The 56,812-nt window shown below is 72.7% G+C and carries 57 protein-coding genes, 1 tRNA gene and 1 pseudogene (1 of these 59 cut by a window edge); 29 read left to right on the top strand and 30 right to left on the bottom strand.

What is annotated here, in order from left to right:
* A protein-coding gene (acs, locus tag HF519_RS03575) for an acetate--CoA ligase (RefSeq protein WP_169410167.1) crosses the window boundary here: on the bottom strand, positions 1–1,783 show its 5' portion. The gene continues 194 nt to the left of window position 1, outside the view; 1,783 of the gene's 1,977 nt are visible here — the first part of the coding sequence; its start codon is at positions 1,781–1,783; its stop codon lies off the left edge, out of view.
* Positions 1,784–1,954: 171 nt separating this feature from the next.
* Between acs and HF519_RS03570 the strand changes: the two genes are divergently transcribed.
* Positions 1,955–2,710 (top strand): oxidoreductase, encoded by a 756-nt coding sequence (locus HF519_RS03570; protein WP_169410166.1) that lies wholly within the window; start codon positions 1,955–1,957, stop codon positions 2,708–2,710.
* A gap of 470 nt (positions 2,711–3,180) precedes the next feature.
* Here the strand turns inward: HF519_RS03570 and HF519_RS03565 are convergent, their stop codons facing one another.
* Entirely contained in the window at positions 3,181–3,996 is an 816-nt protein-coding gene (locus tag HF519_RS03565; protein ID WP_169410165.1) for an HAD family hydrolase, read from the bottom strand.
* 478 nt (positions 3,997–4,474) lie between these two features.
* On the opposite strand from HF519_RS03565, the gene ssd reads away from it, so the two are divergent.
* The 7 genes and pseudogenes from ssd to HF519_RS32675 all read left to right on the top strand — a co-directional run.
* Positions 4,475–5,572: a septum site-determining protein Ssd gene (gene ssd / locus HF519_RS03560; RefSeq protein WP_281358401.1), complete on the top strand. Its 1,098-nt coding sequence runs from the start codon at positions 4,475–4,477 to the stop codon at positions 5,570–5,572.
* Positions 5,573–5,643: 71 nt separating this feature from the next.
* A complete protein-coding gene (locus tag HF519_RS03555; protein ID WP_169410200.1) occupies positions 5,644–6,795 on the top strand; it encodes a TadA family conjugal transfer-associated ATPase in 1,152 nt (383 codons plus the stop codon).
* On the top strand, positions 6,792–7,595 hold the full coding sequence (locus HF519_RS03550; protein ID WP_312859871.1) for a type II secretion system F family protein: 804 nt from the start codon (positions 6,792–6,794) through the stop codon (positions 7,593–7,595). The genes HF519_RS03555 and HF519_RS03550 overlap by 4 nt, the downstream gene beginning before the upstream one ends.
* Complete coding sequence (locus HF519_RS03545) at positions 7,592–8,338, top strand: type II secretion system F family protein (RefSeq protein ID WP_211169476.1); 747 nt, start codon at positions 7,592–7,594, stop codon at positions 8,336–8,338. The genes HF519_RS03550 and HF519_RS03545 overlap by 4 nt, the downstream gene beginning before the upstream one ends.
* 150 nt (positions 8,339–8,488) lie before the next feature.
* Entirely contained in the window at positions 8,489–8,653 is a 165-nt protein-coding gene (locus tag HF519_RS30910) for a DUF4244 domain-containing protein (protein WP_246242367.1), read from the top strand.
* Between the two features lie 26 nt (positions 8,654–8,679).
* Positions 8,680–9,003, top strand: a complete 324-nt coding sequence (locus HF519_RS03535; RefSeq protein WP_312859870.1) for a TadE family type IV pilus minor pilin — start codon at positions 8,680–8,682, stop codon at positions 9,001–9,003.
* Positions 9,000–9,338, top strand: a pseudogene (locus HF519_RS32675) (Rv3654c family TadE-like protein); the annotation flags it as partial. The gene HF519_RS03535 and the pseudogene HF519_RS32675, both read left to right, overlap by 4 nt.
* 570 nt (positions 9,339–9,908) lie before the next feature.
* Here the strand turns inward: HF519_RS32675 and HF519_RS03525 are convergent.
* Positions 9,909–12,227: a DEAD/DEAH box helicase gene (locus HF519_RS03525; protein ID WP_169410162.1), complete on the bottom strand. Its 2,319-nt coding sequence runs from the start codon at positions 12,225–12,227 to the stop codon at positions 9,909–9,911.
* Between the two features lie 801 nt (positions 12,228–13,028).
* Here HF519_RS03525 and HF519_RS03520 point away from each other — a divergent pair.
* From HF519_RS03520 to topA, 6 genes are all read left to right on the top strand, one after another.
* The gene (locus tag HF519_RS03520) at positions 13,029–15,344 is read left to right on the top strand and encodes a sodium-translocating pyrophosphatase (protein ID WP_169410161.1); all 2,316 of its coding nucleotides are present in this window, start codon (positions 13,029–13,031) and stop codon (positions 15,342–15,344) included.
* Between the two features lie 151 nt (positions 15,345–15,495).
* The gene (locus HF519_RS03515; RefSeq protein WP_169410160.1) at positions 15,496–16,035 is read left to right on the top strand and encodes a hypothetical protein; all 540 of its coding nucleotides are present in this window, start codon (positions 15,496–15,498) and stop codon (positions 16,033–16,035) included.
* 87 nt (positions 16,036–16,122) lie between these two features.
* Complete coding sequence (locus HF519_RS03510) at positions 16,123–16,668, top strand: hypothetical protein (protein WP_169410159.1); 546 nt, start codon at positions 16,123–16,125, stop codon at positions 16,666–16,668.
* A gap of 161 nt (positions 16,669–16,829) precedes the next feature.
* Positions 16,830–17,426 carry a hypothetical protein gene (locus HF519_RS03505; protein ID WP_169410158.1) on the top strand — a complete coding sequence of 199 codons (597 nt, stop codon included), beginning with the start codon at positions 16,830–16,832 and terminating at the stop codon, positions 17,424–17,426.
* A gap of 88 nt (positions 17,427–17,514) precedes the next feature.
* Entirely contained in the window at positions 17,515–18,132 is a 618-nt protein-coding gene (locus tag HF519_RS03500; RefSeq protein ID WP_169410157.1) for a hypothetical protein, read from the top strand.
* 348 nt (positions 18,133–18,480) lie between these two features.
* Positions 18,481–21,171 (top strand): type I DNA topoisomerase, encoded by a 2,691-nt coding sequence (topA, locus tag HF519_RS03495; protein WP_312859877.1) that lies wholly within the window; start codon positions 18,481–18,483, stop codon positions 21,169–21,171.
* Positions 21,172–21,249: 78 nt separating this feature from the next.
* Here topA and HF519_RS03490 read toward each other — a convergent pair whose 3' ends face one another.
* Positions 21,250–21,723, bottom strand: a complete 474-nt coding sequence (locus tag HF519_RS03490; protein WP_169410155.1) for a GatB/YqeY domain-containing protein — start codon at positions 21,721–21,723, stop codon at positions 21,250–21,252.
* Between the two features lie 45 nt (positions 21,724–21,768).
* Here HF519_RS03490 and HF519_RS03485 point away from each other — a divergent pair, with 45 nt between their 5' ends.
* From HF519_RS03485 to HF519_RS03475, 3 genes are all read left to right on the top strand, one after another.
* Positions 21,769–22,710, top strand: a complete 942-nt coding sequence (locus HF519_RS03485) for a metallophosphoesterase (protein WP_169410154.1) — start codon at positions 21,769–21,771, stop codon at positions 22,708–22,710.
* A 35-nt stretch (positions 22,711–22,745) separates the two neighbouring features.
* Positions 22,746–22,822, top strand: a tRNA-Pro gene (locus HF519_RS03480).
* A gap of 210 nt (positions 22,823–23,032) precedes the next feature.
* On the top strand, positions 23,033–23,455 hold the full coding sequence (locus HF519_RS03475; protein ID WP_169410153.1) for an ester cyclase: 423 nt from the start codon (positions 23,033–23,035) through the stop codon (positions 23,453–23,455).
* Positions 23,456–23,467: 12 nt separating this feature from the next.
* Here the strand turns inward: HF519_RS03475 and HF519_RS03470 are convergent, their stop codons facing one another.
* Both HF519_RS03470 and HF519_RS03465 read right to left on the bottom strand, forming a co-directional pair.
* The gene (locus tag HF519_RS03470; RefSeq protein WP_169410152.1) at positions 23,468–23,881 is read right to left on the bottom strand and encodes a hypothetical protein; all 414 of its coding nucleotides are present in this window, start codon (positions 23,879–23,881) and stop codon (positions 23,468–23,470) included.
* 118 nt (positions 23,882–23,999) lie between these two features.
* Complete coding sequence (locus HF519_RS03465; protein WP_169410151.1) at positions 24,000–24,314, bottom strand: hypothetical protein; 315 nt, start codon at positions 24,312–24,314, stop codon at positions 24,000–24,002.
* A gap of 502 nt (positions 24,315–24,816) precedes the next feature.
* Here HF519_RS03465 and HF519_RS03460 point away from each other — a divergent pair.
* Positions 24,817–25,260: a hypothetical protein gene (locus HF519_RS03460; protein WP_169410150.1), complete on the top strand. Its 444-nt coding sequence runs from the start codon at positions 24,817–24,819 to the stop codon at positions 25,258–25,260.
* 22 nt (positions 25,261–25,282) lie between these two features.
* Here the strand turns inward: HF519_RS03460 and HF519_RS32155 are convergent, their stop codons facing one another.
* Both HF519_RS32155 and HF519_RS03450 read right to left on the bottom strand, forming a co-directional pair.
* On the bottom strand, positions 25,283–25,501 hold the full coding sequence (locus tag HF519_RS32155; protein WP_281358400.1) for a hypothetical protein: 219 nt from the start codon (positions 25,499–25,501) through the stop codon (positions 25,283–25,285).
* 89 nt (positions 25,502–25,590) lie between these two features.
* Positions 25,591–26,763, bottom strand: coding sequence for an LLM class flavin-dependent oxidoreductase (locus HF519_RS03450; RefSeq protein WP_169410149.1), 1,173 nt, complete (start codon positions 26,761–26,763; stop codon positions 25,591–25,593).
* 195 nt (positions 26,764–26,958) lie between these two features.
* Between HF519_RS03450 and HF519_RS03445 the strand changes: the two genes are divergently transcribed.
* The gene (locus HF519_RS03445) at positions 26,959–27,537 is read left to right on the top strand and encodes a TetR/AcrR family transcriptional regulator (RefSeq protein ID WP_169410148.1); all 579 of its coding nucleotides are present in this window, start codon (positions 26,959–26,961) and stop codon (positions 27,535–27,537) included.
* A gap of 18 nt (positions 27,538–27,555) precedes the next feature.
* Here HF519_RS03445 and HF519_RS03440 read toward each other — a convergent pair whose 3' ends face one another.
* Both HF519_RS03440 and HF519_RS03435 read right to left on the bottom strand, forming a co-directional pair.
* Entirely contained in the window at positions 27,556–28,365 is an 810-nt protein-coding gene (locus tag HF519_RS03440; RefSeq protein ID WP_169410147.1) for an alpha/beta fold hydrolase, read from the bottom strand.
* Positions 28,366–28,405: 40 nt separating this feature from the next.
* On the bottom strand, positions 28,406–28,831 hold the full coding sequence (locus tag HF519_RS03435; protein ID WP_211169475.1) for a DUF1707 domain-containing protein: 426 nt from the start codon (positions 28,829–28,831) through the stop codon (positions 28,406–28,408).
* A 113-nt stretch (positions 28,832–28,944) separates the two neighbouring features.
* On the opposite strand from HF519_RS03435, the gene HF519_RS03430 reads away from it, so the two are divergent.
* On the top strand, positions 28,945–29,874 hold the full coding sequence (locus HF519_RS03430; RefSeq protein ID WP_169410145.1) for a cation diffusion facilitator family transporter: 930 nt from the start codon (positions 28,945–28,947) through the stop codon (positions 29,872–29,874).
* A gap of 4 nt (positions 29,875–29,878) precedes the next feature.
* Here HF519_RS03430 and HF519_RS03425 read toward each other — a convergent pair whose 3' ends face one another.
* From HF519_RS03425 to HF519_RS03410, 4 genes are all read right to left on the bottom strand, one after another.
* Positions 29,879–30,220: a YnfA family protein gene (locus HF519_RS03425; RefSeq protein WP_312859869.1), complete on the bottom strand. Its 342-nt coding sequence runs from the start codon at positions 30,218–30,220 to the stop codon at positions 29,879–29,881.
* Positions 30,221–30,225: 5 nt separating this feature from the next.
* The gene (locus HF519_RS03420) at positions 30,226–31,491 is read right to left on the bottom strand and encodes a hypothetical protein (RefSeq protein WP_211169474.1); all 1,266 of its coding nucleotides are present in this window, start codon (positions 31,489–31,491) and stop codon (positions 30,226–30,228) included.
* A 2-nt stretch (positions 31,492–31,493) separates the two neighbouring features.
* On the bottom strand, positions 31,494–32,396 hold the full coding sequence (locus HF519_RS03415; RefSeq protein WP_169410144.1) for a hypothetical protein: 903 nt from the start codon (positions 32,394–32,396) through the stop codon (positions 31,494–31,496).
* 98 nt (positions 32,397–32,494) lie between these two features.
* Positions 32,495–32,887 (bottom strand): cupredoxin domain-containing protein, encoded by a 393-nt coding sequence (locus HF519_RS03410; RefSeq protein ID WP_169410143.1) that lies wholly within the window; start codon positions 32,885–32,887, stop codon positions 32,495–32,497.
* Positions 32,888–33,110: 223 nt separating this feature from the next.
* On the opposite strand from HF519_RS03410, the gene HF519_RS03405 reads away from it, so the two are divergent.
* Positions 33,111–34,967 (top strand): S9 family peptidase, encoded by a 1,857-nt coding sequence (locus HF519_RS03405; protein WP_169410142.1) that lies wholly within the window; start codon positions 33,111–33,113, stop codon positions 34,965–34,967.
* Positions 34,968–35,017: 50 nt separating this feature from the next.
* Here the strand turns inward: HF519_RS03405 and HF519_RS03400 are convergent, their stop codons facing one another.
* Positions 35,018–35,440, bottom strand: coding sequence for an organic hydroperoxide resistance protein (locus HF519_RS03400; RefSeq protein WP_169410141.1), 423 nt, complete (start codon positions 35,438–35,440; stop codon positions 35,018–35,020).
* Between the two features lie 181 nt (positions 35,441–35,621).
* Between HF519_RS03400 and HF519_RS32670 the strand changes: the two genes are divergently transcribed.
* The gene (locus HF519_RS32670) at positions 35,622–36,662 is read left to right on the top strand and encodes a GNAT family N-acetyltransferase (protein WP_169410140.1); all 1,041 of its coding nucleotides are present in this window, start codon (positions 35,622–35,624) and stop codon (positions 36,660–36,662) included.
* 79 nt (positions 36,663–36,741) lie between these two features.
* Here the strand turns inward: HF519_RS32670 and arsC are convergent, their stop codons facing one another.
* Positions 36,742–37,104, bottom strand: a complete 363-nt coding sequence (gene arsC, locus HF519_RS03390; protein ID WP_169410139.1) for an arsenate reductase (glutaredoxin) — start codon at positions 37,102–37,104, stop codon at positions 36,742–36,744.
* A 23-nt stretch (positions 37,105–37,127) separates the two neighbouring features.
* Between arsC and HF519_RS03385 the strand changes: the two genes are divergently transcribed.
* Together HF519_RS03385 and HF519_RS03380 are read left to right on the top strand one after the other, a co-directional pair.
* On the top strand, positions 37,128–37,532 hold the full coding sequence (locus HF519_RS03385; protein WP_246242346.1) for a thiol-disulfide oxidoreductase DCC family protein: 405 nt from the start codon (positions 37,128–37,130) through the stop codon (positions 37,530–37,532).
* A 132-nt stretch (positions 37,533–37,664) separates the two neighbouring features.
* Positions 37,665–37,823: a hypothetical protein gene (locus tag HF519_RS03380; RefSeq protein ID WP_169410138.1), complete on the top strand. Its 159-nt coding sequence runs from the start codon at positions 37,665–37,667 to the stop codon at positions 37,821–37,823.
* A gap of 78 nt (positions 37,824–37,901) precedes the next feature.
* On the opposite strand, the gene HF519_RS03375 is transcribed toward HF519_RS03380, so the two are convergent.
* Positions 37,902–38,435 (bottom strand): beta-class carbonic anhydrase, encoded by a 534-nt coding sequence (locus HF519_RS03375; protein WP_169410137.1) that lies wholly within the window; start codon positions 38,433–38,435, stop codon positions 37,902–37,904.
* Between the two features lie 229 nt (positions 38,436–38,664).
* Here HF519_RS03375 and HF519_RS03370 point away from each other — a divergent pair, with 229 nt between their 5' ends.
* Positions 38,665–39,741, top strand: coding sequence for a hypothetical protein (locus tag HF519_RS03370; RefSeq protein ID WP_211169473.1), 1,077 nt, complete (start codon positions 38,665–38,667; stop codon positions 39,739–39,741).
* A gap of 140 nt (positions 39,742–39,881) precedes the next feature.
* Here the strand turns inward: HF519_RS03370 and HF519_RS03365 are convergent, their stop codons facing one another.
* Together HF519_RS03365 and HF519_RS03360 are read right to left on the bottom strand one after the other, a co-directional pair.
* Positions 39,882–40,970, bottom strand: coding sequence for an aspartate-semialdehyde dehydrogenase (locus HF519_RS03365; RefSeq protein WP_169410136.1), 1,089 nt, complete (start codon positions 40,968–40,970; stop codon positions 39,882–39,884).
* Positions 40,971–41,043: 73 nt separating this feature from the next.
* Positions 41,044–42,309 (bottom strand): aspartate kinase, encoded by a 1,266-nt coding sequence (locus HF519_RS03360; RefSeq protein WP_169410135.1) that lies wholly within the window; start codon positions 42,307–42,309, stop codon positions 41,044–41,046.
* Positions 42,310–42,517: 208 nt separating this feature from the next.
* On the opposite strand from HF519_RS03360, the gene HF519_RS03355 reads away from it, so the two are divergent.
* Positions 42,518–43,738 carry a hypothetical protein gene (locus HF519_RS03355; RefSeq protein ID WP_312859868.1) on the top strand — a complete coding sequence of 407 codons (1,221 nt, stop codon included), beginning with the start codon at positions 42,518–42,520 and terminating at the stop codon, positions 43,736–43,738.
* 196 nt (positions 43,739–43,934) lie between these two features.
* Here the strand turns inward: HF519_RS03355 and HF519_RS03350 are convergent, their stop codons facing one another.
* A complete protein-coding gene (locus HF519_RS03350; protein WP_169410134.1) occupies positions 43,935–44,237 on the bottom strand; it encodes a hypothetical protein in 303 nt (100 codons plus the stop codon).
* 299 nt (positions 44,238–44,536) lie between these two features.
* On the opposite strand from HF519_RS03350, the gene leuA reads away from it, so the two are divergent.
* Positions 44,537–46,333, top strand: coding sequence for a 2-isopropylmalate synthase (leuA, locus tag HF519_RS03345; protein ID WP_169410133.1), 1,797 nt, complete (start codon positions 44,537–44,539; stop codon positions 46,331–46,333).
* A 54-nt stretch (positions 46,334–46,387) separates the two neighbouring features.
* Here leuA and HF519_RS03340 read toward each other — a convergent pair whose 3' ends face one another.
* The gene (locus HF519_RS03340) at positions 46,388–47,020 is read right to left on the bottom strand and encodes a hypothetical protein (protein ID WP_169410132.1); all 633 of its coding nucleotides are present in this window, start codon (positions 47,018–47,020) and stop codon (positions 46,388–46,390) included.
* Between the two features lie 204 nt (positions 47,021–47,224).
* On the opposite strand from HF519_RS03340, the gene HF519_RS03335 reads away from it, so the two are divergent.
* Positions 47,225–47,839, top strand: coding sequence for a DedA family protein (locus tag HF519_RS03335; protein WP_169410131.1), 615 nt, complete (start codon positions 47,225–47,227; stop codon positions 47,837–47,839).
* On the opposite strand, the gene HF519_RS03330 is transcribed toward HF519_RS03335, so the two are convergent.
* From HF519_RS03330 to HF519_RS03300, 7 genes are all read right to left on the bottom strand, one after another.
* A complete protein-coding gene (locus HF519_RS03330; protein WP_169410130.1) occupies positions 47,817–48,929 on the bottom strand; it encodes an ABC transporter ATP-binding protein in 1,113 nt (370 codons plus the stop codon). The genes HF519_RS03335 and HF519_RS03330 overlap by 23 nt on opposite strands.
* Before the next feature lie 25 nt (positions 48,930–48,954).
* Positions 48,955–49,968 carry an ABC transporter ATP-binding protein gene (locus tag HF519_RS03325; protein WP_169410129.1) on the bottom strand — a complete coding sequence of 338 codons (1,014 nt, stop codon included), beginning with the start codon at positions 49,966–49,968 and terminating at the stop codon, positions 48,955–48,957.
* Positions 49,965–50,888: an ABC transporter permease gene (locus HF519_RS03320; RefSeq protein WP_169410128.1), complete on the bottom strand. Its 924-nt coding sequence runs from the start codon at positions 50,886–50,888 to the stop codon at positions 49,965–49,967. Before HF519_RS03320 ends, HF519_RS03325 begins: the two co-directional genes overlap by 4 nt.
* The gene (locus HF519_RS03315) at positions 50,885–51,889 is read right to left on the bottom strand and encodes an ABC transporter permease (RefSeq protein WP_169410127.1); all 1,005 of its coding nucleotides are present in this window, start codon (positions 51,887–51,889) and stop codon (positions 50,885–50,887) included. The genes HF519_RS03320 and HF519_RS03315 overlap by 4 nt, the downstream gene beginning before the upstream one ends.
* A 63-nt stretch (positions 51,890–51,952) precedes the next feature.
* Positions 51,953–53,620 carry an ABC transporter substrate-binding protein gene (locus HF519_RS03310; protein ID WP_169410126.1) on the bottom strand — a complete coding sequence of 556 codons (1,668 nt, stop codon included), beginning with the start codon at positions 53,618–53,620 and terminating at the stop codon, positions 51,953–51,955.
* Positions 53,621–53,818: 198 nt separating this feature from the next.
* Entirely contained in the window at positions 53,819–54,004 is a 186-nt protein-coding gene (locus HF519_RS03305; protein WP_169410125.1) for a DUF397 domain-containing protein, read from the bottom strand.
* Positions 54,001–54,897, bottom strand: a complete 897-nt coding sequence (locus tag HF519_RS03300) for a helix-turn-helix domain-containing protein (protein ID WP_169410124.1) — start codon at positions 54,895–54,897, stop codon at positions 54,001–54,003. The genes HF519_RS03305 and HF519_RS03300 overlap by 4 nt, the downstream gene beginning before the upstream one ends.
* A gap of 443 nt (positions 54,898–55,340) precedes the next feature.
* Between HF519_RS03300 and HF519_RS03295 the strand changes: the two genes are divergently transcribed.
* Positions 55,341–55,526 carry a hypothetical protein gene (locus HF519_RS03295; protein WP_169410123.1) on the top strand — a complete coding sequence of 62 codons (186 nt, stop codon included), beginning with the start codon at positions 55,341–55,343 and terminating at the stop codon, positions 55,524–55,526.
* Positions 55,527–55,580: 54 nt separating this feature from the next.
* Here HF519_RS03295 and recR read toward each other — a convergent pair whose 3' ends face one another.
* Both recR and HF519_RS03285 read right to left on the bottom strand, forming a co-directional pair.
* Positions 55,581–56,198, bottom strand: coding sequence for a recombination mediator RecR (gene recR / locus HF519_RS03290; RefSeq protein ID WP_169410122.1), 618 nt, complete (start codon positions 56,196–56,198; stop codon positions 55,581–55,583).
* 1 nt (position 56,199) lies between these two features.
* The gene (locus HF519_RS03285; RefSeq protein ID WP_211169480.1) at positions 56,200–56,550 is read right to left on the bottom strand and encodes a YbaB/EbfC family nucleoid-associated protein; all 351 of its coding nucleotides are present in this window, start codon (positions 56,548–56,550) and stop codon (positions 56,200–56,202) included.
* Between the last annotated feature and the right edge of the window lie 262 nt (positions 56,551–56,812).

Raw genomic sequence — 56,812 nt, 5'->3', positions numbered from 1 at the left:
TCTCCTTGGAGACGTGGTCGCGCAGCGCCTTGATCGCCTCCTCGCCCTTCGCCTCGTCCTCCGCCACCCCGCCGCGCAGGATGACGAACGCGACGATGCCCTGCCCGGTGGTCGGGTCGGAGGCGCCGACGACCGCCGCCTCGGCCACCGTCGGGTGGCTGACCAGCGCCGACTCGACCTCGGTGGTGGAGATCCGGTGCCCGGACACGTTCATGACGTCGTCGACCCGGCCGAGCAGCCACATAGCGCCGTCGTCGTCGTACTTGGCGCCGTCACCGGCGAAGTAGTAGCCCTGGTCGGCGAACCGCGACCAGTAGGTGTCCCGGTAGCGCTCCTCGTCACCCCAGATGCCCCGCAGCATCGCCGGCCACGGCTGGTCGAGCACCAGGTAGCCACCCTCGCCGTTCCCGACCGGGGTGCCGTTCTCGTCGACGACGGTCGCGGCGATCCCGGGCAGCGCCCGCATCGCCGACCCCGGCTTCGTGGCGCTCACACCGGGCAGGGGCGCGATCATGATCGCGCCGGTCTCGGTCTGCCACCAGGTGTCGACGATCGGACAGTTGTTGTGCCCGATGTTCTCCCGATACCACATCCAGGCCTCGGGATTGATCGGCTCGCCGACCGTGCCGAGGACCCGCAGCGAGGACAGGTCGTACTTCTCCGGGATGTCCTTGCCCCACTTCATGAACGTGCGGATCAGCGTGGGCGCCGTGTAGTAGATCGAGACGCCGTACTTCTGGATGATCTCCCAGTGCCGACCCTCGTGCGGGGTGTTCGGGGTGCCCTCGTACATCACCGAGGTGGCGCGGTTGGCCAGCGGCCCGTAGACGATGTAGCTGTGCCCGGTGACCCAGCCGATGTCGGCCGTGCACCAGTAGACGCTCTCGCCGGGCTTGTGGTCGAACACGGCGTTGTGCGTGTACGCGGTCTGGGTGAGGAAGCCGCCCGAGGTGTGCAGGATGCCCTTCGGCTTCCCCGTGGTGCCCGAGGTGTACAGGATGAACAGCGGGTTCTCCGAGTCGAACGCCTCGGGGGTGTGCTCCTCGGACTGCCTGTCGACCAGGTCGTGCCACCAGATGTCGCGGCCCTCGGTCCACGGCACGTCGGTCTCGGTCCGCTTGACCACCAGCACGTGCTCGATGGTCGGGGTGTCCTTGACCGCCTCGTCGGTGTTCTCCTTCATCGGCACCGGCTTTCCGCGCCGGTACTGGCCGTCCGAGGTGATCAGCACCTTGGCCTCGGCGTCCTCGATGCGGGCCTTCAGCGCTCCCGGCGAGAAGCCACCGAACACGACGCTGTGCAGGGCGCCGAGTCGGGCGCAGGCCAGCATCGAGAACACGGCCTCGGGGATCATCGGTAGCTGGATGGCCACCCGGTCCCCGGCCTGCACTCCCAGCTCCGCGAGCGCGTTGGCGGCCTTCGACACCTCGCGCTGCAGGTCGGCGTAGGTGATCGTGCGGGTGTCGCCGGGCTCGCCCTCCCAGTAGAACGCGACCTGCTCCCCGTGCCCGGCCTCGACGTGGCGGTCGACGCAGTTGTAGGCCACGTTGAGCTTGCCGCCGACGAACCACTTGGCGAACGGCGCGTCCCACTCCAGGACCTTGTCCCACTTCTGGGCCCAGCTCAGCCGGTCGGCCTGCTCCGCCCAGAACGCCTCCCGGTCGCCGTCCGCGCGGTCGTACCAGTCCTCGGTCGCGTTCGCCTGCGCCGCGAACTCCTCGCTGGGCGGAAAGCTGCGGCTCTCGGTGGACAGGTTGCTCAGTGTGGCTCCGGACTCGGCCATTTCCTCGTGCCCTCCTCGTCCCTGCGCAGTTCAGCCGGGCGGCTGCGACCGGCTCGCGCTATCGGCTCGACGGTAGTGCTCAGACATGCTCCGCGCACCGTCAGTACGGACAGTCGACTGTCGATCAGGCCAGGCCACGGCGGTTGCGACAGACAGTGACAGCATGGAGCCGTGCCCCCGTCTCGTGTCTCCGACCCGCTCGCTCCCCTTCTCGACCTGCCGGGCGTCGCGGACGCCGTCGCACGTGCCCGAGACGCCGTCGTCGCAGTGCACAACCACCCGGTCAACCGGCGCGGCTGGCCGGCCACCGCCGCCGAGGCGAGCCTGCGTGCCGCCCGGGCGTCCGCCGCGCTGGACGGTGCACCGCTGACCCCGAGCACCGAGGAACTCGTCACGGACCCGGTGCTGGCCGGGGCCGTGCGGGCCGCGGAGGAATCGAGCCGGTTGCTCGGCGTGTGGCGGGGGGCCCCGCTGCAGGCGTTGGCCCGGCTGCACATGGTCGCCGCCGCCGACCTGGTGCCCGGCGACCGGCACGGCACGGACCTCGGCCGCCCGCGCACCGACGAAGAGGTGTCCGCACGGTTGTCCCTGCTGGCCGATCTGGTCACCGGCGGGACGGCCGTCCCGGCCCCGGTGCTCGTCGCGGTCGTGCACGGGGAGCTGCTGACGCTGGCGCCCTTCGGCACTGCGAACGGCGTCGTGGCCCGGGCCGCCGCCCGACTGGCCGCGGTGGCGGCGGGCCTGGACCCGAAGGGGCTCGCCGTACCGGAGGTCGGGCACCTGCGTCGGGCGGACGAGTACCGCACGGCCGCGGCCGGGTTCGCGAGCGGAACGGCGGAGGGCGTCACGACATGGCTGCTGCACTGCTGTGCGCAGTGGGAGTCGGGGGCGCGCGAGGGTACGTCGATCGCGGAGTCGCGGTCCTGAGCACCGCCTCGCGGCGGGCTGCCTCCGAACGTGAGTCGGGCGGCGCCCCTTGTCCAGGGACGCCGCCCGTCTACGCGTGAACCTCCGGGATCCAGGCGTGCACTACGTGTCGTGCTCCGGCCTCGGCGTCTGGCGTCCCAGTACGCAGGCCCACGACGACATGCCTCCCGCGGCGTGCTGTGCGTGGAGTGCCCGGCGTTCGCGCACGGAGCCCGGATCGGGGGAGACGGGTACTTCTCTGTCGTACCGCCCCTGGCCGACCAGGAGTCCGTGACACCTTTGTAGTAGGTGACCCGGGCCACATCAAGAGGGTGCTCGGGGTGCACCGGTTCAGGCACTGAACGTAGCGATCAGTGTCCGACAGTCGACCCGAACGGGCGCTGTGCCGGCTGCGGCTGAATCGAGTAAAGAGGCCGCCGGCGCGCCGAGAATGCCAGCTCCCGGGCGTCCGGGCCCGAGCGGTGCGGCCGTCAGGAACGCCTCCGGCGCCGCCGCAGCCGGTGCCCGGCCAGACCCGCGCCGAGCAGCGCGACCGCTCCCAGTCCCGCGGCCACGGCAGCCGTGGCGGGCGGGGCCTGGAAGCGCGAGCGCAGGATCACCGGGTCGGCGAAGGTGAGGATCGGCCAGCCCCGGAGCTCGGCCTCACGACGCAGCGCCCGGTCCGGATTGACCGCCGTCGGATGTCCGACCACCTCCAGCAGCGGCAGGTCGGTGATCGAGTCGGAGTAGGCGCGGCAATCGGCCAGCCGGTAGCCACGCTGTTCGGCGATGTCGCGGGCCGCCGCCGCCTTGTACTCGCCGTAGCAGTAGTACTCGATCTCCCCGGTGTAGCGGCCGCTGCGGATACCCATCCGGGTGGCCAGGCAGCGGTCGGCACCGACCAGCGCCGCGATCGGCTCGACCACCTCCAGACCGGAGGCGGACAGCACGACGACCTCCTCACCGGCCGCCTGGTGCTCGGCGATCAGTTCGGTCGCCTCCGCGTAGACGAGCGGCTCGACGATCTCGTGCAGGGTCTCGGCCACGATCGCCCGCACCTGAGCGACCTCCCAGCCCGTGCACAGCGCCGTGATACGCCGGCGGAGCAGGTCCATCGTGTCGGCGTCCGCGCCGGCGAGCATCAACAGCAGCTGTGCGTACCCGCTGCGCAGAGCGGCCCGCCGGCTGATCAGTCCCTGCCGGCGGAAGGGTCGGCTGAAGGCGAGCGCACTGGACCCCGCGATGATCGTCTTGTCGAGGTCGAAGAAGGCCGCCGCGGTGGGCGGCTGCGCGGACGGACCGGACACGCAGCGGGAGCTTGCCAGATTCCCCGACGGGGATCCTGCACGCGGGTCCGCCGGAAGTGCGCTACCGCTGCGGGATCGGGCGAACGAACCAGTCGGCGCGTGCGGCAAGTGGGTCGCCGCAGGGGCGGGCGTTGGGGCCCGGTTCCGGCTACAGTTGAGTCAGCCCGGATGCGTCCGGGCATGGTTCAGCTCGACCCCCCGGGGCTGAACCGACGACGACCCCCGCCAATCCCCCCTGGCGGGGGTCGTCCAGTTCTGCGGGCCGCCCCGAACCTCCTCAGAGCCGCGATGGCCCCCGCCCAGCATGCCGGATCGCACCGACACCGAGCGGCCCCGCCGGCCCGGGCCACGCTGTTCATCCACATCGTGGTCCGGCCATCCACAGGTCCGTCGTCACTGTCCGGACCCCGGCCCGTCCGGTCGCACGCTGGTCCGGTGAGTCCGCACGAGGCGGATGGGCGAGCGAGAGGGCCGGAGGATGGACGAGCGGCGCGCACTGGTGATGGTCGAGGACCCGGACCTGTTGGACGCCCTGCTGCGGCTCGCGGCGGCGGCCGGGTGCGAGCTGCACCGGGCCCTGGACTCGGCCGACGCGCGCCGGCATTGGACGACCGCTCCCCTGGTGCTGCTCGACCCGCCGGCCGCCGAGCGCTGCGCACGCAGTCGGCTGCCCCGGCGCGATGCCGTCGTCGTCGCGGTGCGCGGGGAGCCGCCGCCCGCGGTGTGGGAGCGGGCGGTCGGGGTGGGCGCCGAGAACGTCGTGTCGCTGCCCGACGCCGAACCATGGTTGGTGGCCAGACTCGCCGAGGCCAACGAGGGCAGCCGGGGCAGCGGCGCGGTGCTGGCCGTCGTCGGTGGCCGGGGTGGAGCGGGCGCTTCCGTGCTGGCCACCGCCGTGGCGATCGCCGCCGTGCACGAGGGCGGCCGGGCGCTGCTGGTCGACTGCGACCCGCTCGGAGGTGGCCTCGATCTGGTGCTCGGGGCCGAGGACGTGCAGGGGTTGCGCTGGCCCGATCTCAGCGTGGCCGGCGGGCGGGTCCCGGCGACCGCGCTGCATGCGGCGCTCCCCGCGCCGGGCGTGGGGCAGCGGAGCGGCGGTGAGCTCGGCGTCCTGTCGTGTGACCGGTCCGAACGCGGCCCGTCACCGACGGCCGTCCAGGCCGTGATCGAGGCCGGGCGCCGGGCCGGCGAGACCGTCGTGTGCGACCTGCCCCGCTACCCCACCGACGCCGCTCTCGCGGCCCTCGACTCGGCCGACCTGTCGGTGCTGGTGGTCCCCGCCGACGTGCGGTCGTGCGCGGCGGCCGCCCGGGTCGCGGCCGTGCTGGCCGAACAACCGGGCCCCGTGCAGGTGGTCGTGCGCGGCCCGGCCCCCGGTGGGGTCGCGGCGGAGGACATCGCCCGGGCGCTGGGGCTACCGCTGCTGACCGGCATGCGTCCGGAGCCCGGGCTGGCCCGCGCCCTCGAACACGGCCGCCCCCCGGGCCGAGGGCGGGGCCCGCTGGCCGACGCCGCCCGGCTCGTCCTCGGCGAGCTCCGCGCCACTGTCGGCGACCGCGCCGGGGTGGCGTCGTGACCGAGCTTGCGAAGTCCCCGTTTCGGTACAGCTCCGGGCACGGCACCGAGGAGCGGCAGCGAGGACGCTCGGTGACAGCGCTGGTCGATCGGGTGCGTTCCCGGCTCGCCGAGTCCGGGGGTGAGCCGACTCCGGCGGCGGTCGCGGCCGCGGTCCGCGCCGAGGCCGGTGGGGTCGCCTCCGACCTCGACGTGCTGGCCGCCCTGCGCACGTTGCGCCAGGAGTTCGTCGGCGCCGGTCCGCTCGACGAGCTGCTACGCGATCCTCGCACCACCGACGTGCTGGTCAGCGGACCTGGCGCGGTGTGGGTCGATCGCGGAGCCGGGCTCGTGCCGGCCGATGTCCGCTTCCCGGACGAGGCCTCGATTCGGCGCCTCGCGCAGCGGCTCGCCCTCGCCGCGGGTCGCCGGCTCGACGACGCCAGCCCGTACGTGGACGGCTGGCTCGCCGACGCCGGGGTCCGGCTGCACGCGGTGCTCCCCCCGGTCGCCGCCGACGGGACGTGCCTGTCCTTGCGCGTGCTGCGCCCCGCCGCCCACGACCTGCCCGCGCTGCGCCGGCTGGGCACACTCGACGCCGACGGCGAGGCGCTGCTGCAGGCGGTCGTCGCCGCCCGGCTGGCCGTTCTCGTGTCCGGAGGTACGGGCAGTGGCAAGACGACACTGCTCACGGCGCTGCTGAGCAGCGTCGACCCGCGTGAACGCATCCTCGTCGTGGAGGACGCCGAAGAGCTGCGGCCGCGGCACCCGCACGTCGTGCGGTTGATCGCGCGGCCGGCGAACGTCGAGGGCGCGGGCGGCGTCGCACTGCGTGAACTGGTGCGCCAAGCGCTGCGGATGCGACCCGACCGGCTCGTGGTGGGCGAGGTCCGCGGCGCCGAGGTGTGCGACCTGCTGGCCGCGTTGAACACCGGGCACGACGGCGGCGCCGGCACCGTGCACGCCAACTCCGCGCGCGAGGTACCCGCCCGCCTGGAGGCGCTGGCCGGCGTGGGCGGGATGAGCCGCGCGGCCCTGCACAGTCAGCTGGCGGCCGCCGTCCAGGTGGTGCTGCACATGCGACGGCGCCCCACTGGCCGGGTGCTCGACGGCGTCGGTGTCCTGGAGCGCGACGGCGCCGAGGTCGCGGTGCGTCCGGCATGGAGCCGGGACGGCGGATGGGCGGCCGGCCGGGCCGCCCTCGGCGAGCTGCTGGCCGAGCGGGAGGTGCGGGTCCCGTGGTGAGCGCCATCCCCGTCGTGTTGCTGGCCGCCGCGGTGCTGTGCGCTCCGGGTCCGGGCGCGTCCGGACGCCTCGGCGCTCTGGCCGGAGTACCGCGGCGGGGGCGCGGGCCGCTGCGCTCCCCGGCGGGTGCCTGGCTGATCGCACTCGGGTCCGGGCTGGGGTTACTGGTGGGCGGCGTGGGCGGCGCGGTCGCGGGAGCTCTCGTCGCCGGGGTCTGGGAGCACCGCGGGCGGCGCCGTCGCGCCGAGCAGGTGGGGGCCGACGCGGGGGCCGAGCTGGCCGATGCGCTGGCCCGGATCACCGACGAGCTGCGAGCCGGCGCGCATCCCGCGGCGGCGCTGGCCGGGGTCGACGGTGACGGGCCGCTGGCCCGGGCCGCGCTCGGCCCGGCCGCGTCAGCCGCCAGGCTCGGCGACGGGGTCCCGGCGGCTCTCACCCGCTCCGCCGGGCACCCCGCGGTGGCCGCCGACATCGCCCGGATCGCCGGCGCCTGGGCGCTGGCCGAGCGGCACGGGGCACCGCTGGCGGACCTCCTCCAGGGCGCGTGCTCCGACCTCCGGTGGCGCGTCGCTCACGGCAGGCAGGTCCGTGCCCAACTGGCCGGCCCGCGAGCCACCGCGACAGTGCTCACGGCGCTGCCCGTCCTGGGGCTCGGGCTCGGGCAGTTGATGGGGGCCGACCCGCTGGGGGTCCTGCGCGACGGGTTCCCCGGTCAGGTCCTGCTCGTCCTCGGCGTGGGGCTGGTGGCAGCCGGGGTGCTGTGGACCGAGCACATCCTGCGCACGGCGGTGCCCCGATGAACGCCGCCACCCCTTCCATCGCCCTTGCTGCGGTGCTGCTGGCGGTTGCGCTGCTGGCCGGCGGCGGCCGGGCCGGTGCGGGCCGGCTGCGGGAGCTGGCCGCCGGGCCGGCCGCGGAGCCGGCGGCCGGTGAGACCGCACCGGTGCGCCCGGCATGGGCGGTCGGGGGCGGGCTCGCGGTGGCCGTGCTGGGCTGGGCGGCCGTGGGCGGAACCGGCGGAGCCCTGGTGGGCGTCGCTGCGGGCGTCGGTGCCGGGTTGGGCATCCTCCGGTGGGCGGCGCGACCGCGCCGTGACGACGCCGACGGCGCCCAGCTCGCCGGCGGGTGGGAGCTGCTCGCGGTCTGTCTCGAGGCCGGCCTCACCGTGCCGGTGGCGGTCCAGGCGGCGGCCGGGCGGCTGGCCGGGCGGGCCGGTGCCGAGCTGCGCCGCACGGCGGGACTGCTCGAGCTCGGAGCCGACCCCGCCGGGGCGTGGACCGGTGCCGAGGCCGTCCCGGCCCTGACGCCCTTCGCCCGGGCGGCCCGCCGATCCGCCGTCACCGGAGCCGCACTGGCCCAGGTCGCACGAACCGAAGCCGGCCGGCTGCGTTCGGAGCTCGTCGACACTGCCCAGGCGCGCTCGCAGCGGGCGGCCGTGCTGATCACCGGCCCGCTCGGGCTGTGCTTCCTCCCCGCCTTCCTCGTCCTCGGCATCGCACCGGTCGTGATCGGGCTGGCCGGGGAGGCGCTGACGCAGTGGTGAGCCCCGTGCGGCTCACGACCCACCCGATGAAGAAGGAGAAACCCGATGTTGCCACCCACGACGTCCGCACCGGCCGGGTCCCCGCACCTTTCGGGGGTGCCCGTAGCGGAACCCGATCTCCAGCCACGGCCCACCCGGGTCCGGGACCGGCTGCGGCGGCTCCACGCGGACGACGGCATGTCCACGGTCGAGTACGCGATCGGGACGCTCGCCGCCGCGGCGTTCGCGGCCGTCCTCTACACCGTGGTCAGCGGCGACTCGATCGTCAGCGCCCTCACCGCCCTCGTAGAGCGAGCGCTGTCGGTGACGTTCTGATGGCCGGCCGAGCCGATCGCGGGGCCGTGACCGTCGAGGCGGCCGTCGCGCTCGGCACCCTCGCGGTGACGACGGTCCTGGCGGTCGGCTCGGTCGCCACGGTCGTGTCGTCCGTCCGCTGTGTCGACGCGGCCCGCGAACTCGCCCGGCTCGCCGCCCGCGGGGAGGCCGATCGGGGCCGTTCGATAGCCGCCCAGCTCGCGCCGTCGACCGCGGCGATAGACCTGAGTGTCACCGGTGACGAGGTCACCGCGGTGGTCACAGCCACCCCGCTCGGCCCGTTTCCGGTGCAGGTGAGGGGCCGGGCGGTCGCGGTGCTCGAACCCGGAGTCGCCGGGGCCGCACCATGAAGCCGTCAGGGGCCGCTTCGACCTTGCGGTCGGATCGGGGCTCACGGCGGTCACCCGGCTGCGACGAGGACGCCGGCATCGCGACGGTCTGGGCGGCGCTGGCCGTGGTCGTCCTGCTCGTGGTGATGCTCGTCGGGCTCGACCTCGCCGCCGCCGTCGCCGGGCGCCACCGAGCCGCGGCGGCGGCAGACCTCGGCGCTCTCGCCGCCGCGGGTGCGGCGGTGCAGGGTGAGTCGGCCGCATGCGCGCGGGCCCGTCGCATCGCCGACCAGATGGGCGGCTCGGTCGCACACTGTGCGCTGTCGGGCTGGGATGCGCTGGTCGAGGTACGAATCGGCCGCGGGCTGGCCCTCCTCGGCCGTGCCGAAGCCACCGCCCGGGCCCGGGCGGGCCCACTGACAACCGAAGTGGCCGGCTCTGAAGTCATCCCATCGGTGGGCGGCCAGCCACAGTCCGTGACCGAGCCCGATCCGGGATCGGGAGACGCCACTCGACGGCCGCCGAACCTGGGCCTCGCAGAACACGCGGCGAGCGGTCGGCACTACCAGGTGAACGGCCGGAGGCGGCGATCATGGAACGGGGGAGGTCTATCACTCGACCGTGAGCTTGCTTACCGCCCCAGGAAATGCGCTCGTCGTTGCATCCACACCGATCGGCGACAACGACTGGCCTGCGACCGCCATCACGGGCCTACTAGAGGGCGTTCGACGGGCACCGGTCACAACCGGCCCGGAGATCACGAGCACGCTCCCCAGACTGCGGTGGGGCCGGAGCGCCTGATGACGCCGACCCCCCATTCGGCTCCACCGCATCCGGCCGCCGCTGGCCGGCCCGGCCCCCGACGAGCCGGCCGGCGGCGGTCATATCCCCGCTCCTCGGCCCGCGCTCGCGGGGCCCGGGATGCGTCAGGACCGCTCCCGGTCGAGCGCCGCGATGACGATGTCCAGAACCGCGACCGCGCCCACCTTGTCCAGAGGCACGTTGCCGTTGCCGCACTTCGGCGACTGCACACACGACGGGCAGCCGGCCCGGCACTCACAACCGGCGATGGCGGAACGGGTCGCCGCCAGCCAGTCGGCGAGCACCGCGTGGCCCCGCTCCGCGAGACCGGCACCACCGGGATGTCCGTCGTGCACGAAGACCGTGGGCAGCCCGGTCTGCGGGTGCAGCGCGGTCGACATGCCCCCGATGTCCCAGCGGTCGCAGATCGCGAACAGCGGCAGCAGACCTATGGCCGCGTGCTCGGCGGCGTGCAGCGCGCCGGGTATCCGGGCCGTCCGGATCCCCGCGTCGGCCAGCGCCTGTTCGTCGATCGAATACCAGACCGCGCGGGTGTCGAGCTCCTGCGCGGGCAGCTCCAGCGGCACCGTCTCCAGCACCGTCCCGTCCGGGGCGCGCCGCTGGTAGGCCACCACCTGGCTGGTCACCCTGGTGTCACCGAAGCAGACCTGCACAGGGCCGAGCTGCCGGTGGCCGCGCACCGCGACGATCTCGACGTCGGAGGTCGAGCGGGCATCGGTCCGCCAGTCGGGGGCCTCCGCCCGGACCATGGCCACCCCGGCCTCGAGGTCCAGCGACTCGACCACGTAGCTCTCCCCACGGTGCAGGTACACCGCGCCGGGGTGGGCCGTGGCCGGTGCCGAGCCCGCCTCCACCGTCCCGAGCATCCGGCAGGTGTCGCTCTCCACGACCGCCACCTGTCCGAGGCCGGAACCGCGGATGTCGACCGACGCGGCCGGCTGCTCCCTGGTCGAGGGCCAGAACCAGCCGGCGGGCCGGCGGCGCAGCACGCCGTCCTCCACCAACTCGTCGAGCACCGCACGTGCCGGTTCCCCACCGAACACCGTCTCCACGTCGTGCCCGGTCAAGGGCAGCTCGGCGGCCGCGCAGACCAACTGGGGGGCGAGCACGTAGGGATTGCTCGGGTCGAGCACGCAGCTCTCCACCGGGGCGCCGAGCAGCGCTTGCGGATGGTTCACGAGGTAGGTGTCCATCGGGTCGTCGCGGGCCACCAGCACGACGAGCGCTTCGTCACGCGCCCGACCGGCCCGGCCGGCCTGCTGCCAGAACGATGCGCGGGTGCCGGGGAACCCGGCCACCACGACCGCGTCCAACCCGGCGACGTCGACGCCGAGCTCGAGCGCGTTGGTCGTCGCCACCCCGAGCAATTCGCCGGCGGCCAGCGCCGACTCGAGCGCGCGGCGCTCCTCAGGCAGGTAGCCGCCGCGATAGGCGGCGATGCGGGGCACCAGTTCCGGGTCGACGTCGACGACCGCTCGCTGGGCACCCAGCGCGGTCAGCTCCGCCCCCCGGCGGGAACGGACGAACGCGAGCGTGCGTGCACCCTCGACGACCAGGTCGGCCAGCATCCGTGCCGACTCGGCCGCCGCCGGTCGACGCACCGGCGCCCCGTTCTCACCCATCAGCTCGGGCAGCAGCGGCGGCTCCCACAGGGCGACGGTGCGGCCCGCACTGGGCGAACCGTCCCGGGTGACGGCGACGACGTCGCGGCCGGTCAGCCTGCTGGCGAAGGCGGCGGGCTCAGCGACCGTGGCCGAGGCGAGCACCAAGGTGGGTCGCGCGCCGTACCGCGTGGCCACCCGCAGCAGCCGGCGCAGCAGCAGCGCAACGTGGGATCCGAACACACCCCGGTAGGTGTGGCACTCGTCGAGCACTACGTAGCTCAGCCGACGCAGGAAGCCCGCCCACCGCCCGTGCCGCGGCAGCAGCGAGCGGTGCAGCATGTCGGGATTGCTGAAGATCCAGCGCGCGTTGCGGCGGGCCCAGTCGCGCTCCTCCTTCGGGGTGTCGCCGTCGAACGCCGCGGGCCGCACCCCGTCCAGCCCCAGGGCGGTCAGCGCGCGAAGCTGGTCGGCAGCCAGCGCCTTGGTCGGCGAGAGGTAGAGCGCCGTCGCCCGCGGATCCGTCGCGAACCGGGAGAGCACCGGCAGCTGGTAGACCAGCGACTTGCCCGATGCAGTCCCGGTGGCCACGACGACGTCGTGTCCGGCATGGGCCAGCTCCGCGCCTTCCGCCTGATGCGTCCACGGGGCCTGCACCCCGGCCCCGCGCAACGATTCAGCGACACTCTCAGGCACCCACGAGGGCCACGCCACGGAAAGACCTGGCCGGGGCGGCAGCCGCACGGCATGCCGCAGCGGACCGCCGTCCGGAACGCCGTCCCCGTCCGTGTCGTCCGGGAAGCCGTTGTCAGGTGTCCCCACTGCGCATCCGGCGCTCAGCGCCGCGGCGGGGTCGGCCCCCGAGCCGGCCAGCACTCGACGCAGGAGCAGCTCGCCCCGACCCGTCGCGTCGGCCGACAGACCGCCTCGGCCAGGACCACCTGCGTCCGTCAACCTGCCCACACCATCGAGACTGACACACCGCGCCGACGGTCAGCCCAGCGCCGCGCCACCTCCGTCGCGATGGTGCTCGACGACGAGGCCGCAACCGCCGCCGGGGCCACCGCGGCACAGGCCCGGGCCGACCGCCTCGGGCCCGGGCCCGGCTGAAGCCGGTGCCGTCATGCAAGAGAGTCGGCAGGCTCGTGGTGGTCCTCGCGCCCGACGCCGGCTCGGGACGGCTCGGCTGCCGGCTCGGGACCGCCCGCACGGCGGGTAGGCCACCGGACAGCTGCGAGCGCGCGGCTAGCCGCTGCCGGTTCGGGACCGATGGCGTCGACGAGCAGCCCGTTCAGTCACTGTTCGTGGTGATCATCAGGCCCGCCCGCAGTGCGGCCACGACACACGTGATGATCGCCACGTACCGGCACCTCGATGCGACGCCTGTCATCACGGACCAGTCACGAATCAGACATTGCCCGAGTTCAACAGCTTGACCTCCGTGCAGGATTCGTGACGATATCGTTATCTGTCCCCCGGCGGCCCCGGCCGGTGCTATGAAAATCACATCTCGCTTCTAGACTGCATCCGCCCGCATCTCGCCTACCAGCGGTGACAGGCGGGTTGACGCCAGGGGTGCCGTCACTTCCTGGTGAGAGAAGTCCCACTGAACCAGGAGGACGGATGTCCGTGTCCACCCTCGCGCAGGGCCTCGAGCTCACGGCGAGTGACCGCGTCGTCGTCGGCGTGGTCGCGGTGGTCGCGCTCGCTGCCCTGGCCATCGGCTACATGCTGCTGCGGGAGGTGCTGGCCGCAGGCCAGGGCACCTCGAAGATGCAGGAGATCGGTCGAGCGGTCCAGGAAGGCGCCGCGGCGTACCTCAACCGCCAGTTCCGCACGCTCGGCATCTTCGTCGTGATCGTGTTCGTGCTGCTGTTCGCGCTCCCCGCGGACGACCTCGGCGAACGGATCGGGCGGTCCATCTTCTTCGTGATCGGCGCGGTGTTCTCCGCGACGATCGGCTACCTGGGCATGTGGCTGGCCACCCGCGCCAACATCCGGGTCGCCTCGGCGGCCCGCGAGCCGGGGGGCCGTGAGAAGGCCACCCGCATCGCGTTCCGGACCGGAGGCGTCGTCGGCATGTTCACCGTCGGCCTCGGCCTGTTCGGGGCCGCGCTGGTCGTGCTGGTCTACGCCGGCCAGGCCCCGAAGGTGCTCGAGGGCTTCGGCTTCGGTGCCGCGCTGCTCGCGATGTTCATGCGGGTCGGCGGCGGCATCTTCACCAAGGCCGCCGACGTGGGCGCCGACCTGGTCGGCAAGGTCGAGCAGGGCATCCCCGAGGACGACCCCCGCAACGCCGCCACCATCGCCGACAACGTGGGCGACAACGTCGGTGACTGCGCCGGCATGGCCGCGGACCTCTTCGAGTCCTACGCCGTCACCCTGGTCGCGGCCCTCATCCTGGGCACCGCGGCGTTCGGCCTGCAGGGCCTGCTGTTCCCGCTCATCGTGCCCGCCATCGGCGTGATCACCGCGGTCATCGGCGTCTACATCACCCGCACGCGCCAGGGCGAGAGCAGCCTGACGACGATCAACCGCAGCTTCTACATCTCCGCGGTGGTCTCTGCGATCCTCTGCGTCGTCGCGGCCTACCTCTACCTGCCGAGCACGTTCGGCGATCTGAACCCGACCGACACCGGCGTGCTCGCCGACGTCGCCGAGGGCGGGCTCCAGGACCCGCGCCTCATCGCCTCGATCGCCGTGATCATCGGGATCGTGCTGGCCGGCCTCATCCTGTGGCTCACCGGCTACTTCACCGGAACCGAGGACAAGCCGGTCAAGACCGTCGGCGAATCCTCCCTGACGGGTCCGGCCACGGTCATCCTGGCCGGGATCTCGATCGGCTTCGAGTCCGCCGTGTACACCGCGTTGGTGATCAGCGCGGCCGTCTACGGCGCCTTCGTGCTGTCCGGCTCGATCACCGTGGCGCTGTTCGCGGTGGCCCTGGCCGGCACCGGCCTGCTCACCACCGTCGGCGTCATCGTCGCGATGGACACCTTCGGGCCGGTCTCGGACAACGCGCAGGGCATCGCGGAGATGTCCGGCGACGTCGAGGGCGAGGGCGTGGACATCCTCACCGAGCTCGACGCGGTCGGGAACACCACCAAGGCCATCACGAAGGGCATCGCGATCGCGACGGCGGTACTCGCCGCCACCGCGCTGTTCGGCTCCTACCGCGACGCCTTCACCCAGGCGCTGGCCAAGGCCGGCGTGGCGCTGCAGGACGCGGGCACCGCGTTCGCCACCGAGGTGTTCGCCCCGAACACCCTGGTCGGCGTGATCATCGGCGCTTCGGTCGTGTTCATGTTCTCCGGTCTGGCGATCAACGCCGTGACCCGGGCCGCGGGCGCGATCGTGTTCGAGGTGCGGCGCCAGTTCCGCGACAACCCGGGGATCATGGAGGGCACGGTCCGCCCCGAGTACGGCCGCGTCGTCGACATCTGCACCCGCGACTCGCTGCGTGAGCTGGCCACCCCCGGCCTGCTGGCGATCTTCGCCCCGATCGCCGTCGGCTTCGGCCTCGGCATCGGCCCGCTCGCCGGCTACCTGGCCGGCGCCATCGCGTGCGGCACCCTGATGGCCATCTTCCTCGCCAACTCCGGTGGCGCCTGGGACAACGCGAAGAAGCTCGTCGAGGACGGCAACCACGGCGGCAAGGGCTCGCCGGCGCACGAGGCGACCGTCATCGGCGACACCGTCGGCGACCCGTTCAAGGACACCGCCGGCCCCGCGATCAACCCACTGATCAAGGTGATGAACCTGGTCTCCGTGCTGATCGCCCCGGCTGTCGTGGCCTTCTCCGTCGGCGACACGGCGTCGACCCCGGTCCGGATCGTCATCGCGCTGGTCGCCGTGGGGATCATCGTGGCGGCGGTCATGGTCTCCAAGCGGCGTTCCACCGCCATCGCCGACACCCCCGCGGAGAAGCCGGTCGGCTGATCGGAGCATCCGCGCGGTCCGTTCGGAGGCCGCCCGTTCCCCTGGGACGGGCGGCCTCCGCCGTACCCGGGTACTTCAGTAGGGTCCATGGGCCCGAGGCGCCGGCCGAGTGCCGCGCCCTCCGCCGTCGCTGCTCGCCGGAAGGGGACAGATGAGGCTTCCCAGGTCCGTCGGTGCGATCGGCGCGAGCCTGACGGTTCTCCTCGTCGCCGGGTGCGGCGGTGACGCCGAAGCCGTCACGTGGTCGGACCAGGTGTGCGGTGCGATGGTCGCCTTCCGGGACACGGTCTCCAGCGCCGCCGCGAAGGTGACGGCCACCGACACCCCCGCCAAGGTGCAGGAACTCGCCGACTTCACGGGCAACGCCGTCACCGCCGCGCAGGGTGCCATCGCCGACCTCGACGCCGTCGGCGATCCGCCGGTCGAGGGCGGCGACACCGTCGTCACCACGCTGAAGCAGCGGATGACCGTCGTCCGGACGACCTTCGCGACCGCGAAGTCCCAGATCGACGTCGTCGACGTCGGCGGTCCCGACGCCGAGGCCGCGCTGCGGTCCGCTGTCGCGCCCCTGCAGAACCTCACGAGCCTGCCCGACCCGGCCGCGACCCTGGAGGCCAATCCCGATCTCCGGGAGGCGCTGAGCGCCGCGCCGAGGTGCCGGGATCTACGGCAGGACGGAGCCGGCGGCTGATCGATGATCACGATCAGGCGAACGCGCGCCGGTGCCGGGTTCGGACCCGGCAGACTGAGGCACCCCACCCCGAACTGGAGCCGGCCCATGCCCTGCGCCACCCGTCCTGCTCGCCTCGCCACGCTGCTCGGGGCACTGTTCGTCGCCGCGGGCTGTTCCTCGGGCGTCGGCTCCGCGGCACAGGGCGACGCCGTGCAGTGGACCGACGACGTGTGCGGGGCGGTCCTGCAGTTCACCGAGGCCGCCTCCACCCAGCCGAGTCTCGACGCCGCCGACCCGGCCGGGGCGCTGCGGTCCTTCTCCACGTACCTCGGCAGCACCGGCGCGGCCGTGCAGGGCTCGATCGACGCGCTGGGCCGGGTCGGGCCGTCGCCCGTGGCGGGCGGTGACGCGGTCGTCGCCGACCTCACCGAGACCCTGACCCGGTTCAAGTCCTCGTTCGAGTCCGCCCGCACCCAGATCGACGCGGCCGACTCCGCCGATCCGCAGGCCCTGTCTGCCGCCTTCGCCCCGTTGCAGGAGCTCGAGAACCTCCCCAGCCCCGCGACCGGGCTGGAGGCCAACCCCGAGCTGAACAGTGCCGCCGAACAGGCGCCGAACTGCCAGAAGGTACGCAGCGCGACCGGCGGCTGAGCGGCCGCGACCCCGGCGGCCCGCCACGCGGGCTCCGGGCCGGCCGGTGTCCGCGCGGTGCGCGAGCGGCGCGTCCCGACGGGCCGGTTGCTGCAACCGGGATGCGGCGCAGGCAGACTGTCGGGCGATCAGGTCCCTTCCCCCGAACCGGGAGCCGGCACATGTCCCGCACGACCCGCCTCGCCGTCGTCGCGGCCGTGCTGAGCACACTGCTGCTCGGCGCCGGTTGCACCAGCGTCGTCGCCGGCTCACCGGCCGCCGACCCGGGGCCCGTGCCCACCGAGGGCCCCGGTAGCGACCCGGTGGCGTGGGCCGACCGCGTGTGCGGCTCGCTGCTCACGTTCACCCGGCCGGCCTTGAACGAGCCCGACTTCACCTCCTCGTCGGACCTCCCGGCCATCAAGCAGGTGCTCAGCGAGTATCTGGGGAGCATCGTCACCGGCATCCAGCAGAGCCTCAGCGAGCTCGGCGGAGTCGGCCGTTCCCCGGTCACCGGCGGCGACGAGGCGGTGACCCGGATCGACGGCGTGCTGCGCCAGTTGGAGCTCGACATCAGCACCGCCAAGGGCAAGGTCGATGCGGCCGATCCGAACGACCCGAACGGATTCCAGGCCGCCCTGTCCGAGGCGGAGGCCACCCTGAACGAGATCACGGCGCCGGATGCACTGGGCGATCTCGGGGCGCTCCCCCGGCTGGACAAGGCGGCCGAGCGGTCGGCGAACTGCCAGCAACTGGGCGCCCTCGGAACCGGCGGCTGATCCGTCCGGCGCACGGGAGCGTCTCCCGGTCGGGTTCGCCCGGCGCGTCCCCGCACCATGATCGAACAACTGTTCTACCGTACGGAGCGTGTCCCAGCTCTCGCTGTTCTCCGCGGAGGCGCGCCCGGTGCGGGTGAGCGACCTGGCCGGCCTGCTCTGCGGCCCCGGTCAGATCGTGCGCTTCGGGACCGGGGACACCGCTCGGCTCACGACGGTCCTTCCCGATCCGGACCGGGCGCCCGCCGTGCGCGCCGTCGCGGCCACGACGGGTATCCGCCTGGAGCCGGCGACCACCGAGAGCGGCGCCGCGGCGCTGCGGACGGCATTCCGCTGCGACCTGGTCGCGCTCGCCCGGCAGTGGACGCGCGGCGCCGTGAAGGCGGTGCCCGACCGCTTCCAGCTCGACGGGCCGCTCCTGCGGCTGTGGGCCCTGGCCGCGGGCCGGCCCGACCATCGGGGCGGTTTCCTGCTGTTCCTGGACCCGCACGCCCCCGAGACGCACCAGCCGCTGATCGCCGCGGCCACCCGGGCCGGGCTCCCGCCTGCCCGGGTCGAGCCGGTGGACGGGGAATGCGGACCGAGCGGGCCGGCGTTGCGTATCAGTGGAACCCGGCGTATGCAGCGGCTCGTCGAGCTGGTGGGTCCGCCGCCGATCGGGGTACCCGCCGCCGCCTGGCCGCGGTACTGGGGTCGCAGCGAGGCTTGACGCCTGGTTAGGCTCCGCTCGTCGCGTCTACTCGGGCCGTGATGAATGCGACACACCGGGTGAGTGTGCGAACGTGAGTTCCAGACCCCGCCGTACAGGGATACTGACGGCCCCGCCTCCGGACGGGTAAGGGGTGACTCGACAGGCCGGGTCCGGCGCGATGAACGCGCGGTCTCCCGGCCAGGGCGTGCCGATGGGCGACGCTCCCGGCGACGATGGAGTAGGACCAAGGTGGCAACCGGAACGACGAGCTCGAAGGCGGCAGCGGCCACCCGCAGCAGTGCGGGCGGGAGCCGCCGCAACGGCACGCCCGCCTCGACCGAGGCCGGGCGCCCGACACGTCGGCTCGTGATCGTCGAGTCGCCGACCAAGGCGAAGAAGATCGCGCCTTACCTGGGCAGGGACTACGTGGTCGAGTCCTCGGTCGGGCACATCCGCGACCTGCCCCGCGGTGCGGCCGACGTGCCGGCGAAGTACAAGGGTGAGTCCTGGGCCCGGCTCGGTGTCGACGTCGACAACTCCTTCGCGCCGCTCTACATCGTGACGCCGGAGAAGAAGGGCAAGGTCACCGAGCTCAAGGACGCGCTGAAGGGTGTCGACGAGCTGCTGCTCGCGACGGACCCCGACCGCGAGGGCGAGGCGATCGCCTGGCACCTGCTCGACACGCTCAAGCCCAAGATCCCGGTGCGCCGGATGGTCTTCCACGAGATCACCGAGCCCGCGATCCGGGCCGCCGCGGAGAACACCCGCGAGCTCGACCAGGATCTCGTCGACGCGCAGGAGACGCGGCGCATCCTCGACCGGCTCTACGGCTACGAGGTCTCCCCCGTGCTGTGGAAGAAGGTCATGCCGAAGCTCTCGGCGGGCCGCGTGCAGTCGGTGGCGACGCGGCTCATCGTGCAGCGCGAGCGCGAGCGGATGGCGTTCGTCTCGGCGGAGTACTGGGACATCGCGGCCACGCTCGATGCGGGTGCCGACGCGAGCCCCCGCCGGTTCGGCGCCCGGCTCGTGTCCGTCGACGGCACGAAGGTGGCCACCGGCCGCGACTTCGGACCCGACGGGCAGCTGAAGACCACCGACGGCTCCGTCCGCGTGCTGGACGAGGCGAGCGCCCGCCGGCTGGCGGAGGCGCTCGACGGCCGCGACCTGACCGTGTCGAGCGTCGAGTCGAAGCCGTACACCCGCAAGCCGTACGCGCCGTTCATGACCTCGACGCTGCAGCAGGAGGCCGGGCGCAAGCTGCGGTTCTCCGCCGAGCGGACGATGCGCAGCGCGCAGCGGCTGTACGAGAACGGCTACATCACCTACATGCGGACCGACTCGACGACGCTGTCGGAGTCGGCGATCCAGGCGGCCCGCTCCCAGGCCCGCGAGCTCTATGGCGACGCCTACGTCTCGCCTTCGCCGCGGCAGTACACCCGCAAGGTGAAGAACGCGCAGGAGGCCCACGAGGCCATCCGGCCTGCAGGCGAGACGTTCCGGACCCCGGGTGAGATCGCCCGCGAGGTCGAGGGCGACGACTTCCGGCTCTACGAGCTCATCTGGCAGCGCACGGTGGCCTCGCAGATGGCCGACGCGCGCGGTACCACGATGAGCGTGCGGGTCACCGGCACCGCGGCCACCGGCGAGGAGACCACGTTCGCCGCGTCGGGCCGCACCATCACCTTCCCCGGCTTCCTCAAGGCCTACGTCGAGACGGTCGACGACCAGACCGGCGGCCTGGCCGACGACGCCGAGTCGCGGCTGCCGGAGCTGACCCAGGGCCAGGCCGTCACCGCGACCGAGCTGAACCCCGACGGGCACTCCACCAACCCGCCCGCCCGCTACACCGAGCCGAGCCTGGTCAAGGCCCTCGAGGAGCTGGGTATCGGACGGCCGTCGACCTACGCGTCGATCATCAAGACCATCCAGGACCGCGGCTACGTCTGGAAGAAGGGCAGCGCCCTGGTCCCGTCGTGGGTCGCGTTCTCCGTGGTCGGGCTGCTCGAGCACCACTTCGGCCGGCTGGTCGACTACGACTTCACCGCCGCCATGGAGGACGAGCTCGACGCCATCGCGTCCGGGACGCAGGCCCGCACGGACTGGCTGTCGGGCTTCTACTTCGGCGCCGCCCAGGGCACCGAGGGCTCGGTGGCCCGGGCCGGCGGGCTGAAGAAGCTGGTCGGGGTGAACCTCGAGGAGATCGACGCCCGCGAGATCAACTCGATCCCGATGTTCGGCGACGTCGTGGTCCGGGTCGGCCGTTACGGGCCGTACCTGGAGCGCGTCGTCGACGGGACGTCGCAGCGGGCCAACCTGCCCGATGACCTGCCGCCGGACGAGCTGACCGCGGAGATCGCCGAGCAGCTGTTCGCAGTGCCCGCCGAGGGCCGTGTGCTGGGCACCGACCCGGTGACCGGGAACGAGATCGTCGCCAAGGAGGGCCGCTACGGGCCCTACGTGACCGAGATCCTCCCCGAGCCCGCCGAGGCCGAGTCGAGCAACGGGACCAAGAAGAAGGCCGCCGCCAAGCCCAAGCCGCGCACGGGGTCGCTGTTCAAGACCATGACCGTGGAGACGGTGACCCTGGAGGAGGCGCTGCGGCTGCTGTCGTTGCCGCGTCTGGTGGGCATCGACCCGGAGAGCGGTGAGGAGATCACCGCGCAGAACGGCCGCTACGGCCCGTACCTGAAGAAGGGCACCGACTCACGGTCGCTGACCAGCGAGGATCAGCTGTTCACGGTCACGCTCGACGAGGCCGTCGAGATCTACAAGCAGCCGAAGCAGCGGGGACGTCGCACGGCCGCGGCCACCCCGCCGCTGCGCGAGCTGGGCAAGGACTCCGCGACGGGCAAACCGATGGTGATCAAGGACGGGCGGTTCGGGCCGTACGTCACCGACGGTGAGACCAACGCGTCGCTGCGCAAGGGCGACAGCGTCGAGGAGATCACCGACGAGCGCGCCTCCGAGCTGCTGGCGGACCGGCGGGCGCGGGGAACGGCGCCGAAGAAGACGACCGCGCGAAAGGCCCCGGCCCGCAGGAAGGCCCCTGCCAAGTAGCGCGGGCCGCCACCGTTGCAGGAGGGCCGCTTTCACGCCATCTCATGGCCTGGAAGCGGCCCTTCCTGCATTGCCGGGTCAGCTGGGCTGGAGCAGTGCCTTCACCGCAGCCGCGACCCGGCCGCCGTCGGCGCGACCGGCCACGGCGGCGTTCGCGCGCTTCATGACCTGACCCATCTGTCGCGGACCGGGCTGCTCCCCGGTCTCCGCCGCGACGTCGGTGACGGCCTGACGGGCCAGTTCGGCGAGTTCGCCGTCGGAGAGCTGCGCGGGCAGGTAGCGGGCCAGCACCTCGCCCTCGGCGCGCTCCTGCGCGGCGAGCTCCTCGCGGCCGGCGGCGGCGAAGGCCTCGGCCGACTCGGCCCGCTTCTTCGCCTCTTTGGTGATCACCTTCAGCACCTCGGCGTCGTCGAGCTCGCGAGCCTCGGTACCCGCGACCTCGGCGTTGCCGATGGCGGTCAGCGTCATGCGCAGGGTGCCCTTGACCAGCTCGTCGCGCGCCTTCATGGCGGCGGTCAGATCGGCGCGGAGCCGGTCCTTCAATTCGCTCACGGGCGTGAACGCTAGTCCACCCCGGCGCCGACGTACCCTCCAGTCGTGAACAGCTGGGCTCGGTTCGTGGTGGGTGCGACGACGACGGGAGTGGCGACGATCGCGTACGCGGCCGGCGTCGAGCGGCGCCGCTGGACGCTCCGGGAGGCGACCCTGCCGGTTCTCCCGGTGGGTTCGCGGCCGTTGCGGATCCTGCACATCTCCGACCTGCACATGACGCCCGGGCAGGCGAGCAAGCAGAGGTGGGTGGCCGAGCTGGCCGCGCTGAAGCCCGACCTCGTCGTCAACACCGGGGACAACCTCTCCCACGCCCGCGCCGTGCCGAACGTGGTGGCCGCGCTGGGACCGCTGCTCGAACGGCCCGGGCTGTTCGTGTTCGGCAGCAACGACTACTTCGGCCCGACGCCGAAGAACCCGCTGCGTTACCTGCGCCGGACCGAGCGCCGGATCCACGGCGAGCCGTTGCCCTGGCGCGACCTGCGGGCGGCGCTCGTGGAGCGGGGTTGGGAGGACGCGACGCACAGCCGGGTCACGCTCGACGTCGACGGGATCCGGGTCGCCGCTGCCGGTGTCGACGACCCGCACCTGAGCCTGGATCGGTACGACCGGATCGCGGGCGGGCCCGGCACGAACGCCGACCTGCGGCTCGGCCTCACCCACTCCCCCGAGCCGCGGGTACTCGACGCGTTCGCCGCCGACGGCTACGACCTCGTGCTCGCCGGACACACCCACGGCGGGCAGCTGCGGGTGCCGGGCATCGGCGCGCTGGTCACCAATTGCGGGCTCGACCGCTCGCGGGCCCGGGGCGCGTCCCGGTGGGGCGCCCACACCTGGCTGCACGTGTCGGCCGGCCTGGGCACCTCGCCGTTCGCCCCGGTGCGGTTCGCGTGCCCGCCCGAGGCCAGTCTGCTGACCCTCGTGCCACCTCCGATCGGGTCCCAGGGGCAGAAGACCACCCCCGCGTCGGCCGCTGCGGACGTCGGCTAGACTTCTCCACGGCCGCCGGGAAGCAAGGCGGTCATCGGGGTGTGGCGCAGCTTGGTAGCGCGCTTCGTTCGGGACGAAGAGGTCGCAGGTTCAAATCCTGTCACCCCGACCACACGAAGGCCCTGGTCACAGCCTCCCTCGGGAGAGCCGGACCAGGGCCTTCGTCGTTGCATGCGATGAGCAGCGGGAGCGCGCCGCCGGCCGCCGTGCCAGGCCGTAACGGGCTCAAAATCCACTACGAGCCCCTTCGCGTGGCGCACCGGCCATCCTGATCGGTGGGCGCCTCGAACCCCGGCGGAGTCCACGGACGAGAGGTCAGATCATGTCCACCATCGCGGACACCAAGGACCTGATGCGACGCTTCGAGAGCGCCATGAACACGCGTCGGCTGGACCTCCTCGACGAGATCATCTCGCCGGACGTCGTGCGCCGCTGCGAGGCGACGCCGGCGTTCGAGGTCACCAACCTCGATCAGCTCAAGGACTTCCTGCGGGCCGACGCCTCGGTGTTCCCTGACAACAAGCAGACGTTCGAACACATCCTCGTGGACGGGGACATGGTCGCCATATGGGCGACCTACGAGGGCACGCAGAGGGGCTGGATGGGCCCGTTCCCGCCGTCCGACAAATACGCGAAATTCAGCTTCTCCGGGGTCTTCCGCATGGAGAACGGAAAGATCGCGGAATGGTGGGTGACCTGGGACAACATGTCAATTCTGGGACAGCTCGGACATCTCCCCGGCTAGCCTTTCGGTGAACTAGACGGCCAATCGAACGGTCGCCGTGTCCTGGCCCAGTACGACCTCGATACCGGAGAGAAGCCCATCGAACGGCGGTGGATCGCGCTCGCCGGCCTGCTCGAGGCGCGTGCGGCCGCGCCGGTCGCGGCCGCACGCGGGGTCGATGGCGCCGCGGGCGATGTGGCAGACCAGCGCACCGGGCTCCTCCCACATGTTCAACGTCGCTTCGACCGTTTCCACCATGATCGCCGCGACCGCCTTCGCAGTTCCGCTGAACTGGCGGGCCACCTCTTCCGATGCCAGTCGCTTCGCCAACGCGTAGGCGAGGAGGGTGACGTGACTGAGGCCGCTGTGGTCGATGCGGGTACGGACCCAGAAGGGGCGCTCACCTGCTCCGGCATGGTCGTGGCTCGGGGATGGCCGATCGGCCACGTGGCTGCCCTCCCGTCCAGCACCGGTCGGTCATGGCCGGGGGCGGGCGGCGTTCCGATCAGACACCCCTGATGGGTCAGGAGCCGGTGAGCGCCACGAACTCAACCCCCCAGATTTCTCACCTGCCGGCGGATCGGATCTCGTCGGCGAGGAGGTACTCGTTGTCCAGGTAGTGGGGGCTCTCCAACACGATGCCGTCGTACCGGGCCAGGTCCGCGATGAAGTCGGGAGCGATGAGCGGCTCGGTCCAACTCATGTCCGCCCCGATCCGGGCGAAGGTCCGGCGCTGCCGCTCGTAGGTCGTGGTCGCCCAGTCGTCCCAGAACTTGAGCATCACCTCCGAAGCGGATCCCCCCGCCTGCAGGTGGCTACCGCTCGGCCCGGTGATGGTGGCCACCGGCCCCGGCGCAGACCTGTCGCCTTCAGACGTCATCGGGACGACCCCTTCCAGGTGAAAGCGAGCACGCTAGCCACCACCCGGCACCCGCACCTGGGCCCGTTGGATCGGTGTCACGGGCCGGCTTCGTCCTGGAAGGGCTACCCGCGGCCGGCCGCCGCCGGTGGCTGGCCGACGCCTCGGAGGCCCGCATCGAGTCCTCGTCGGTCGCGACGATCTTCCCAGCGGCGCTGGTCGCCGCGGGCGGGTGGCTGTGGGTCCGGCTGGCGCTGTTCGGCCCGGACCATGTAACGGGCGTCCTGCGGCGGGACTGCAGGCGAGCCCGTGCGTGCCGGTCTGCGCGGACCTGGCCGGCGCCGCCGTCCAGGTACGGGAGCGGCCACCGATGGTGGTTCGGGAGCTGAACCTGCCGCTCAGCCCACGGACGCCTGCGGTGGCCCGGCGCGCGACCCATGAAGCGTGCCGGGCACGGGATGTCCCGGACGTGGGCGAGGCCGCCTTGGTGGCCGGGGAACCAGGCTCTTGACGTGGGGAACTGGTGGCCGACGTGGTGACGCACGCGCTGACACCGACCCGCCTGCTGCTCGAACTGGACGGCGACGAGCTGCGGGTCATCGCGCAGCGGGGGTTCGAACGACCGCTCCTGGAGTTCTTCGACCTCGTCGCCGACGAGGGATCCGCGTGTGGCATCGCGATGAACCGCACCAGACGGGTCGTCGTCCGGGACGTCGAACAGAGCTCGGTCTTCCGCGGCATCCCCGCCGGGGCGATCATGCTGGATGCGGGCGTGCGCGCCGTCCGGCCCATCCCGTTGATCGGCTCGTCCGGTCGTCGTCCGCTCGGTGTGTTCTCGACGCACCACCGCCGCCCCGGCAGCCGAACACCCGCGAACCGGGTGCTGTCCCTGCTCGCGCACCGGGCCGCCGCGTGGCTGGAGTCGGTCGACGGTACCCGCCCCGACGACACGCTCGGCCCTGCATGAGGTCCGCCGCGAGGTCTGCCGCTCAGGAGTGACCGCGACCGCCCGGCTCGACCACGCCCCGCCCCGGTTCGACGACGTCCGCAGACCGCCGCCGGTCGGCCAGTCCGTGCAGCGTGTCGCGCAGGCCGGTGAGCTCGTCCAGCAACGGACGGTATCGGCCCGTCATGGCGCGTGAAGCGGCATAGAGGGCGAAGCACAGCTGCCCGTCCACCGTGAGGTCCGGTCGCGCCTGCCCGGTCACCCCGTGAGCCTAGGGCGCCCGGGCCGGAGCGGGCCCGCGGCCGGTGGCCCCGACGCACACGTCGGGGCCACCGGGACCGCTGCGGCGGGTCAGCCCTTGTTCGCGAGCTCCTGCTGGTACCGCTCGGTCATCAGCGCCACCGCGGTGTTCTGCGTCTCGGCGTGCGCCTCCCGGGTGTCGCTGGCCCGCTTCTTCGCCGCCAACGTCCCCTCCGCCTGGCCCTGGAAGTGCGGGAACACCTGCTGGGCGATGAGCTCGTAGGAGCGCTTGGTGGCCTCCGGGTTGGCCCAGTCGTGACCCATGAGCAGCATCGCCCCGAAGCCGCCGTTGGACTGGTCGACGAGCTTCTGCACCTGCGCCCGGGCGTCCTCGACGGTGCCGATCGCGCCGATGCCGGCCTCGTTGACGAAGTCGATCATCTCCTTGAGGTTGCCGCCCTGGACCGCCATCTGCGGGAACGCGGCGACCTTCTGGAAGTAGTTGAACCACTGCTCGATGCCGAACTCGACATCCCGGTAGGCCTGCTCGCGGGTCTCGGCGATGTGCATGAGCCCGACCAGGCGCCACCCGGACCGGTCGGGCTTCGGCTGCCCGTGGTGCGCGGCCCGCTCCTCGACGACGCCCCAGTGGTGGGCCAGCGCGTCGAACCCGTCCTGGGTCAGGGTCGCGCCGATCGACAGGAGGCCGGTGCCGTGCTGGCCGGCCAGTCGCGGTCCGGTCGGCGAGGCGACCGCGGCGACGGCGATGTCGAAGCACGGGTCGCTGTAGGGGCGCAGCTGCAGCTGGGCCTCGACGAGGTTGTGCGTGCGGGTCTGCTGGGTGACGACCTCACCGCGCAGCAACCGCATGATGATGTCGAGGTTCTCGGGCAGCAGCTCGCGGGTGTCGGTCGGGTTCAGCCCGATCATCGCCGAGTCGGTGGGCAGCGAGCCCGGGCCGACGCCGAGCATCGCGCGGCCGCGGGTGAGGTGGTCGAGCATGACCATGCGATCGGCGACCCACAGGGGGTTGTGGTAGCTGATCGACGTGACGCCGGTGCCGAGCTTGATGTGGCGGGTCCGCTCGGCGGCGGCCGCGATGAAGATCTCCGGCGAGGCGATGATCTCGCTGCCGGCCGAGTGGTGCTCACCGATCCAGGCCTCGTCGTACCCCAGCCGGTCCAGGTGCTCGACCAGCTCGAGATCGCGTTGCATCGCCAGGGTGGGGTTCTGCCCGGCGGCATGGAAGGGGGCGAGGAAGGTGCCGAACCGCAGTCTGCTCATGGTGGTGCTCCTGGCTCGTCGCTGATCGTCGATGGGCGTGCGGCGCACGTGGGCCCGCCGCCAGTGCCCCGATCATGACGTGCATCACGGCGCACGGAGTGTGCGGAAAGTTGACACCGGCCGGCCGCCCGATCGTCCACAACGGACACGCGGCCGCCGGACGGCCGTCTGGGACGGATGTCTAGAGTCGATCACATGGGGCATCGCGAGGACCTGCTGGCCGGCGCCAAGGAGTGCTTGTACGACAAGGGGTTCGGACGCACGACCGCCCGCGACATCGTCGCCGCCTCGAAGACCAACCTGGCCTCCATCGGTTACCACTTCGGATCCAAGGAAGCCCTGCTCACCGAAGCGCTGGTGCAGGCGACCGCCGAGTGGGGCGAGGAGCTCGAACGGGCCCTGACCGTCGATCCCGATCCGGCCGACGGCCCGATGGAACGGTTCGAGCGGACGTGGACGCGGGTCATCGACCTGTACGCGACGCACCACCGGCTGTGGTCCATCGCCGTAGAGGGCATCGCGCAGGTCGGGCGGATCCCCGAGATGCGCAAGGTGCTGGCCGAGGCCCAGGACATCGCCCGCGAGGAGCTGGCGCTGACGTTCCACACCAGCGGCGACGACGACGAACGGACCCGGGTCCTCGGCGCCGTCTACCAGGCGCTGCTCACCGGGGTCATGGTCCAGTGGCTGGTCGACCCGGGGACCGCCCCGTCCGGGCGTGACCTGGCCCAGGCCCTCCGCATGATCGCCGGGGCCGGTGAGCTGCGCGGGTGAGCGCCGGAGGGCCCCGGCTCAGCCGGCGCGGTCCAGGCGGTGCCTGCTCAGGAAGTCCAGCACGACGCGGGTCGCCTCGGCCTCGAACTCGAACGGGTAGCCGTGCCCGGCCCCGGGCAGCATCCGCAGTTCGGCGCCCGGGATGCGACCGGCCAGCAGTTCGGCGTTGCCCGGCAGGTTGAGGACGTCCTCGTCGCCGTGCAGGACCAGCGTCGGGACGCCGATCCGTGGCAGCTCCGCCCACGAGTCGTGGCCCTCGCTCGCGCCGTAGTGCAGCCTGCGCGCCGACGCCGAGAGCGGGTTGTCCACGAAGAGCGCCCGCACCAGGTCGGCGTGCGCCGCCGCCCATTCCGACGTGAAGAACAGCGGCCCCCACTTGGCGAGCGCATCCTCCTCGTCCCGGGGCGGGCGGACGAACGCCGCGGTCACCGCGGCCGGCCGCCGCACGCCGTGCGCCTTGCCCGGGGTCGTCCCGCCGAGCACCAGCCCGCCCAGCCGGTCGCCGTGGTCGATGCCCAGCCACTGCGCGATCCGCCCACCCATCGAGTGCCCGTAGACGTGCGCCCGTGGGATGCCCAGATGATCGAGCACGGCGACGGCGTCGGCGGCCATGCCGCGGGTCGTGTAGGGCGGGTCGTGCGGGACGTCGCTGCGGCCGGTGCCGCGGTGGTCGTAGACGACCACCCGGTGCGCCGCCGCGAACCCGTCGCGGATCGGGTCCCAGAACCCGTGGTCCAGCCCCTGCCCGCTGACCAGCAGCAGCGGCTCACCCTCCCCGATCTCCTCGAAGTACAGGCGGGTGCCGTCGGGGGTCACGGCGAAGGGCACGGGCGGACTCCGGGAGTGGCGGACGGGATGGGATGTCGGCTCAGCGGTCGTCCGGCCGGCCGATGCCGGAGAAGTACAGCAGGAGCAGCACCGCTGCCGGCGGGGCGGCCACCCAGACCCACCACGGGTGGATCCACTCGCCCGTGGTCAGCACGAGCAGGCCCCAGATGACGAGGTTGACCGCGGCGATGCTGCCGAAGACGATGCTGAGCACCCGCATCGCGGTGCCGCCACCGGTCGCGGAGAACACGGTCCCGCGACCTTTGGCCGGGGTCGGCGCCGGCAGGTCGGCCGCCGGCCCGGCGAGCTCGCCGCGGGTCTTGGCCGCCCACACGGCCTGCACCCGGGAGTCGAACTCGGTGAGATCGATCAGCCCCTCGGCGTGAGCCTGGCGCAGCCGTTCCTGCACGGCTTCGCGGTCGGCGTTCGAGACTCGCAGCTCCTCGGGGCGCACAGGCTCGCTCACGCCGCCATCGTGCCACGATGATCGAGTCCGTCGACGGGGATGAACACGCTGCTCCACCCGGAGCAGCATGGGTCGCTATTGCATCTATGCGAATGTTTGCATAGATTGGGCGCGTGGGTGCAGGACACGGTCATGGGCACGGGCACGGCGGCCTGGCAGCGGGCAGCGCGTCGGGACGGCACGTGCGGCGGCTCTGGATATCGCTCGGCGTGCTGTCCGTCTTCCTCGTCCTCGAGGTCGTCGTCGGGCTGGCCACGTCGTCGTTGGCCCTGCTCTCCGACGCCGGGCACATGTTCACCGACGTCCTCGGTGTCGGCATGGCGCTGGCGGCGATCACCGCCGCCCACCGGACCACGGCCTCGGACAGCCGCACGTTCGGGCTCTACCGGGCCGAGGTGCTCGCCGCGCTGGCCAACGCGGTCCTGCTGTTCGGGGTGGCCGGCTGGGTGATCGTCGAGGCCGTCCAGCGCTTCGACGACGCCCCCGAGATCCCCGGGCTCCCCCTGATGCTCACCGCCGCTGCCGGCCTGGCCGCGAACCTCGTCGTCTTCGGCCTGCTCCGGCAGGGCGCGAAGGAGAGCCTCAACCTCCGCGGCGCCTACCTCGAGGTGCTGGCCGACACCCTCGGCTCGGTCGGCGTGCTGCTGGCCGGTGCGGTGGTACTGCTGTTCGGCTGGCACTGGGCCGACCCGGCGGTCGCCGTGGCGATCGGCCTGTTCGTGCTGCCGCGCACCTGGAACCTCGCCCGCCAGGCGGTGCGGATCCTGGTGCAGGCCGCCCCCGCGCACGTCGACGTCGCCGCGATCCGCAGCGAACTGGGCGAGCTTCCCGGGGTCGAGGACGTGCACGACGTGCACGTGTGGACGCTGACCTCGGGCATGGAGGTCGGCTCGGCGCACCTGAGCGTCGACGCGGCCTGCGACCCGGCCGTCGTGCTGTCCTCGGCGCGCGACCTGCTCGCCGACCGGCACGGGATGGCCCACTTCACGGTGCAGGTCGAGCCGCCGGGCGCCCGGACCCGCTGCTCCGAGCTGAGCTGGTAGGGCCCTAGCCGCGCGGGGCGTACATGATGATCCCGACGCCGATGAGGCAGATGGCCGCGCCCAGGTAGTCGAAGCGGTCGGGGCGGAAACCGTCGGCGACGATCCCCCAGGCCAGCGAGCCGGCCACGAAGACCCCGCCGTACGCGGCCAGGATCCGGCCGAAGTTCGGGTCCGGCTGCAGCGTCGCGACGAAGCCGTACGCCCCGAGCGCGAGCACCCCGACGCCGACCCACAACGGCCCACGGTGCTCGCGGACTCCCTGCCAGACCAGCCACGCCCCACCGATCTCGGCCAGCGCGGCGAGCAGGAACAGCAGGACCGAGCGGGCCACCGACCAGACCGTCACGAGGGTCAGGAGATCACGAGCAGGAACAGCCCGACCATCGTGTAGGCCACCATGAGCAGCACCAGCGGGATCTGGTCGGCGAGCCGGCGGTGCTCGGGCAGCAAAGCGACGCTGCGGTCGTGCGCGGCCACGACCGCGACGACGTGCCCGAGCAGGATCGCGCCGATCTGGATCCCGGCGATCAGCCCGGGGGCCGGGACCGAGGTGACCGCGCCCAGCTGCGCCCCGGCGAACTGCGACAGCCCCCGCGGACCCTCGACCAGGAGCAACGTCGCGTAATGCGCGAGGGTGTACCCCGCCGCGATGGGGATCAAGGTTCCGGCCAGCGCCCCGGCCAGCGACCCGGTGGCCACCCGGTAGGCCGCGCCGACCAGCACCATCAGGCCGAGCAGCACGACGGAGTCGAGCAGGACCCCGGGTACCGGGACCGACTGCCGCACGCTCGACCACCCGACCCAGCCCGACACCCCGTCGAAGACGGTCGACCCCCACCACACGGCCAGCAGCGCGACGAGCCCCGGCGCGACCGTCACGGCGGCCAGACCGCGCAGCGGGTTGCGCCACCCCAACCGGCCGTCGTCGAGCCGGCCGACCGGGGCGAGGGCGCCGGTCAGCGTGGAGTAGGCCTCGAACGCGTCCGCCCGGTCGAACCACCCGGAACCGAACCGCACCGCGGCCGCGGTGTGCACGACGGCGTAGAGCAGCAAGAACGCCGCGACCACCGCCGGGGAGTCCCGCACCGGGACGACGAGCTCCAGCCAGGTGAACACGACGAGCCCCACGGCCGCCGGCCGGTACCCGAGACGGGCGGGCAGTTGTGCGGTGCCCTCCGGCGGCACCCGCAGCGCCACCGCGACCAGCCGGTGCAGCGCCCGCAACGGGTTGAGCACCCGCCACACCGGGCCGAGCAGCAGCGACGCCGGCACGATCCCGACCCAGAGCAGCACGTAGAGCGCGCGCGGCGCAGGGTTGTCGTCAGGGTCCTGCGGACCCACGAAGCCGATCACCACGATCCCTGCGGCGACCAGCAGCACGAGAAGCCGGACCACCCAGCGCAACGCGGGTGCGTCGAGCGTTCGCTCCACCGCGGCCGGTAGCGGGCGGCCGCGCACGGGGCCGCCGAAGCGCGGGTGCCGCCACAGCAGCGCAACGGCCAGGAAGGACACCAGGACGACGACCCCACCGGTCTGCAGCACCAGCTCGCCGTCCAGTGGGAGGCCCTCGACGCTGCCGATCCCGTGGGCGAGGACCAGGTCGTTCCCGCCGGGCACGCTCAGACCGCCGGTTCTTCGCGGACCGTGCCGCGGCGCAGCAGGGCCACCCCGGCCGCCGCGACACCGAGCCCGCCGCCCAGCGTCAGCGCGACCAGCACACGATCCAGGCTCGCGCCCCAGGCGAACGGCACCACGGCGTCGACGAGGGTGAATGCATCGACCGGGGCGATCACGATCGCGAACAGCCCGCCGGCCGCGCAGCAGAGCAGTGGCCCGGCCGGGCGGCCGCGCAGCGTCAACACCATGCCGAACGCGCCGAGGGGCCAGCCGAGCAGCGCGTAGCCGGCCGCACTGAGCACCATCGCCACGATGTTCCGGTCCTCGGGGACGACGGCCGAACCCAGCACGTGCACCAGGTGCGCGAGGAGCACGACACCGGTGGCGGACGCCAGCACCATCCGGCCCCAGCGGCGGCCCGCGCCGATCAGTCCCGCCGCCGCGGGGAGGACGAGGGCGGTCAGCGCCGCGCCCCACCACAGGGCCGCTGACGGCGGCGCCGGCCAGTGCTGCTCGCCGCGGACCGTCACGACCTGGTCGCCGACGCGCAGCGGGATGGCCCACCCGACGCGGTCGCCGTCCGGCCGGGGCCCGGCCGCGGCCATCGTGATCCGCGGGTCGGTCCAGTAGGCCCGGGCACCGGGGGCGACGGTCGGCAGTCCGGAGAGTTGTGAGCCGGGCAGCGGTTCGACGACGACCGGCGCACCGGTGCCGTTGTCCAGCCGCATCCGGGCCCCGAACTCGACCACACGCAGGTCCAGCCCCGGGACCGGCGGGTCGATGCCGAGGACCCGCGGCTCGCTGGACGAGGACGACAGCCCGCCCGCGTGCGCCGACGCCACCCCGGCCGCGCCCGGGAACAGGATCGCCACGAGGACGACGAGCAGCAGACCCCGGGCGAGCACGCGGTCACCTTATGCGGCGGGCCGGGCACCTCGGTGCGGCCGGGGCCCCCGGCACCCGTTCACCCCGACCGTCCGCCCGATCGTCCGCAGGGCGCCGCTCACGAGACCTCGAGCTGGGCGAGCGGGTGGCCCCGCTGCTCCAGCTCCACCTCGAACACGCCCGGCAGGTCGGCCACGAAGCGCAGGGTCGTGGTGGCCCCGGCGGTGACGAAGCTGCTGCGGTCGTAGCCGTGCAGGTGCACCTCGTCGGCCACGTCGCTGGCGACGACCAGCTCGACCGTCGATCCGGCCGGGATCGCGATCCGCGCCACCCCGCCCTCGACCACGCCGCCCGCGTAGCGCAGCTCGACGCGCTGCGCGCCCTCGACGGTGACGGTCGGAGTGACCGCACCGGCCTGCCCGCCGGAACAGCCGGTGACGGTCAGGACGGTCGCGGCGAGGGCGACCAGGAGCGCGCCGGCGCGGCCGTCCCGGAGTCGTCTGGTGGTCATGATCGTGCCCTTCTGCATCGGTGCCGGCCCCACTCTCGACCGGATCGGCGGCGGCGGCCCCACCGGGGTGCGGCACCCGCCAGGTCCCGGAAGCGTCGATCATGGTCGGGCGGTCCCGGCCGCCGGGCGCACCATTCGCCGGCCGCGACCATGGCCGCGCGCCCGGCCACATCGGGTGAACGCGACCCGGCCCGTCGCGTGCGGTTGGGGGAGGATCGACACCGTGACGACCGAGCACCCTGCCGCCGCCGTCCCGGACCGGCTCTTCGACGACGACGAGCGGGAACAGCGCTGGCGGACCCGATTCACCGCGGTGCGGATCTCGCGCCCGGACTGGGCCCGCGACGCCCCGGACCGCAGCGCGTACACCTCGAACGCCAGCGGCACCACCGAGGTCTATGCCTGGGACCGTGCCACCGACCTGCACCGCCAGGTCACCTCCCGGCGCAGTGGCACGCACTCGGTGGCGCTGCCGCCCGACGGCGAGACGCTGTGGTGGTTCGACGACACCGACGGCGACGAGTTCGGCCGCTGGGTGGCCGAGCCGTTCGCGGGGCTGGCCGACGGCGCCCGGCCCGAGCCGGCCGTGCCCGGCGTCGAGGACGGCTACCCGGCCGGCCTGGAGATCGGCCGGTCGCTGACCGCCGTCGGCACGTCCACCGACGAGGGCTCGCGGATCTGGGTGCACCGCAAGGGCGACGACGCCGCAACCGTCGTCTACTTCCATCCCGAGGACGCGGGTGTCGGGGCCCTGTCCGAGGACGAGACCCTGCTCGCGATCAGCCACTCCGAGCACGGCGACTCCCGGCACCCGGCGGTGCGCGTGGTGCGGCTGGGCGACGGCACCGGCGACGGAGCCCTGGTGGCCGAGAAGTCCGACGGTGAGGGCAAGGGCCTCACCCCGCTGGTCTTCTCGCCGGTGGCGGGTGACAACCGGCTGTTGCTGCTGCACGAGCGCCGCGGCCGCGAGGAGCTGCTGATCTGGGACCCGGTCGCGGACACCGAGACCGAGCTGGAGCTGGACCTGCCCGGCGAGCTGATCGCCGACTTCTACCCCGACGCGAGCGCGCTGCTGGTGTGGCACACCCACGCCGCCCGCACCCGGCTGCACCGCTACGACCTGACCACGGGCGAGCTCACCGAGCTGGACGCGGCGCCCGGCTGCATCGGGTCCGCCGAGGTCCGCCCGGACGGGACCGTCGAGTACACGAGCTCGTCGGCGGCGGACCCCTCGTCGGTGCGGGCGCTGCATCCCGAGGGCACCGACCGCGAACTGCTGACCCCGCCCGGGGAGCGGGCGCCCGGTTCGGTCGCCGTGCAGGACGTCTGGGTCGACGGCCCGGGGGGCCGGGTGCACGCGCTCGTCGCGCGGCCCGGCGGCGGCACCGCCGACGGCCCACTGCCCACCGTGTTCAGCCTGCACGGCGGGCCGCACGCGGCCGATGAGGACCGGTTCAGCGCGGTCCGGGCGGCATGGGTGGATGCCGGGTTCGCCGTCGTGGAGGTCAACTACCGGGGTTCGACGGGGTACGGCTCCGCGTGGCGCGACGCCATCGAGGGCCGGCCGGGGCTGACCGAGCTGGCCGACGTGGCCGCGGTGCACGACTGGGCGGTGGCCGAGGGCCTGGCGGATCCGGCGCGCACCGTCGTCGAGGGCTGGTCGTGGGGTGGCTACCTGGCGCTGCTCGCGGCGGGCACCCAGCCGGAGCGGTGGGCGGCGGCGATCGGAGGGGTCCCGGTGGCCGACTACCTGACCGCGTACGCCGACGAGATGGAGCAGCTACGGGCGTTCGACCGGGCGCTGTTCGGCGGCTCCCCGGAGCAGGTGCCGGAGATCTACCGCGCCGCGTCGCCGCTCACCTACGTGGACCGGGTGCGGGCGCCGGTGCTGGTGCTGGCCGGGGAGAACGACCCGCGCTGCCCGATCCGGCAGGTGGACAACTATCTGGACGCGCTGGCCGCGGCCGGGGCCCGCTACGAGGTCAGCCGGTTCGACGCGGGGCACGGGTCGCTGGTCGTCGAGGAGACCCTGCGCCACGTCTCCACCGAGATCGACTTCGCACGCCGCATGGTGGGCTGACACCGTGAGGGGCGATGGTCGCGACGGCCACCATCGCCCCTCACGGACCTTCAGACGGTGGCGGTCAGAGCCACGTCGACGTTGCCGGCGGTCGCCTTGGAGTAGGGGCAGACCTTGTGCGCGGCCGCGACCAGGTCGTCGGCCTGGGCCTGGTCCAGGCCCGGCAGGTGCGCGGTGATCGCCGCGCTGATGGCGAAGCTGGTCTCGTCGGGCGCCAGGCTCACCGCCGCGTCGACGGTGGCGTCGTCGCTGATCGCGACGCCCTGGTTGCGCGCGACCAGGCGCAGCGCACCGTGGAAACAGGTGGCGTAGGCCGCGGCGAACAGCTGTTCGGGGTTGGTCGCACCGCCCGGGCCGCCGAGGGCCGGGGGCATCTTGAGGTCCTGGTCGATGATGCCGTCGGAGGAACGGACCCTGCCGTCCCGCCCGCCGCCCGACGATGTCGCCTGCGCCGTGTAGATCGCGTCAGCCATGCGTCCGCCCTTCCAGGGCGTCGAAGCCCCTGAGTCGAATGGATCGTGCACAACGTACTTCGGGGCGGGCGGCCACGCGGTTCGATCATGGGTGATCCCGCTGTTCCACCGGGCGTCACGTGGACGTAGCCGGCCGGTAACACCGGACGTCGACGATGGGAGTTCCCGAGGAGGTGATGGCGTGGTGCTCTGGCGCATGCACGTGGAGCTGGAGGATCGGCCGGGCCGGCTCGGCGAGCTGGCCACGGTGGTCGGTGACGCGGGGTGCAACATCATCTCGCTGCACGTCGTCGGCGAGCCCTCCGACGACGGCTCGGTGATCGACGAACTGCTGGTCGAGGTTCCCGACGACGCCGACACCTCGGCAGTGGTCCACGCCGTGGAACGAGCCGGGATCCCGTGCACGCTGCTCGTCCGGGCCGACGCGACCGAGCTCTCCGACCCGGTGACCACGGCGCTCGCGCTCGCGCGGATGGTGGCGGCCGACCCGGGCAGCGCGCCGCGCGCAGTCGCGACCATGCTGCGGGCCCGTCTGGCCGACCCGGCCGCCCCGCCCAGGAACGGCCACACCCACACCCTGCGGGTGGGCGCCCAGCAGGTGCACCTGCGCCGGGCCTGGCCGTTCACCGCGACCGAGCTGTCCCGGGCCGCGGCCCTGATGGAGCTCGCCGGCCAGCTCGGGATGCGTCTGCACGGCGCGGCAGAGCCCGACGGGCGGCGGGTGTTGCTGCACGACGGCTCCGAGGTTCGGCTGCGCACGGCACGCCCCTCCGACGGACCGCTGATCGCCGCGCTGCACGCCCGGTGCTCGCCGGAGTCACGGCGGTCCCGCTTCCTCAGCCCGACCCCGCGGCTGTCGCCGGACCGGCTCGCCGACCTGGTCGGCGACGGGCCGGGGGCCGGCCGGGCGGTACTGGCGTTGACCGTCGACGGCGGCAGCGCGGTGGGGCTGGCCAACCTCGGCGGAGTAGCCACGCCCTCCGGGGTGGCGGTGCTGGTCGAGGACTCCTGGCACGGACGGGGCCTCGGTACGGCACTGATCCGCCGCATCGTCGAGCTGGCCCAGGAGCACGGGCACGCGGAGCTCACCGCCGTCGCGCCCACCGACAACGTGCGGCTCACCCGGCTGCTGCGCCGGGCCGGGCTGCGCCCCACCGCCGAGATCGTGGCCGGGCAGCTGTTCGTCCGCGCGCCCCTCGCCCGCCCGGCGCCGGCGGCCTGAGCAGGCCACGCGAGCGGAAAAGCGCCGGCTCACCCGTCGAAAAGTGCCGACTCGCGGGGCGGGGAACGGACGGACGGCCTCAGCCGCCGAACAGTTCGAGCAGCCGCTCCGGCGGGCGGGCGACCACCGCGCGGTCACCCACCAGCACGATCGGGCGTTCGATGAGGATCGGGTTCGCGGCCAGCGCGTCGAGCAGCGCGTCCCGGTCGGCGTCGGCCAGTCCCAGCTCGCGGTAGCGCGCCTCCCCGGTGCGGGTGATCGCACGCGGGTCGTCGGTGCCGAGCCGGCGCAGCACGTCCTCGATCTCGGCACGCCCGGGCGCCTCGTCGAGATAGCGGACGACGTCCGCCTCCACCCCCTGTGCGGCGAGCAGGGCGAGCGCGCCGCGGCTCTTGGAGCAGCGCGGGTTGTGCCAGACGGTGGCCCGGTCCTCGTTCGTCACGACGGAATCGTAGGAGAGACGGGATGCTGACGGGTATGAACGTCACCGGCGGAACGCTCGTCTTCGACGGCGACTGCGGCTTCTGCACCCGCAGCCTGGGCTGGCTGCGGCTGCTGGACACGAAGCACCGGGTGACCACGGCACCGTTCCAGCGCCCGGATGCGCCGATGATGGTCGACGCCACACCCGAGCAGTGCGCGGCCGCCCTGCGCTGGAAGGGGTCGGACGGTACGACCGCCGAAGGGGCGGCCGCGATCAACGCGGCGCTGTCGGCCGCGTTGCACACCGACCTGCCGCTGCGGGTGTACCGGCACACCCAGGCCGTCCAGGAGCGGCTCTACGACTGGGTGGCGCGCCACCGCGGGCGGCTACCGGGCATGACGCCCTGGTGCGAGCGCTTCCCGGCCGACTGCGGCCGGTCAGGATGACCCGGTGGCTCGCACGGGGATCGCAACCTACCGCCGGGTGCTCGCACAGCCGGGTGTCGGCGCGCTGGCCGTGATCGCCTTCGCGACCAGGGTGCCCGCCTCGGCCGCCGCGACCGGCTGACCCTGCACGTCGTGATCGGCCTGGGCCACGGATACGCGGCGGCCGGCGCGGTCGGCGCCGCCGGCACGATCGGGACGGCGGTGGGAGCGCCGCTGCTGGGCCGGCTCGTCGATCACCGCGGCCTGCGCACGATGATCGTGCTGACGCTCTGCGCGGAGGTCGTGTTCTGAGGAGCGCACCGTGGCTGCCCTACCCCGCACTGCTGGCCGGTGCCGCCGCGCTCGTGGCCCGGCGGCCGGCCTCCGCGGTCACCCCGCTGCGAGTCCCGGGCTGGCCGGCTGATCGACGAAGACCTCGTCGAGCGCGAAGGTCTCGATGTCGAGCACGAACCCACGCACCCTGGTCTCCGGCACGAGGAACGGGTCGTGGCGCAGCTGCGCCATGTCCCGCCGCACGCTGACGGACGGGTCGCGGAACGCGTGCGTCCGCCACGGCGGGCGCATCCCGACCTCGTGCGCGAGTTCCTCGGAGAAGTCGTCGTCGGTGAACGTGGCCAAACCGCAGCCGCTGTGCTGCACGAGCAGCACGTCGCGGGTCCCGAGCTTGCGCTGGCTGATCGTCAGGGACCGGATCACGTCGTCGGTGACCACCCCGCCCGCATTCCGCAGCACGTGCACCTCGCCGAGCTTCAGCCCGAACAGGGCGAAGACGTCGATGCGTGAGTCCATGCAGGTGAGCACCGCAGTGTGGAGTGCAGGGGGGACGGCCAGGCCCTCCGCATTGGCCGCGGCGAGCGTCCCTCCCCCAGCCTCGTACCGGTGCAGCAGTTCGTCGTTGCTCACGCACTCACAGTAACCCCGCGCGGCCCCCACGCGCGCACTGTGACGCGGCCCGACGCGGATGGCGAGGCAGCTCACCCGGACCGGCGGGGATAGGCTCCCGCCACCATCGTCGGGCCCCGGGAGCGCTTCGATAACCACCGTTCAGTTCGATTCGGGTTCGGTCGTAGCGCCGGCGGGCCGCCGGGCGCGGATCGGGGCCGTCCTCGCACCCGGCGCGGTCTACCTCGGGATGCGCCTGATCGGCGTCCTCGGCCTGGCCTGGCTGGCCGGGCGCAACGGTTCGGCCCTCCTCGACGAGCTGCACACCTGGGACGGTTCCTGGCTGCTCGCGATCGCCGGCGACGGGTACGCCGGCGTGCCGGCGGAGATGGTCGACGCGTTCGGCCGGCGGGCCCCGGACACCCCACTCGGGTTCTTCCCCGGATACCCGGCCGCTGTCGCCGTGGTCGGGTGGTTCACCGGCGGGAACCTGGTCGCCGCCGGTCTCGTGGTCTCGCTACTGGCCGGCGTGGCCGCGGCGTACGGGCTGACCCGCATCGGGGAGCTGGTGCCGGGTGGGTCGCGGCGGGCAGGCCTGCTGCTGACCGGCCTGTTCGCCGCGACCCCCATGGGCGTCGTACTGAGCATGACCTACACCGAGGCGCTGTTCTGCGCGCTGGCCGCCTGGTCGCTGGTCTGGGTGCTGCAGCGGCAGTGGCTGGCAGCCGGCACCGCGTGCGCGCTGGCCGGGCTGGTCCGGCCCACGGCCAACGCGCTGGTGCTCGCGGTGGGCCTCGCCGCGCTGGTCGCCGTGGTGCGGCGTCGCGACGGGGTACGGCCCTGGCTCGGCGGGCTGCTCGCGGTGTCGGGGTTGGTCGGCTACCTGGCCTACGTCGCAGGCCGCACCGGCGCACTCGGCGGCTGGTTCGCGATCCAGCGCACCGGCTGGGGCTGGTACGTCGACGGCGGCGCCGAGACGGTGACCTACCTGCGTGACGTGCTGGTCGCCGGGGAACGTGTGTACGACGTGGCCACCCTGATCGTGCTCGTCGGCGCAGTGGTCCTGCTCGGGATCGCCATCACGATGCGGTTGCCGTGGCCCCTGCTGGTCTACGGCTCCGGGGTGCTGCTCACCGTGTGGGCCACCGCAGGGCTGATGAACACCAAGATCCGGCTGTTGATCCCGGCGTTCGTGCTGCTGCTGCCGATCGCGCTCGGCCTGTCCCGGTGCCGGCGGGCAACCGCGATCGGGATGCTGGCCGCGGTAGCGCTGAGCTCGGCCTGGTTCGGCGGGTATGCACTCACGATCTGGAACTACGGGATCTGACCCCGCGTCCCGCCGTTCGCGGACCCGGTTCGGGATTCACGGCGCGTGACCACGGCAGCGCCGACCACACCGACGCACAGCAGCCTCGTTGCCGCTCGCTCACGGCAACGAGGCTGCTGAGGTGGGGAGGGGTGCGGCGGCTACAGGCCGGCGGCCACCGTCTCGGCGATCTCGTAGGTGTTCAGCGCGGCGCCCTTGCGCAGGTTGTCCCCGCACACGAACAGCTCGAGGGTGTTCGGGAAGTCCAGCGCCTGCCGGATCCGGCCGACCCACGTCGGGTCGTCACCGACGACCGCGGCGGGGGTCGGCCACTCGCCGGCGGCGGGATCGTCGCGCAGCACGATGGTCGGCTGGGCGGCCAGCACCTTGCGCGCGGCGTCCACCGACACCTCGCGGCCGAACGTCGCGTGAACTGCGAGCGCGTGCGTGGTCACCACCGGGACCCGGACGCAGGTCGCCGACACCTTCAGGTCCGGGATGCCCAGGATCTTCCGCGACTCGTTGCGGACCTTGAGCTCCTCGGACGACCAGCCGTCGTCCTTGAGCGAACCGGCCCACGGCACGACGTTGAGCGCGAGCGGCGCGGGGAATGGCGAGTCCGAATCGGGACCGACGCCGAGCCCGGCCTCCGCGAGGGCCTCGGCGACGTCGCCACCGCGCACCCCGACGTCCTTGCCGGCCACGGCGGCGAGCTCGGCGTAGAGCCGGTCGATGCCGGGCTGCCCGGCACCGGACGCCGCCTGGTAGGAGGACACGACGAGCTCGCGCAGCTCGAACTCGCGGTGCAGCGCGCCCATCGCGGCCATCATCGACAGTGTCGTGCAGTTGGGGTTCGCGATGATCCCCTTGGGCCGGTCGGCGGCCTTGTCGGCGTTGACCTCGGGTACCACGAGCGGGACCTCGGGGTCCATCCGGAACGCGCCGGAGTTGTCGACCGCGACGGCCCCGCGGGCCGCGGCGATCGGCGCCCACTCCGCGCTGACCTCGTCGGGCACGTCGAACAGCGCGACGTCGACGCCGTCGAAGACCTCGGGGGCGAGCTCGAGCACAGTGATGTCCTCACCGCGCACACGCAGCACCTTGCCCGCCGAACGGGCCGACGCCACGAGCCGGATCTCGCTCCACGGCACGGTCTCCCGCGCGTCGATGATCTCGATCATGGTCGAACCGACGGCCCCGGTGGCACCGACGATCGCGACGACCGGCCCCTGCCGGTGCGCGCCGCTCATCGCTCGTCCTCGCTGTGCTCGGCCGACCGCTGCGCGGCGGCGCTGTGCTGGATCATTCGCTCGCTCCGCTCGCTCATCGCCCGGTCCCCGCGTGCACGACGGCCTGCTCGTCGCCGCCGAGCTCGAACGCCCCGTGCAGCGCGCGCACCGCGTCGTCGAGCTGGTCCGCCCGGCAGATCACCGAGATCCGGATCTCCGAGGTGTTCATGGTCTCGATGTTGATCCCCGCGTCGGACAGTGCCTCGCAGAACGTGGCCGTGACCCCGGGGTGGTTGCGCATGCCCGCGCCGACCAGCGAGACCTTGCCGACCTCGGGGTCGTAGATGACCTCGGAGAAGCCGATCTCGGACTTCGCCTTCTCCAGCGCGGCGACCGCGGTCGGCCCGTCGGTGCGCGGCAGCGAGAAGGTGATGTCGGTGCGGCGGTCGTCGGAGTGCGACACGTTCTGCAGCACCATGTCGATGTTGATCTCGGCGTCCGCGACGGTCCGGAAGATGCGGGCGGCCATGCCCGGGGTGTCGGGGACCCCGGTGATCGTGATCTTGCCTTCGGACCGGTCGTGCGCGACCCCGGTGATGATCGCCTGTTCCACGGGAATCTCCTCGATCGAGCCGGCGACGAGGGTCCCCGGCTTGTCGTTGTACGAGCTGCGGACGCGGAGCGGCACGTTGTAGCGCCGGGCGTACTCCACCGCGCGCAGGTGCAGCACCTTCGCGCCGCACGCCGCCATCTCGAGCATCTCCTCATAGGTGATGGTGTCGAGGTGCTGGGCGTCGGACACGATCCGCGGATCGGCGCTGAAGATGCCGTCAACGTCGGTGTAGATCTCGCAGACGTCGGCCTCCAGGGCGGCGGCGAGCGCCACCGCCGTGGTGTCCGAGCCGCCGCGGCCGAGCGTGGTGATGTCCTTCGAGTCCTCGCTCATCCCCTGGAAACCGGCAACGAGCACGATCGAGCCCTCGTCCAGCGCGTTGCGCAGCCGGCCGGGGTTGACCTGCACGATCCGGGCGTCGCCGTGCTTCGAGGTGGTGAGCATCCCGGCCTGCGAGCCGGTGAACGAGCGGGCGTCGGCACCGAGGGCGTGGATGGCCATCGCGACGAGGGCGTTGGAGATCCGCTCCCCCGCGGTGAGCAGCATGTCCATCTCGCGCGCCGGAGGTGCCGGGCAGACCTGCTCGGCGAGATCGGTCAGCTCATCGGTGGTGTCTCCCATCGCGGAGACCACGACCACGACGTCGTGACCCTCTTTGCGGGTCCGGACGATCCGCTCAGCGACCTTCTTGATGCGGTCTGCGTCCTGAACCGATGAGCCGCCGTACTTCTGCACGACGAGGGCCACGCCGACCTCCTGTCCTGACGCCGTGACCACAGTGCGGACGGCGTCGTGGGGGTTTCGAGGCCCGGGCGCGGTCCACTCGTGGTGACGCGCCGGCCCGGGCGCTGGTCGGGAGCCCACCCTACCGGGGGTCCGGCGGCCTCGTTAACCTCAATGATGGATGCCACTGAGGCCGGCGTCACACCGCGTCCACGGTCTCCTCATCACGGGGGTGAACCCGATCGACACCGTGCGCGGTGCCTCGCCGCCGGTCCGCCGCGGCCCCGAACCGGGGCCCGGCCTGCAGGGGGACCGGTTCTCCCGGGTGGCGGTCGCGCTCGCCCCGGCGGCGGTCTTCGCGCTCGTCCGCGGGCTCGGGTTGCTGGTGCTGGCCGTGCTGGCTGCGGCGAACGACACCCGGCTGGGCGACGCCCTGGGTGCCTGGGACGGGCGGTGGTTCCTCGGTCTCGCCCAGGGTGGCTACGACGGCGTGCCGGCCGGGCTGGCCGACGCCAACGGGGTGCGCACCGCGGAGACCCCGCTGGCGTTCTTCCCCGGGTATCCGGCGACGGCGGCCACCGTCCGCTTCCTCACCGCGCTGCCACTGTCCGCCGCCGGTGTGGTGGCCGCCGCGCTGGCCGGGATGGTGGCCGCCTACGGGGTGTGCCGGATCGGCGAGCTCGTCCCGGGCGGGTCCCGACGGACCGGGCTCGTCATGGTCGCGCTGTTCGCCGCGTCGCCCATGGGCGTCGTGCTGACCATGGCCTACTCCGAGTCGCTTTTCTGCGCTCTCGCCGCCTGGTCGCTGGTCGGGGTGCTGTCCCGGCGCTGGCTGTTCGCGGGCGTGATGTGCGCGCTGGCCGGGCTCGTCCGCCCGGCGGCGGCGGCCCTGGTGCTGGCGGTCGGGGTGGCGGCGCTGGTCGCTGTACTGCAGGGACGCGACGGCTGGCGGCCGTGGCTGGGTGCGGCGCTGGCCCCGCTCGGGCTGGTGGGCTACCTGGGGTGGGTGGCCGCGCGCACCGGTTCGCTCACCGGCTGGTTCGAGCTGCAGGAACGCGGGTGGGGCTCCCGGTTCGACGGCGGCGCCGCGACGCTGGAGTTCGCCGCGTCGGTGCTGGTCAGCGGACAGTCGGTGCTCGAGGTCGCGACGGTGGCGGTGCTGGCGGGCGGGTTGTGGCTGCTCGTGGTGAGCGCGGCCCGGTCCGTCCGCGGACAGCTGCCCTGGCCGTTGGTCGTGTACGGGGCAGGTGTGCTGATCATGGATCTCGGCAGCAACGGCCTGATGAACTCCAAGGCGCGGCTGTTGGTCCCGGCGTTCGTCCTGCTGATCCCGGTGGCCCTCGAACTGGCCCGCCGCCACCCGCGGACGACGGTGCCGGTGCTGGTCGCGGTCGGGCTGGGTTCGGCCTGGTTCGGCGGCTACGCGCTCACCGCCTGGCCGTACGCGATCTGATCGGGCCCAGTCCGGCCGCGACCGTGGTCGGATCTCAGCAGGCGACTCGCGACGCGGGCGTCCACCGTCGGGAGAACACCAGCAGCACGACCGTCAGCAGGAACAGCATGATCAGCGCGCGGTGCTCGACGGCGACGACCTGAGCCGTGCCGAGTTCACCACCCGCGGTGCCGGGACCTGAAGCCTTGAGGATCGATCAGCCGAGACGGCGCACGATCCGCACGACGACGGCGGTGATGGCGAACCAGATGGCCGCGGCCACCCCGTAGTTCAGCGTGACCGCGAGCTTGGGCTCGTCGGGCAGGAACAGGTCGTCCAGGCCGAGGTTGAACTGGGCGGCCAGGTTGGCGACGAAGATGGTCAACCCGTTCGCCGGGTTGGCGTCGAGCAGGGTGAGCACGATGTGCAGGACGAGGACGAGCGCGATCGCCGTCCCTATGACCCGCGCCACGGTTCCCAGCAGGCCCGCGCCCCGACGTGCAGTGGTTCCCACGCTCACCCGTCCTCCTCGCTGCCGCTCGCCGCCCCTCGACGGACAGCCATACTCGCAGGTAGGTTCGAACCCGGCCGCGACACGACGTAGCCCGATCGGGTGTCACCGCCGACCCGCCTCCCGTGGGTTCCGAAGGCCACCTTGCCCCGACCCCGGCCGCCGGGGTTATGGTGACCGCGTGGTGCACCTGCTCCTTCGCCGCCGCGGCGGGGTCTGACCGACCGGCCCCTCGTCGCGGGTTGGCGCACGCGCCGGTCACGTCCTCCCATTGACGCACCGGCCGACACCCCAGGAGCACCCCCGCGATGACAACCTCGCCCGACGCCTACACCTCCGCGTCCAGCAGCCGGCTACGCACTCCGTCGCGCCCGGCCCCGGACGATCAGCCGGCCTGGAATCCCCAACGGGGCTCCCATCTGCCGGTCCACCGCTACCGCCCCTTCCATGAGCAGGTCGAGCCGGTATCGCTGCCCGACCGCACCTGGCCGGACAAGCGCATCACCAAGGCCCCCCTGTGGTGCGCGGTCGACCTGCGGGACGGCAACCAGGCGCTGATCGACCCGATGAGCCCCGCCCGTAAACGGCGCATGTTCGACCTGCTCGTCCGCATGGGCTACAAGGAGATCGAGGTCGGCTTCCCGGCGGCCAGCCAGACCGACTTCGACTTCGTCCGCGAGATCATCGAGGGCGACGCGATCCCCGACGACGTCACCATCCAGGTGCTGACCCAGGCCCGCCCGGAACTCATCGAACGCACCTACGAGGCCTGCGAGGGCGCGCCCCGGGCGATCGTGCACCTCTACAACTCCACCTCGATCCTGCAGCGCCGGGTCGTCTTCCGGGCCGACCGCCAGGGCATCGCCAAGATCGCCACGGACGGCGCCGAGGAGGTGCTGCGGTTCAGCGAGAAGTACCCGAACACCGACTGGCGGTTCGAGTACTCCCCGGAGTCCTACACCGGCACCGAACTGCAGTACGCCGTGGACGTGTGCAACGCGGTCAGCGAGATCTGGCAGCCCACGCCGGAGTCGCCGATGATCGTCAACCTGCCGGCGACCGTCGAGATGGCCACCCCGAACGTCTACGCCGACTCCATCGAGTGGATGCATCGCAATCTGGCGCGTCGCGAGGGGATCGTGCTGAGCCTGCACCCGCACAACGACCGCGGCACCGGAGTCGCCGCCGCCGAGCTGGGCTACCAGGCCGGTGCCGACCGCATCGAGGGGTGCCTGTTCGGCAACGGCGAGCGCACCGGCAACGTCGACCTGGTCACGCTGGGGATGAACCTGTTCACCCAGGGCATCGACCCGCAGATCGACTTCTCCGACATCGACGAGATCCGCCGCACCGTCGAGTACTGCAACCAGCTGCCCGTGGCCGAGCGCCACCCGTGGGGCGGCGACCTGGTCTACACCGCGTTCTCCGGAAGCCACCAGGACGCGATCAACAAGGGCTTCGACGCGATGCGGGCCGACGCCGCCGCGGCGGGCGTGGAGGTCGACGAGTACCGCTGGGAGGTCCCGTACCTGCCGGTGGACCCGAAGGACATCGGCCGCACGTATGAGGCCGTGATCCGGGTGAACTCGCAGTCCGGCAAGGGCGGCGTCGCCTACATCATGAAGGCCGAGCACCAGCTGGAGCTGCCCCGGCGGCTGCAGATGGAGTTCTCGAAGGTGATCCAGGAGGTCACCGACTCCGAGGGCGGCGAGGTCTCGCCCAAGGAGATGCGCGACGTCTTCGAGGACGAGTACCTGGAGCGGGTCACCCCGCTGAAGCTGATCCGGCACCGGCTGACCAGCGACGGCGAGGGCCGTGACGAGATCGTCGCGACCGTGCGCGTGGAGAACGACATCCACGAGATCACCGGCAGCGGCAACGGCCCGATAGCGGCTTTCGTCGACGCGCTGGCCGGGATCGGCTTCGACGTCCGGGTGCTGGACTACCACGAGCACGCGATGGCGGCCGGCGACGACGCCCGTGCCGCGGCCTACGTCGAGTGCGCCGTCGAGGACACCGTGCTCTGGGGCGTCGGCGTCAACGGCTCGATCGTGAGCGCCTCGCTCAAGGCGGTCGTGTCGGCGATCAACCGCGCGATGCGCTGATACACCCGTGAGTGGCGGGTGGTGCCAGGGCACCACCCGCCACTTGCGCGGCCGCTAGGCCATCTTGCGACCCTCCACGAAGAACGCCATGATCGCGGACGTCGCGAGGTGGCCGGCCGGCACCTCGTCCTGTCGGCGGATCGCACCGAACGGTGCGTTCCAGAAGGGGCCGTGGCACGGCGTCCACGGCGCGACGTAGGCGTAAGGCCGGGTGTTGGCCGCGTCGCCCGCGGAGACCCCGTAGTCGATCTCATCGAGCTGGATACCGAGGTCGAAGTGCTCGGGCCACAGCACGGGTTCGCAGCCGGGGACGAAGTTCCGCAGGGCGTGGTCCCCTGTCGCGAACCAGTCGGCCATCAGCTCGGCCGCGGCCGGGTCGACGACGAGTTGCTCGTTGGGCCCGACCCCCGAGGTGTCGGTGTACAGCCCCTCGGGCGGGCCCGGCTCGACACCGGCGGCGGCGCCCAGCTCACGGCAGGTGCCGCGCAGCGGGACCCGGCCGGCATCGTCGCCGTCCCACACCAGCTCGGTGCCCTCCACCCGCAGCGGGCCGGCCACCTGACCGAACCCGCCGGGGGTGACCCGCAGCCGGATGGTGCCGTGCTCCCGGTACTGCGGCCCGGCCAGCACCATCTCCGCGATTCCGTGCAGGGACCGCCGCGTCGCGGTGAGCACCTGTTCGTCCATGTTCTACGGATACCCCATGCGGGTCCGGGAGTGCGCACCGTTCGGCGGCAACGAGCCTCGGGCCGGTAGCGGCGGCGAGACGGGCGTCAGCTCTCCCCGGCCGTCGCCGTCCGTTCGACGCAGCGTCGGCATACGCACGGGCGACACCCACCCTTCCGGCGGTACGGGCCGCGGTGATCACAACGAACCGGTAACGTCGTGACCGTGCCGTTACCGGTGGCCCCGATCGCCGCGTACCTGGCCCTGCTGGTCTGGTCCAGCGTGCCGTTCGCGCCCGCCGAGCCCTTCCTCCTCGCCGCAGGTTCCTACGCCGCCTCGGGCCCGCTCTCACTCTGGATCGCGATCGTCGCGGCCGCCGCCGGGTCCTTCGCCAGCGACCTCGCGAAGTACGCCCTGGGCCGGGTGGCGGGCGCCGCCCTGCTCCGCCGGTTGCGACGTCGGCCGGCGGGCGCGCGGGCGGTGGCCTGGATCGAGGCCCGGGTGCTGCGGGCCGGTCCTGCGGCCATCGCACCGTCCTACTTCGTGCCGTTCGGAGTCGTCGCCGCGACGGTCCTGTGCGGCGCGCTGCGGATGCCCGTGCGCGGTGTGGCCCTGGCGTCGGCGTGTGGGGCGGTGCTGTGGTCGTCGGCGTTCCTGCTGCTCGGCTACGCGGGGGGTGCGCTGACCGGGAACCCGTTGATCGGGTCGGCCGTCGCGGTGCCGGCCGCGGTGCTGATCGGCCTGCTCGTGCGCAAGCGCACCACCGACCGGGTCGGGCCGACGACCGGCTCGCCCGAACCCGCCCTGACCGGCGGCGTCAGCGGCCCAGGACCTCGGTGACCGAACCCGGCAGCTCCGGCGGCAGGCCGGGAGCCAAGGGGTCGTCACCGGCGATCACGGGTTCGACCCGGTGCGGTCGCAACCGGCCGTCGCGGATCGCCTCGGCGTGATGGCAGGCCACCCGATGGCCCGGGTCACCACCCGGGATCACCCGCAGCTGCGGGCGCTCGTCGGCACAGCGGTCGGGCCGGCGCCACGGGCAGCGGGTGTGGAAGCGACACCCGCTCGGGGGTGACGCCGGCGAGGGCAGATCGCCGGTGAGCAGGATCCGCTCGCGGCGGTCCTCGAGCACCGGATCGGGCACCGGGACCGCGGAGAGCAGGGCCCGCGTGTACGGGTGCAGCGGATCGCCGTAGAGGGCCGGCGACGGCGCCTCCTCGACGATCCCGCCCAGGTACATCACGCCGACCCGGTCACTGACGTGGCGGACCACGGCCAGGTCGTGCGCGATCACCAGGTAGGTCAGGCCGAGCCGGTCCTGCAGCCGCCCGAGCAGGTTGAGCACCTGCGCCTGGACCGAGACGTCGAGCGCGGAGACCGGCTCGTCGGCGACGATCAGGTCGGGCTCGACGCACAGCGCCCGGGCGATCCCGATGCGCTGGCGCTGACCGCCGGAGAACTCGTGCGGGTATCGGCGCAGCGCTCCGATCGGCAGCCCCACGGCGTCGACGAGCTCGTGGAGCCGGGCTGCGTCGGCTTCCGCGCCCTTGCTGAGCCCGTGCGCCCGGATCCCCTCCATCAGCAGGGACCCGACCGACTGGCGCGGATCCAGGCTGGACAGCGGGTCCTGGAACACCATCTGGAACCGGCGACGCATCCGGCGCAGCGGCTCACCGGACAGGCCGGCGACGTCGGTGCCGTCGAACCGGACGGCCCCACCCGTCGGGTCGACGAGCCGCAGGATCGCCCGCCCCAGCGTGGACTTCCCGCAGCCCGACTCCCCGACCAGCCCGTAGGTCTCGCCGCGGCGGATCATCAGCGAGACGCCGTCGACCGCACGGATGTGGCCCACGGTGCGGTCGACGAGCACCCCACGCCTGATCGGGAAGTGCACGGCCAGGTCGGAGACCTCGAGCAGCGTGTCCGTCATCCTCGCTCCGTGCTCATCGGGCGGCTCATCCGGCGCTCGCCGGAACCGGGTTGTGGCAGCGCAACAGCCGCCCGCCGATCTCCTCGGGGGCCGGGGTGCGCTGCTCGCACGCCTCCATCGCCCGCGGGCAGCGCGGCGCGAACGCGCACCCGTGCGCCCACGGAAGGTTGTCGTTGACCGAGCCGGGGATCGCGACCAACTCCTCCCCCGGCGCGGAGTCCAGCCGGGGGATCGAGCTCAGCAGCCCGTGCGTGTACGGGTGGCGCGGGGTGGCGAACAGCCGGTGCCGCTGCGACCGCTCCACGATCCGCCCGCCGTAGAGGACGTTCACCGTGTCGCACAGCCCCGCGACCACGCCGAGGTCGTGCGTGATCATGATCAGCGCGGCGCCCGTCTCGGCGACCAGCTCGGCGAGCAGCCCGAGGATCTGCGCCTGGATGGTCACGTCCAGCGCGGTGGTCGGCTCATCGGCGATGAGCAGCCGCGGTCGGCAGGCCAGCGCGATGGCGATCAGCGCCCGCTGGCGCATCCCGCCCGAGAGCTGGTGCGGGTACGAGCCGAGCCGGCGGCGGGGGTCGGGGATGCCCACCCGGTCCAGCAGCTCGGCGGCCTCCCGGCGCGCCGGCTCCTTGCGCATACCGCGGTGCCGGCGCAGCACCTCGGTGACCTGCACTCCGATCGGGACGACGGGGTTGAGCGAGGACAGCGGGTCCTGGAAGACCATGCTCAGGTCGCGACCGCGCCGCTCGCGCATGGCCGCGTCGGAGAGCCCGAGCAGGTCGATGCCGTCCATCCGCACCTCGCCGGCGACCCGGTTCCCGCGTTCGGGTAACAGCCGCATGATCGCCAGCGAGGTCACCGACTTCCCGCAGCCCGACTCCCCGACCAGGCCGACGATCTCCCCCGGCGCCACGGCGAAGTCGACCCCGTCGACGGCGACGGTGTCCGGTCCCCCGCGCCGGGCGAAGGTCACCCGCAGGTCCCGCACCTCCAGCAACGGCGCCCCGATCCCCCGCTCGGCACCCGCGGCAGCACTCATCGGCGTCCCTTCGGGTCGAGGGCCTCACGGAGCGACTCTCCCAGCAGTGTGAAGCCCAGAGCCACCGCGATGATCGCGACCGCCGGGTAGACCGCCAGCGCGGGCCGGACGTCGAGGTAGGCCTGCGCCTGCGCCAGCATGAGCCCCCATTCGGCCCGGGCCGGGTCGGCATCGCCGAGGCCCAGGAAGGACAGCGCGGCGGCGTCCAGGATGGACGTCGCGAGGGTGAGCGTCGCCTGGACGATCACCGGGCCGATCGCGTTGGGCAGCATGTGCCGCAGCACGACGGCCCGGCGGCGCACCCCGAGCGCCGTGGCGGCCACGACGTGGTCGCTCTCCCGCTGCGCGAGCATCGACCCGCGCAGCAGCCGTGCGAAGATCGGCACGCTGACGATGGACACCGCGATGATCACGGTGGTCTGGCTGGGCCGGGCGGCCAGCGCGGCGATCGAGACGGCCAGCAGCAGGCTCGGCACCGACAGCAGCACGTCGGTGACACGCATCAGGACCGTGTCGGCCCAGCCACCGAACGCGCCGGCGACCGCCCCGATCACGATCCCCGCCGCCAGCCCGATCAGGGTGGCCAGCACCCCGACCAGCAGCGTCTGCTGCGCGGCCAGGATCATCCGGGAGAGGAAGTCCCGGCCCAGTTGGTCGCTGCCCAGCGGGAAGCCGGTCCGCGGGCCGGGGATCGAACCCGGCCGCAGGTCCTGCTGCAGCTCCGGGAAGCTCTGCGCGGCCGGGTGCGGGGCGAGCATCGGCGCCAGCACGGCGACGATCACGAACAGGCCGACGAGCACGGCGCCGCTGATCGCGACCGGGTCGCGACGCAGCCGCCGCCACGCCTCCGAGCCGAGGCTGCGGCCGGCCGCCAGATCGTCGATGCGGGCCTTGCGCCGCTGCGTCCAGGTCGTGGTCACGACAACCTCACCCGCGGGTCGATGATCGCGTAGGAGAGGTCGACCAACAGGTTGACCAGCACGTACACCAGCGCGCCGAGCAGCAGCAACGCCTGCAGCCGGGGGTAGTCGCGCTGCTCGATGCCCTGGGCCAGCAGGGTGCCGATACCACCCCAGACGAAGACCTTCTCGGTGAGTACCGCCCCCGCGAGCAGCAACCCGGTCTGCAACCCGATGGTGGTCGACACCGGGAGCAGCGCGTTCCGCAGCACGTGCCGGCCGCGCACGGTGCTCGGCGCGAGCCCCTTGGCGTTGGCGGTGCGCACGAAGTCCGACCCCAGCACGTCGAGGACCGAGGCCCGGGTGATGCGGACGATCACGGCGAGCGGGATGGTGGCCAGCGCGACGGCCGGCAGCACCAGGTGCGTGAGCGCGTCCCAGCTCGCGTCGAGCTCCCGGGTCAGCAGCCCGTCGAGCACCGCGAAACCGGTGACGTTCGTGGCGTCGATCCCGACCGACTGCCGGCCCGACGGCGGGAAGAGTCCCAGCTCGACGGCGAAGACCGCCTTGAGCAGGTAGCCCAGGAAGAACACCGGCACGGCGACCCCGACCAGGGTTCCGATCACCGTGGCGACGTCGAGCGGACGGCCCCGGTGGCGGGCGGACAGGTAGCCCAGCGGAATCCCCAGCGTCACGGCGATCAGCAGCGCGGCCACCGACAGCTCGACGGTCGCCGGTAGCGCGCGGCCGATCTCGCTGAGCACCGGCTCCCCGGTGATCTGCGAGTTGCCCAGGTCCCCGGTGAACGCGCGGCCGAGGAAACGCAGGTACTGGACCCACACGGGCTGGTCCAGGCCGAGCACCCGGTTGAGCTCGGCGACCCGCTCGGGCGTGGCGCGGTCACCGAGGAAGGCGCTGGCCGGACCGCCGGGCAGCGACCTCAGCCAGGCGAAGACCAGCACCGACAGCAGCAGCAGGGTCGGAACGACCTGCAGCAACCGGCGCACGACGAAACGCAGCATCGTTCCCCTTCGTACCGTCCCGACCCCGGTGGCACCGCGCGGGAGCGGCGCCACCGGGCGCGTTCAGCCCTTGCTGACCGTGTAGAACCGCTCGTCGGTCAGCGGGGACGGGACCACTCCGGAGATGTTGTTGCGGACGACCAGGGCCGCCGCCGAGCTGCTGACCGGCACCGCCGGCAGGTACTTCGCCATGATGTCGCGGTTGACCTGCTCGTAGGCCGCGGCGTGGGCCGCCGGGTCGACGGTGGCGTCGGCCGCCGCGATCTGCGCGGACAGCGCCGGGTCGTCGAAACCGAACTCGGGCTTGGGCCGCCCGAAGAAGGTGCCCACGAAGTTCCCGGCATCGTTGTAGTCACCGGTCCAGCCCAGCAGGTGCAGGTCGTGGTTGCCGCTGACCGTCACCGAGTCGAGGTAGCCGCCGTTCCACGGCTGCGGCACCGGGTTCACGGTGATCCCCACCTGCCGCAGGTTCTCCGCCAGAGCGGTGAAGATGTTGGTCGGGTTCGGCATGTACGGCCGGGTGACCTCGGTCGGGTAGTAGAAGTTCAGCGTCAGGTTCGACTGGCCGGCCTCGGCGAGCAGCTGCCGGGCTCGGTCCGGGTCGTAGGCGTAGGCCTGGGTGTCGGGCGCGTAGCCGTCCACCGTCTCGGGCATGAACTGCGTCGCGACCACCGCGCCCTCGGGCAGCTGGTTGCGCACCAGCGCCTCGCGGTCCAGCGCGTAGGCGATGGCCTGGCGGATCCGCAGGTCCTTCAGCGCCGGGTTGTTCTTGCCGTTGATCCCCAGGTACAGGATGTTGAACGGCGGCCGGACCAGGACGTTGAAGCCCTCGCTCTTCAGCGAGTCCCAGTCGGCCGGCGAGGGCAGGTCGTACCCGTCGATCGTGCCCGCCCGCAGTTCCTGCTTGCGCGCGTTCTCGTCCGGGATCACCTTGAAGATCAGCCGGTCGAGCTTGGCCTTCTCGCCCCAGTAGTCGTCGTTGCGGACCAGCGTGATCGTGTTCGCCGTCCGGTCGAAGCTCTCGAACTTGAACGGCCCTGTGCCGGTCGGGTGCGCGGTGGCGTACTCGCTGTAGGTGAACGCGTCGCCGGACTGCTCGATCTGGTCGGCGTTGTACTGGCGCAGCGCGGTCGGGCTGGAGATCGACAGCGAGGTGAGGCCGAAGGCGGCGGGGAAGGCCCCCTTGGCCTTGTTCAGCTTGAGGACCGCGGTGCTCGGGTTCTGCGCGGTGCAGGAGTTGTAGACCGGCTCGCCCGCCGTCTCACCCTGGTTGTTCGCGAAGCCCTCGAAGGTGTCGGCGTAGTAGATGGCCTGGCTCTGGGCGGCGGCGTTGGGGAGGTTGAACCAGCGGTCGAAGTTGAAACAGACCGCCTCGGCGTTGAGGTCGGTGCCGTCGTGGAACTTCACGCCCTCACGCAGGGTGAACGTCCAGACGGTGCCGTTCTCACTCGGCGTCCACGCGGTCGCCAGCCCCGGGGCCAGGTCGCTCGTGCCCTGCTTGTAGGTGATCAGGGTGTCGAACATCTGCCGCGCGGGCCGGAAGGTCTCGCCGTCCTGCGCGAAGATCGGGTCGAAGTTGTCGGGCGCGCCGGGAGCTCCGAAGACCATCGTCCCACCGGTGGCGCCCGACCCGACCGCGCCGGCGTCGCGCCCGGATTCGGCGCAGGCGGCGAGGGAGAGCGTGAGCGCGCCGGCGGCGATGGCGGCGAGCAGACGTCGGGAGGATGGCATGCGGGCACCTCGAGATCGTCGGTGTGCGTAGGTGACGCCAGACGGTAATGCCCTTGACTACCGATAGGTAGCTTATTGAGTCACGGTTGGGCTACGGGTAGCTCAAATCGACCTCAAGCTCACGCAGCGTAATGTCCACACTGGTCCGGCTTCACGCCGAACCATCTCGCCGAGCATTCGCCGGCCCCCGCGGCGGCATCAGCCGAGGTCGAACTCGCCGTTCTTCACACCGGCGACGAATGCCGCCCACTCGTCGGCAGTGAAGACGAGCGGCCGACGCTCGCGGTCCTTGCTGTCGCGGACCGCGACTTGCCCCTCCGGGGTCCGGCCGACCTCGACGCAGTCGCCCCAGCTGCAGAAACTGCTGACCTTGAACTCGATCACCGCAGGCCCTTCTCGGAAGTCAGGCGGTGACGGTACCGGCTGATCAACTCGATCGACGCCGCGGGGCCGAGAGCACGCCCGACCACATCGGAATGCACGTCCTGATAGAGCTTCACGTCGGCGTCACCGTCGAGATAGGAGTCGCCCGCGTGCCCTTCGATGTAGACGATGTCGTGGAGTGCGCCGGAGAACTCCAGGATCGTGAACTGCCCGGCCAGCGCGCGGTGGAAACCGGCGTCGAACGGGAGGACCCGGACCTCGACGTTCGACAGCGCGGCGAGTTCGAGGATGTGCCCGAGTTGCCCGGCCATCACCTCCGGACCGCCGACGAGCCGGTTCAGCAGCCCCTCGTCGAGGACGACGGACAGGTACAGCGGGGACTCGCGGCGCCGCAGCGCGCGTTGTCGGTGGGCCCGGAGCTCGACCAGGCGCTCGATCTCGGCCGGCCCGTTGTGCTGCAGGAACTCGGTCATGATCTCGCGCGCGTACTCCGGGGTCTGCACCAGGCCGTGAAGCGCGGTCGCATTGAACGCCCGGACCCTGGCCGCCTCGGTCTCCAGGGCGGGGTATCGACCCGGCGAGTCCATCACGAACCGCTCCGGCTGCACGCCCTCCGTGTACGGCTCCCACCAGCCCTGCTCCCGGCTGTCCCGGACCAGCCGGATGAGCATGTCGCGTTCGGTGTCGGACGTGACGCCGTAGATCCGCATCAGCTCGCGGACGTCGGGAAGCTTGGGGATCCCCTTGCCCGTCTCCAGCCTGCTGATCTTCGACGTCGAGCAGGTCAGCTGCTCGGCGACGTCATCGAGGTGCAACCCGGCCTTCGTGCGGAGTCGGCGCAGTTCGGCGCCGAGGCGACGCCTCGGGCCGGCCGGACCCTGCGCAGCAACCATGCGAACTTCCTGTCACCGGAGCGGTTGATTGTCACGCAATGGCGGTTACGCATCGAGGTCATGCACTGGCCCGAATGGGTGAACCAGGCAATCCCACCGCCATGCAATTGCATCGTGCGATCCCGTCGGGCAATCTAAGCACAGGTCGACCCGAGTGGTCAGCACCATCTCCGCCCGGGGCCCACCGGAGAGGAGGCCGCCGTGATCAGCATCCGGCTCGCGCCGTCCTCCCGCCCGCGCCACCGGCCCGCCGGGCCCGCGTCCGGGGCCCGGACCGCCTCGATCCACCACCCCGCCCCGGCCGGCGCCGGGGTCCACAGCCTCCCGGCGACCGCCGGTCAGGACACCACAGGAAGGGGAACCACGATGGTCACCACACGCAGCACGCACCGCAGCGCGCCCGCCGGGAAGGCGGTCCGCCGGCGTCGGGGCAGGTGGTCGCCATGATCGCCGTCATCGCCATCGGCTTCGCCCTGTTGATCGTCATCGCCGTCGTCGTCGGCGTTCTCGACGCGGCCCGGGCGGACGCCTGGCGGCGCGTCGCCGCCGAGCGCCGTCGCGTCTGGGAGCTGCGTCAGCAGTTGCAGCACCACCATGTCGCCGACCACGACACCTGGGACGACGACTGACCGAACATGGAGGACGGCGCGCCCCACGGGGAGGGGCACGCCGGACGGCGCCGACTACAGCGCGCGGCGGCCGGACAACGCCCGGCCCAGGGTCAGCTCGTCGGCGAACTCCAGGTCGCCGCCCATGGGCAGGCCCGAGGCCAGCCGGGTCACCGACAGGCCGGGAAAGTCCCGCAGCAGCCGGACCAGGTACGTCGCGGTCGCCTCACCCTCGGTGTTGGGGTCGGTCGCGATGATGACCTCGGCGATCTCGGTCTCGTCCGATGCGGGGCCGGTGCCACCCAGCCGGGCCAGCAGTTCACGGATCCGCAGCCCGTCGGGGCCGATTCCGGCCAGCGGGTCCAGCGCTCCACCCAACACGTGATAGCGGCCCTTGAACTCGCGGGTCCGCTCGACCGCCTGCACATCCTTCGGCTCCTCGACCACGCAGACGACCGTCGGGTCCCGGCGGGCGTCCGAGCAGTACCGGCAGCGCTCCTTCTCCGAGACGTTGCCGCACACGTCGCAGAACCGCACTCCCTGCTTGACCCGCTGGAGCACGTCCTGAAGCCGTGACACGTCGGCCGGATCGGCCGCCAGCAGGTGGAACGCGATGCGCTGCGCGCTCTTCGGGCCGACGCCGGGCAACCGGCCCAGCTCGTCGATCAGGTCCTGGACCGGTCCTTCGAACACGTCAGACGCCGGGCAGGCCCAGGCCGCCGGCCGCGTCGCCCAGACCGCCGGCGAGCGGTCCCATCTTCTCCGCCTGCAGCCGCTGCGCGGCCCGGGTGGCGTCGTGAATGGCACCGACCACGAGGTCCTGCAGCGTCTCCACGTCGTCCGGGTCGACCACCTGCGGGTCGATGCGGACACCGCGCACGTCACCGGCGGCGGTCATCGTCACCTGCACGAGGCCGTTCCCGGCCTGACCGGTCACCTCGGCCTCGGCCAGCTCGGCCTGTGCGGCCATGAGCTGCTCCTGCATCTTCTGCGCCTGCTGCAGAATCATCGCCATGTCCGGCTGACCCTGACCCGGTTGCACCAGCGCTCTCCTCAGGCTCGCCCCCGCGTCGCCCCGGGGGTGTCTCCCGCGCGTGTCCCACGCGCGGACTACTCCGTCGCCAGGGTAACCGTGTCAGGCTGGGTGCCGTGTTCGCCCCGCGCCGCGCTGTGACGGTACTGCTGTCCGGGCTCGTACTGGCCGGCGCGCTGGGCAGTTGCGCCGCCGGCGGCGCGCCCACCGCCCAGGAGCCGGCGCCGGCCCCGAGCGCGGCCGCCACCTCGAGCCCACCGCCCACTCCCCGCTC

It is taken from the genome of Pseudonocardia bannensis (assembly GCF_012911875.1).
Taxonomy (GTDB): domain Bacteria; phylum Actinomycetota; class Actinomycetes; order Mycobacteriales; family Pseudonocardiaceae; genus Pseudonocardia; species Pseudonocardia bannensis.
This window is presented reverse-complemented; position numbering and strand designations above follow the sequence as displayed.

Excerpts from the sequence above, each read along its gene's own strand:
- ssd (WP_281358401.1), top strand. The coding sequence starts at position 4,475 with ATGGACGAGCGGCGCGCACTGGTGATGGTCGAGGACCCGGACCTGTTG.
- HF519_RS03545 (WP_211169476.1), top strand. The coding sequence starts at position 7,592 with ATGAACGCCGCCACCCCTTCCATCGCCCTTGCTGCGGTGCTGCTGGCG.
- HF519_RS03520 (WP_169410161.1), top strand. The coding sequence starts at position 13,029 with ATGTCCGTGTCCACCCTCGCGCAGGGCCTCGAGCTCACGGCGAGTGAC.
- HF519_RS03515 (WP_169410160.1), top strand. The coding sequence starts at position 15,496 with ATGAGGCTTCCCAGGTCCGTCGGTGCGATCGGCGCGAGCCTGACGGTT.
- HF519_RS03510 (WP_169410159.1), top strand. The coding sequence starts at position 16,123 with ATGCCCTGCGCCACCCGTCCTGCTCGCCTCGCCACGCTGCTCGGGGCA.
- HF519_RS03505 (WP_169410158.1), top strand. The coding sequence starts at position 16,830 with ATGTCCCGCACGACCCGCCTCGCCGTCGTCGCGGCCGTGCTGAGCACA.
- HF519_RS03475 (WP_169410153.1), top strand. The coding sequence starts at position 23,033 with ATGTCCACCATCGCGGACACCAAGGACCTGATGCGACGCTTCGAGAGC.
- HF519_RS03465 (WP_169410151.1), bottom strand. The coding sequence starts at position 24,314 with ATGACGTCTGAAGGCGACAGGTCTGCGCCGGGGCCGGTGGCCACCATC.
- HF519_RS03450 (WP_169410149.1), bottom strand. The coding sequence starts at position 26,763 with ATGAGCAGACTGCGGTTCGGCACCTTCCTCGCCCCCTTCCATGCCGCC.
- HF519_RS03445 (WP_169410148.1), top strand. The coding sequence starts at position 26,959 with ATGGGGCATCGCGAGGACCTGCTGGCCGGCGCCAAGGAGTGCTTGTAC.
- HF519_RS03410 (WP_169410143.1), bottom strand. The coding sequence starts at position 32,887 with ATGACCACCAGACGACTCCGGGACGGCCGCGCCGGCGCGCTCCTGGTC.
- HF519_RS03400 (WP_169410141.1), bottom strand. The coding sequence starts at position 35,440 with ATGGCTGACGCGATCTACACGGCGCAGGCGACATCGTCGGGCGGCGGG.
- HF519_RS03385 (WP_246242346.1), top strand. The coding sequence starts at position 37,128 with ATGCTGACGGGTATGAACGTCACCGGCGGAACGCTCGTCTTCGACGGC.
- HF519_RS03370 (WP_211169473.1), top strand. The coding sequence starts at position 38,665 with ATGCGCCTGATCGGCGTCCTCGGCCTGGCCTGGCTGGCCGGGCGCAAC.
- HF519_RS03365 (WP_169410136.1), bottom strand. The coding sequence starts at position 40,970 with ATGAGCGGCGCGCACCGGCAGGGGCCGGTCGTCGCGATCGTCGGTGCC.
- leuA (WP_169410133.1), top strand. The coding sequence starts at position 44,537 with ATGACAACCTCGCCCGACGCCTACACCTCCGCGTCCAGCAGCCGGCTA.
- HF519_RS03340 (WP_169410132.1), bottom strand. The coding sequence starts at position 47,020 with ATGGACGAACAGGTGCTCACCGCGACGCGGCGGTCCCTGCACGGAATC.
- HF519_RS03330 (WP_169410130.1), bottom strand. The coding sequence starts at position 48,929 with ATGACGGACACGCTGCTCGAGGTCTCCGACCTGGCCGTGCACTTCCCG.
- HF519_RS03325 (WP_169410129.1), bottom strand. The coding sequence starts at position 49,968 with ATGAGTGCTGCCGCGGGTGCCGAGCGGGGGATCGGGGCGCCGTTGCTG.
- HF519_RS03315 (WP_169410127.1), bottom strand. The coding sequence starts at position 51,889 with ATGCTGCGTTTCGTCGTGCGCCGGTTGCTGCAGGTCGTTCCGACCCTG.
- HF519_RS03310 (WP_169410126.1), bottom strand. The coding sequence starts at position 53,620 with ATGCCATCCTCCCGACGTCTGCTCGCCGCCATCGCCGCCGGCGCGCTC.
- HF519_RS03300 (WP_169410124.1), bottom strand. The coding sequence starts at position 54,897 with ATGGTTGCTGCGCAGGGTCCGGCCGGCCCGAGGCGTCGCCTCGGCGCC.
- HF519_RS03295 (WP_169410123.1), top strand. The coding sequence starts at position 55,341 with ATGATCGCCGTCATCGCCATCGGCTTCGCCCTGTTGATCGTCATCGCC.